This is a genomic window from Streptomyces sp. NPDC030798 (assembly GCF_055572275.1).
On sequence record NZ_JBVIDR010000002.1, the window covers coordinates 641,312 to 696,765 of the forward strand.

Consider the following 55,454-nt stretch of genomic DNA (forward strand, 5'->3'; position numbering starts at 1 on the left):
CGACTTCGAGCTCAAGGACAACCACGGCCGCACCGTGAAGCTCTCCGACTTCCGCGGCGAGAAGAACGTGGTCCTGCTCTTCTACCCCTTCGCCTTCACCGGCGTGTGCACCGGCGAGCTGTGCGAGCTGCGCGACAACCTGCCGAAGTTCGCCGACCGCGACACCCAGCTGCTCGCCGTCTCCAACGACTCCATCCACACCCTGCGCGTCTTCGCTGAGCAGGAGGGCCTGGAGTACCCGCTGCTCTCCGACTTCTGGCCGCACGGCAACGTCTCGCGCGCGTACGGCGTCTTCGACGAGGACAAGGGCTGCGCCGTCCGGGGCACCTTCATCATCGACAAGGAGGGCGTCGTGCGGTGGACCGTGGTCAACGGCCTGCCGGACGCCCGTGACCTGAACGACTACGTGAAGGCGCTCGACACCCTGTGATCCTCCGGGTCCAAGGTCTGCGGGGGGCGGGAACCCGTCACTAGGATCGGCACGTTGATCCCATATCCGAAGCACGACGGGGCTCCCCGCCCCTGGACACCACATGGAGGACCCGTGGGAGTCAGCCTCAGCAAGGGCGGCAACGTATCGCTGACGAAGGAGGCCCCGGGCCTGACCGCCGTCATCGTCGGTCTGGGCTGGGACGTGCGAACCACGACCGGCACCGACTTCGACCTCGACGCCAGCGCGCTGCTGCTGAACAACTCCGGCAAGGTCGCCAGCGACCAGCACTTCGTCTTCTTCAACAACCTCAAGAGCCCCGACGGCTCCGTGGAGCACACCGGTGACAACCTCACCGGTGAGGGCGAGGGCGACGACGAGCAGATCAAGGTCAACCTGGCCGGCGTCCCGATGGACATCGAGAAGATCGTCTTCCCGGTGTCGATCTACGACGCGGAGAACCGCCAGCAGTCCTTCGGCCAGGTGCGCAACGCGTTCATCCGCGTCGTCAACCAGGCCAACCAGCAGGAGATCGCCCGGTACGACCTCAGCGAGGACGCCTCCACCGAGACCGCCATGGTCTTCGGCGAGCTCTACCGGCACGGCGCGGAGTGGAAGTTCCGCGCCATCGGCCAGGGCTACGCCTCGGGCCTGCGCGGCATCGCGCAGGACTTCGGCGTCAACGTCTGATCCCGGCAGGGTTACGACCCCTGCACCGTCCGGCGCCGCACCGTTTACGGGCGGCGCCGGACGCGCAGGACAACCAGGGAAGCACCACTAGGGGAGGACCACCATCATGGGCGTCACGCTCGCCAAGGGAGGCAACGTCTCCCTCTCCAAGGCCGCACCCAATCTCACCAACGTCATGATCGGGCTCGGCTGGGACGCCCGCTCCACCACCGGCGCACCCTTCGACCTCGACGCCAGCGCCCTGCTGTGCGGCGCCGGCAACCGGGTGCTGGGCGACGAGTGGTTCGTCTTCTACAACCAGCTCACGAGCCCCGACGGCTCCGTCGAGCACACCGGTGACAACCTCACCGGCGAGGGCGAGGGCGACGACGAGTCGATCCTGGTCGACCTCGCCAAGGTCCCCGGCCAGTGCGAGAAGATCATCTTCCCCGTCTCCATCCACCTGGCCGACGAACGCGGCCAGACCTTCGGCCAGGTCTCCAACGCCTTCATCCGGGTCGTCAACCAGGCCGACGGCCAGGAACTGGCCCGCTACGACCTCAGCGAGGACGCCAGCACCGAAACGGCCATGATCTTCGGCGAGCTCTACCGCTACCAGGGCGAATGGAAGTTCCGAGCGGTGGGCCAGGGGTACGCGTCGGGTCTGCGCGGCATCGCTCTAGACTTCGGAGTCAACGTTTCGTAAAGCTGAGTACGGCACGGGGGAGACCCGTACCAACACGATGGGGTAGCCAGTGCTTCTCAAAACCTTCGGCTGGTCGTTCGCGGTCACCGCGCTCGGTCTGGTCGCGGCGGCGTTCTACGGGGGGTGGACCGCCTTCGGCATCGTGGCGATCCTCGCCGTCCTGGAGATCTCGCTGTCCTTCGACAACGCGGTCGTCAACGCCGGAATCCTGAAGAAGATGAACGCCTTCTGGCAGAAGATCTTCCTCACGGTCGGCGTCCTGATCGCCGTCTTCGGCATGCGGCTGGTGTTCCCCGTCGTCATCGTCGCGATCAGCGCCAAGATGGGCCCGATCGAGGCCGTCGACCTCGCTCTGAACAACAAGCACCGGTATCAGGAACTGGTCACCGACGCCCACCCGGCCATCGCCGCGTTCGGCGGCATGTTCCTGCTGATGATCTTCCTCGACTTCATCTTCGAGGACCGGGACATCCAGTGGCTGCGCTGGATCGAGCGGCCCCTGGCCAAGCTCGGCAAGGTCGACATGCTGTCGGTCTGCATCTCCCTGATCGTCCTGCTCATCACCTCCTTCACCTTCGCCACGCACGCCCACCAGCACGGCGGCGGACACGTCGACAAGGCCCAGACGGTCCTGATCGCCGGCATCGCCGGCCTGATCACCTACATGGTCGTCGGCGGCCTCTCCGGCTACTTCGAGGACAAGCTCGAGGAAGAGGAGGAGCGCGAGCACGAGGAGGAGGAACAGGCCGCCCGCACCGGCAAGCAGCGCTCCGCGGTCGTCCTCGCCGGCCAGGCCGCGTTCTTCATGTTCCTCTACCTCGAGGTCCTCGACGCCTCCTTCTCCTTCGACGGCGTCATCGGTGCCTTCGCGATCACCAACGACATCGTTCTGATGGCCCTCGGCCTCGGCATCGGCGCCATGTACGTCCGGTCGCTGACCGTCTACCTGGTCCGCCAGGGCACCCTCGACGACTACGTCTACCTGGAGCACGGCGCCCACTACGCCATCGGCGCCCTGGCCGTGATCCTCATGGTCACCATCCAGTACGAGATCAACGAGGTCGTCACCGGCCTCGTCGGCGTCGTCCTGATCGCCTGGTCCTTCTGGTCCTCGGTCCGCCGCAACCGCGCCCTGGCCGCCGCCGGCGAGGGCGCCGACGAGAAGGCCGAGGTCTCCTCCACGGTCTGACACCCCCTGGCACGCCCCCTACGGGCAAGATCAGGGACGCGGCGGGGTTGGTGCCCCCTCCGGTGAGGAACGCTCTGTTCGGGGCGGTCGGCACGGCCGGCCGCCCCGACGGCGTCGCGATCGAGCAGGACCTGGGGGCGGGACATGGGATTCTTCGACGGACTGCGGGGCGGACGGGCCGCCGACTTCGACTCCGGCAGCGCCGCGACCACGGCGATCGAACTGACCAAGAGGCACCAGCAGGTCTCCCTCACCAGGCAGGACGCGGCCACCGGCCATCTGCGCGTCAACCTCACCTGGCGGATGCGCACCTCCGACTTCGACGGGAACCAGCGCACCAGCCTCTTCCGGCACCCCTTCAAGGCCCTCAAGCCGCCGGAGGTGCTCGGACACGGCCAGAGCATGGTCAACGTCGACCTCGACCTGGGCTGCCTGTACGAGCTGACCGACGGCACCAAGGGCGTCGTCCAGCCCCTCGGGGGCTACCTCGGCGACGTCAACGCACCGCCGTACATCAAGCTCAGCGGCGACGACCGGTTCGGATCGGCCTCCGGCGAGACGATGTACGTCAACCTCGACCACCGCGACGCGATCAAGCGCCTGCTGGTGTTCGTGTACATCTACGACCAGACGCCCGCCTTCGACCGCACCCACGCGATCGTCACCCTCTACCCCAGCAACGGCCCCCGCATCGAGATAGGCCTGGACGAGCGGCACCCGCAGGCCCGCTCCTGCGCCGTCGTGATGATCGAGAACGTCAAGGGGGAACTGGTCGTCCGCCGCGAGGTGAAGTTCGTCTACGGCTTCCAGGGCGAACTGGACCGGCTGTACGGGTGGGGGCTGACCTGGGGCCGCGGCTACAAGACGAAGGCGGACCGCTAGTCCGCGCCCGGGAAGGAGCGGGGTCCGCGCCTACGAGAGGCCCTGGCGCCCGACGAACTGCGGACCCTGCGGGGGGAGGCGGAAATCCGGGTCCGGAGCCGTCAGCACCGGCTCGGGATAGCCGTAGCCCGACTGCGGATAGCCGTACGCCGCGGGCTGCGCCGACGACGCCGGCTGCGGATAGCCGTACGCCGGCCGCCCCGGGACCGCCGGCGGCTGCTCCGGCGGCAGCGGCTGCGACGTCGTCTCCGGCAGGGCCCGGCGCGGCTCCTCCTCCGCCTCCGACTCGTCCACCGAGATGCCGAAGTCCGTCGCGAGCCCCTTCAGCCCGTTGGAGTAGCCCTCGCCCAGCGCCCGGAACTTCCAGCCCTCCCCGCGCCGGTACAGCTCACCGCAGATCAGCGCCGTCTCCGCGCCCGTCTCCGGCTTGATCTCGAAGTGGGCCAGCGGCTCGCCGTCGGCCACCGAGGCGTCGTACAGCAGGATGCACAGCGCCGGGACCCGGTCGAAGGACACCCCGTCCGCCGACGCGACCAGCAGGATGCGGCCGACCCCGGGCTCCACACCGGCCAGGTCCGACTGGATCGTGTCGGTCAGCCCCTCGGTCCCCCGCTTCTTGCCCAGCCGCCACACCGTGCCCGACGGATGCCGGGGCTGGTTGTAGAAGACGAAGTCCTCGTCGGAGCGCACACGGCCGTCGGACCCCAGCAGCAGCGCCGAGGCGTCCACGTCCGGAACGCCCTGCCCGGGCGTCCAGCGCAGCACCGCGCGCACCGTGGTGGCCTCCAGCGGGACGTTCGATCCCTTCAGCATCGCGTGCGTCATGCCGTCATCCTGCCTTCTCGGTCCTGGGCACGACAATGCGGGGTGCGCTGCCCGTCGACACAGGGGAGTTACCGGAAATTCATGCCCGGGAGGGAACCCCGGACAATGATCCCTACGTACTATTACCGGCCACCCTTTACCGAATCCACAGGCTCGACATGCGCCCTGTGAGGAGTCCTATGCGTCATTTCGGGCACATCGCCCCCGAGGTGCGTCAGCACCTCTTCCACCAGGAGCCGTGCGCGTTCACCGCCGACTCCCCGGCCCGGCTGCTCTCCGCTGCCCTGGGCGCCACGCTGTACAGCCCGGCCACCCGGCCGCGGCTCGCCGACGACATCGTCAAGCAGGCGCGCGGCGGCGTGGTCTCGATGGTGCTGTGCCTGGAGGACTCCATCGACGACGCGGACGTCGCCGCCGGCGAGGTGAACCTCGTCCGCCAGTTCGCCGACCTCGGCGCCCGCCCGGACGTGGAACCGCCCCTGCTCTTCATCCGGGTGCGCGCCCCCGAGCAGATCCCCGACCTCGTCCGCCGCCTCGGCCCCGACGCACGGCTGCTGTCCGGATTCGTCCTGCCCAAGTTCACCGAGCAACGCGGCCTGCCCTTCCTGGAGGCCCTCGCCCACGCCGAGGCCGACAGCGGACGCCGGCTGTTCGCGATGCCGGTCCTGGAATCCCCCGAGCTGCTCTACCGCGAGTCCCGCGTCGACACCCTGGAGGGCATCGCCCGCGCCGTCGGCAAGTTCCGCGACCGCGTCCTCGCCCTGCGCCTCGGCGTCACCGACTTCTGCTCCTCCTACGGGCTGCGCCGGGCCCCCGACATGACCGCCTACGACGTCCAGATCGTCGCCTCCGTCATCGCCGACGTGGTCAACATGCTGGCCCGCGCCGACGGCACCGGGTTCACCGTCACCGGACCCGTCTGGGAGTACTTCCGGGCACCCGAGCGCATGTTCAAGCCACAGCTGCGGCAGAGCCCCTTCCTGGAGGTGCGGGCCGCCGAACTGCGCGAGAAGCTCATCGCACACGCGATGGACGGGCTGCTGCGGGAGATCTCCCTCGACCAGGCCAACGGCCTGCTCGGCAAGACCTGCATCCACCCCTCCCACGTCCTGCCCGTGCACGCGCTGTCCGTGGTCAGCCACGAGGAGTTCAGCGACGCACAGGACATCCTGCGGCCGGAACGCGGCGGCGGGGGTGTACTCCGGTCGGCCTACACGAACAAGATGAACGAAGTGAAGCCGCACCGCGCCTGGGCCGAGCGGACCCTGCTGCGCGCCGAGGTGTTCGGCGTCGCCGGCGAGGACGTCGGCTTCGTCGAACTGCTCGCCGCCGGCATACCCGGCTGACCCTCCCGACAGCAAGGAACGCATGAACAACGCAGTGAACGACGGGGTCTGGTCCGGCACCTGGGTCACCCAGCGACTCGGTGTCGAACTGGAGGGCGACGACGGCCTGCGCGCCCTGCTGGGGCTCGCGCTGCGCCGCAACCCCAAGCGGGCCCACCTGCTGGTCTCCCACGTGCTGGGCAAGCACGTACCGCAGTCGCCGTCCGTGGTCTACGGCCACGGCGTGCGGCTGGGCCGCCGGGTCCGCGCGCTGCTCGGCGAGACGGAGGCCGCCCGCGCGGTCGTCCTCGGCTACGCGGAAACCGCCACCGGCCTCGGTCACGCGGTCGCCGACGGCCTTGGCCTCGCCCCGTACCTGCACTCCACCCGCCGCCCGGTGCCCGGCCTCGCCCCGGCGGGCGGCTTCGAGGAGTCCCACTCCCACGCCACCTCCCACCTCCTGCTCCCCGAGGACCCCGCCCTGCTGGCCGGCAGCGGCCCACTGGTCCTGGTCGACGACGAGTTCTCCACCGGCAACACCGTCCTCAACACCATCCGCGACCTGCACGCCCGCCACCACCGCCGGCGCTACGTCGTGGTCGCCCTGGTCGACATGCGCTCACCCGGGGACACCGCCCGGCTGGAACGTTTCGCCGCCGAGCTGGGCACCCACATCGACCTCATCGCCACCGCCTCCGGCACCGTACGACTGCCGGAAGACGTACTGGAGCGGGGGCAGCAACTGGTCGCACGGCACGAGACGGCGCAGACGGCCGCCACGCAACGGGGCGGCACCCCCGAGCAGCCGCACCCCGGGGGCTCGTCCGAGCCGTCGTACGGGCGAACAAGCCGGGTCGACCTGGGATGGCCGCACGGACTGCGCGACGGGGGACGGCACGGGTTCACGCCCGGGGACCGGGGGCGGCTGGAAGCCGCGCTGCCCGGCATGGCCGCCCGCCTCGCCGAGGCACTGCCCGAGGGCGCCCGGCGCGTGCTCGTGCTCGGCTTCGAGGAGCTGATGTACGCCCCACTGCGACTCGCCCACGAACTCGAGCAGCTCACCGAGGCCGAGGTCCGCTTCTCCACGACCACCCGCTCGCCCGTCCTCGCGGTCGACGACCCCGGTTACGCCATCCGCACCCGCCTCGTCTTCCCCGCCCACGACGACCCCGCCGACGGCCCCGGCGAGCGCTACGCCTACAACGTCGCGGGCGCCGGCTTCGACACCGTGGTCGCCGTCGTCGACACCGTCGCCGACACCCCCGCCCTGCACGCCCCCGACGGCCTGCTGGCCCGCCTCGCCGCCCACACCCCGCACGTCCTCCTCGCCACCGTCCCCTCCTACGTCCCCCAGCCCCCCGCCTCACCCGAAAGGCCGGCCATGCTGCCCGAGCCCCTCCGCGGCCCCGCCTTCTCCTCGTACGCGCCCGAGGAGGTCGGCTGGCTGCTCCAGGACCTCTCGGACGTGACCCTGGAGGCGCCGACCGAGGAGCGCGAGGAGGCCATCCAGAGCGGCGGGGCCCACTACGCCGAGTCGCTGCCGGTGGAGTACCAGCCCAGCGCCCAGTACCAGGAGCTGTTCCAGACGGCCCTGGACGCCTCGGCCGCCCGGCTCGCCCACGCCGTCGGCGTCGTCACCGAGACGGTGATCAGCGAGCGCTCACCGCACCCGGTCCTCGTCTCCCTCGCCCGCGCGGGCACCCCGGTCGGCATCCTCATGCGCCGCTGGGCACAGTTCCGGCACGGCCTCGAACTCCCGCACTACGCCGTCTCCATCGTCCGCGGCCGGGGCATCGACGCCACCGCGCTGCGCTGGCTCGCCGCCCACCACGACCCCCGGGACGTCGTCTTCGTCGACGGCTGGACCGGCAAGGGCGCCATCACCCGCGAACTCGCCCAGGCCATCGAGGAGTTCGAGACCAAGGAGGGCATCACCGGCTTCGACCCGGAGATCGCCGTACTCGCCGACCCCGGCTCCTGCGTGCGCACCCACGGCACCCGCGAGGACTTCCTCATCCCCTCCGCCTGCCTCAACTCCACCGTCTCCGGCCTGATCTCCCGCACAGTCCTGCGCGCCGACCTGGTCGGCCCGGACGACTTCCACGGCGCCAAGTTCTACCGCGAACTCGCCGGCGCCGACGTCTCCGTGGCCTTCCTCGACGCCGTCTCCGCCCGCTTCCCCGAGGTCGCCGACACCGTCGACGCGGCCGCCAAGGAACTCATGACCGAGGACCGCACCCCCACCTGGGCCGGCTGGCAGGCCGTCGAACGCATCAGCGAGGAGTACGGCATCCACGACGTGAACCTCGTCAAACCCGGCGTCGGCGAGACCACCCGGGTCCTGCTGCGCCGGGTACCGTGGAAGATCCTCGCGCGGGCCGGCGCCGGGGCCGACCTCGACCACGTCCGGCTGCTCGCCGAGCAGAGAGGAGTACCGGTGGAGGAGGTCGGCGAACTGCCGTACAGCTGCGTCGGGCTCATCCACCCCCGGTACACGCGGGGCGCCACCGGCGCCGACGGCCGGGCGGTGAACGTCTGATGCCGGTCCTGGTGGCGAGCGATCTCGACCGTACGCTGATCTACTCCTCGGCGGCCCTGGCCCTGACCATGCCCGACGCCCGGGCACCCCGGCTGCTCTGCGTCGAGGTGCACGAGAGCAGGCCGCTGTCCTACATGACCGAGACGGCCGCCGAGCTGCTGACCGAGCTGGGCGACGCGGCCGTCTTCGTGCCGACCACGACCCGGACCCGCAAGCAGTACCAGCGCATCAACCTCCCCGGCCCCCAGCCCCCCTACGCCATCTGCGCCAACGGCGGGCACCTGCTGGTGGACGGCGTCACCGACCAGGACTGGAACGCCGGGGTACGGGCCCGGCTCGCCGACGAGTGCGCGCCGCTGGAGGAGATCCGCGAGCACCTGATGCGCTCCGCCGATCCCGTGTGGGTGCGCAAGCAGCGGATCGCCGAGGACCTGTTCGCCTACCTGGTCGTGGAGCGGGAGCTGCTGCCTCAGGAGTGGGTGAAGGAGCTGGCGGTCTGGGCGGAGAACCGGGGCTGGACCGTCTCGCTCCAGGGCCGCAAGATCTACGCCGTGCCGCAGCCGCTGACCAAGAGCGCGGCGGTACGGGAGGTCGCCCGGCGCACCGGCGCGGAACTGATCCTGGCGGCCGGCGACTCCCTCCTGGACGCCGACCTGCTGCTCGCCGCCGACCGGGGCTGGCGGCCCGGCCACGGCGAACTGGCGGAGACCAACTGGACCGCCCCGGCCATCACACCGCTGCCGGAGCGGGGAGTGCTGGCCGGGGAGCGGATCACCCGCGAGTTCCTGCGCGCGACGCGGCCCGCGGGTCAACGCACGTAGGCCGACGCCTGTCGGCCAACAGCTGTAGGTCAACGCCTGTCGGCCAACGCCCGTAGGTCAGCTCAGCACCTGTTGCCCGGCGACCAACGCCCGTAGGCCAACGCCCGTAGGTCAACAACTGTTGACCTACGGGCGTTCAGGTCATCCGCAGCAACCCCCGCCGCAGCAGCCGCCCCCGCCGCCCCCGCCGCCCGCTCGGGGGGCCGGGGCCGGAGCGGTGGCGGACGCCGTGCTCCCCACGGCAACCGTGGACAGCAGCTTCACCGTGTCGTCGTGGCCCGCGGGGCAGGCGGCGGGCGCGGCGGACTCGGCCATGGGGCGGCTCAGTTCGAACGTGTCGCCGCAGGTACGGCAGCGGTACTCGTAGCGAGGCATGCGCACAGGTTAACCGGCACCCGGCCCGGCTCACCCCATCCCGGAGCCGTCGGACCGGCGCTTCTCCTGCTCGCCCCCGCCGGGCAGCGCCACCGTGATCGGCGGCGTGCCGGTCTCGTGCTCACGCCCCGGAGGCTCGGTACGGGGATCGGGATGACGGGCCCGGTAGTACGGGTTGTCGGTCGGCAGGCTCGAGCCGACCCGCCCGTACATGCCGAAGGTCATCAGCAGCAGACCCACCACGAAGCTGAAGTACACGTTCCAGATCTTGAACGCCAGGAAGTTGTAGTCGGTGTCCAGCAGACCAAGGAACAGGAAACCGTTCAGCAGGAACAGCACCCCGAACACCATGTTCAGCGTGGACGCCACGTTCCCGCCGATCGCCATGCCGGCGAGCAGAATCGCCCCGACGACGATCGACAGCACACTCAGCGTGCCGTTGCTGTTCAGCCCGGCGACCCGGTCACCGCTGAGGCTGAAGAAGCCGATGTGGTTGATCAGCCCCAGGATGCCGAAGACGACGAGAAACACGCCGATCAGCCCCGCGCCGATCCGGTAGACCGTGTTCAGCTTGTGGTCGACGGGCAGGTGCTCGTCGAACGAGATCCGCCGCCGCGGCCTCGCGTGCACTGGTGCGTGTGTGGCCATGTCCGCCTCCCTCGGGCGCTAGCGGAGGCCATCCATCCATTTCAATATCCGCCTGCCCGCCCCGCCCCGGCAACACACGCAGCTCAGCCCCCGGCTCAGTGGCCGGCGCCCCGCTCCTCGCGGATCTGCGCCACCACCCGCGCCGCCGTCTGCCGCACGGCCTCCGTCTCGGTCAGGAAGTGCCAGTAGTCGGGGTGCCGGCCCTCCAGCGTCCCGACCGCCCGCTCCAGCCGGGCCACCGCGTCGTCCAGCGGCCGCGCGTGCCGCGGATCGGGCGTCGTGCGCCCCGTCATGGCCAGCCGCTGCGCGTCCCGGATCGCGAACCGGGTCCGCTCGATCTCACCCTGCGGATCCTTCTGCACCGCGTTCAGCCGCTGCAGCCGGTCCCCGGCGGCCGAGACCGCCTCGTCGGTGGTGTTCAGCAGGGCCCGCACCGTCGACAGCAGCGACGTCGCGTCCGGCCAGCGCTGGGCGTCCCGGGCCGCCTGCGCCTCGCGCAGCTTCAGCTCGGCCTGCCGGACGTTCTCCGCGGCCTGCGCGGGCACCTGCTGCAGGTCCTGCCAGCACGCGGCCGCGAACCGCCGCCGCAACTCGCTCAGCACCGGGTCGACCTGCCCCGCCCGCGTGGTCAGCGCCTGCGCCCGGGTGCGCAGACTGACCAGCCGGTGATCGATCTCGGCCGCCTTCTCCGGCAGCCGCTCGGCCTCCACCCGGATCGCGGCGGCCTCCCGCTGCACCCGCTCGGCCCGCTCCAGCGTCGGCGCCACACCGTGCTGCCCGGCGCCCTGGTTCAGCCTGGTCAGCTCGGGGGAGAGCGCGGCGAGCCGGGCGGCGAGGTCGTCGGCCCCGAGGCCCTTCGCGCGTACGGCGTCCAGCGCGTTGCTCGCGCCCAGCAGCGCCTGCCGGGCCCGCTCCACGGCGGGGGCCAGCCGGGCGAGCTGCGTCTCGGCCTTGCCGAGCAACGGCGCCAGACCCTCGCCGAAACGGTCCAGCTCCTGCTTGACCCGCACCAGCTCGTCCTTGGCCGCGCTCAGCTCACCGCGCGCCCGAACAGCGGCTGCCACCTCCAGATCGTCCCGGTCCAGGTCATGGGCGTCGACGGCCTGGATGTACCGCTGGCTGACCTCGTCGATGCGCCGCCCGAGCGCCGCGAAGTCGGAGACGGCACGCCGGGCGGCGGGGGAATCGTCCACCGCCGTGATCGTCTCGACGGAGATCCGCAGATCCCGCTGGGCGGTGTCCAGTTCGTAGAACGCGGCCGCGGCGGCGTCCTTCGCGGCCTGCGCCTCGGCCCGCTGACTCTCGGCCCGCCCCCCGAACCAGCGCCGCGTACCACCCCCGGCGAACGCGCCCGGCACCACCAGCACGGCCAGCACCGGCAGGCTCATCAGCACGAGTGTGTCCCGCAGCACCCCGAACCCGCCCCGGGCCCGAGGCTCCGGCGACGACGGGTACGACTGCGTCCCTGACGTGCCCGGTGTCGCCGTCACATCCCTCTCCCGTGCTGTGATCCACCCCTGGCTGCTGTCATTCTCCCACCCGAGAAAGACGAACACACGAGCCGTTCAGTTCGCGCTCAGAACCACGACTTGGCCGCCCGAGCCGCGGGCCGCCGGGCGAGCCTGCCGGCTCAGGGCGTCCCAGACGGTCCCGCGGCAGCACGACCGGTTCCGCCGGCCGCTGCCGACCTCTCGAAGGGGACAGGAGTTCCCGGATCGCATGGGTGACCTTCTCCGGGGGCCGTCGTTGGATGCGATGGAAGGATCTTCGTCTCGGCAGGGGGGTGGCTGATGGCGGCGCTGCGGCAACTGAAGCCGCCGTTCCTTGTGTCCGGCCCTGCCGGCGTGTCCGTCCGAGCTCGGTTGCGGCCCTCTTCGGCGGACGCAACTGTGCTGACCGAGGTGGGCAGCTTCCTCGGCGCGCTGGCCTCCAGAGACCTCGCGGCGTTGTCACGGCGGGGTGCGTCCCGCGACGCCGCGTCCAGGACAGTGCGCAAGCGGGCGCTGACTGCATGCTCCTCGGCAAGGTGGGCGGGCAGCATCACCAGAGCGACCGACGACCAGTGGGCCCTGGCAAGGCGCGGTCAGGCGGCCGAAATGACGTGGCTGCGGGGACAGATCACGCGGATCGAAGCCAGGCTGGCCCGTCCACTGCAGGCCAAGTCCGACAGGCGGGCAGGGCTGGTGCGCGGGTGTGCGACCCGAGCGCAGTGGCACGCGAAGTCCCGTCGTCTCCGGGTGCTCCAGCACCGGCTGGCCGCCCTGGAGTCGGACTGGGCCGAGCTCAAGGTGCATGTGGTGCGAGGCGGCAAGAAGCTTGCCCACCTGCGTCATCATCTGGAGGAGGCCGGGCTGAGCCGGGAGGCCTGGCGGGAGCGCTGGCAGGCCGCCCGGATGTTCCTGTCTGCCGACGGCGAGTCCGGCAAACGCTGGGGCAACGAGACCATCCGCGTCACCGACACCGGGCAGCTCTCGATCAGGCTGCCGGCCGGCCTCGCTCATCTGGCCAACGCCCCGTACGGCAGGTACGTGCTCGAAGCGGCCGTCGTGTTCACCCACCGGGCGGGTGAATGGCGCGACCGCGTCTCCGGGGACCGCGCGGTGGCCTATCGCATCCATCACGACGTACTGCGCGGCCGCTGGTATGTCACCGCCTCATGGCGGCGAGCGGCGGCCCCGGCGCTGCCCCCTGGCGCGGCCCTCGCCGGTGGTGCCGTCGCCGTGGACATGAACGAGCACCACCTCGCCGCTTGGCGCCTCGACAGGCATGGCAACCCGGTGGGAGGGCCACGGCGGTTCGCCTACGACCTGTCCGGAAGCGCACAGCACCGGGATGCCCAGATCCGGCATGCGCTGACCCGGTTGCTGCACTTCACCCGGCGCAGCGGAGCACGGGCGATCGCCGTCGAGGATCTTCATTTCGCGGACGGCGCCGGCCGGGAGCACGGGGGGACCACACGGCTGCGCCGCCTCGTCTCCCGCTTCCCGACGGCAGTACTCCGGACTCGGCTGGTTGCCATGGCCGCCGAGCAGAACGTGGCGATCATCGCTGTCGACCCGGCGTACACATCACAGTGGGGCGCTGAGCACTGGCAGCGTCCGCTGACGACCGCCACACGCAGGACGACTCGCCACGATGCCGCGGCGGTGGCGATCGGACGGCGCGCCCTCGGGCACCCGGTGCGGCGACGGACGGCACCGCCCCCGCACGACATGAGTGATCGTGCGGGGCATCGGACCGCCCAGGCCGAACCGGAGACCCGGAGGCGTGAGGGACCCCGCCCCCGCTCACCGGACCACGGACAGGATCCGTTGTCGCCCGGGAGCGGAGCGAAAGTGGGGGACCAGCGTGCCCGGGACCGCTGGGGGCACGCGGCTGAGCCTGTGTTCTGGTGACAGGACACACTGCGGCTCGGTCTCGGAGATGCATGTCTCCCCACCCGGAGCACGGTTTGCAGCGCAGGCCCCAGGGCCATGTAGGCTGTCGACCTGTCCCGGGTGCGTAGCTCAGTGGTAGAGCGCCTGCCTTACAAGCAGGATGTCGGCGGTTCGAAACCGTCCGCGCCCACCAGTGCAGGACATGATCGAGGCCCAGGCCCGCGGGTGAGTACGACCCGGAGGTCTGGGCCTTGTCGTTGTTCAGCCTTTCTCCGGTTCCTCGTTCTGCGGGGTCTCGTGCGCGTGCTTCAGGCGGCTGCGGGCGTCCGCGCGGTCCGGGCCGGTGAGGTCCGACCAGTAGCGGTGGGTGCTGACGAACACCGCGAGTTCGTGCTCGCGTCGGCGCAGCTTCTCCACCTGGGCCTGTTCGTCCTCCGTCCACCCCGGGGACGCCGGGCGCTCGATCTTGCGCCACCCGTTGTCGTCGCTGAAGCCGTCCAGCGGCTCGACCGACCAGGGGAGCCGCTTCAGCAGGGCCGACAGCTCGGCCCGGACCTGATGCAGCTCCTCCTGACCAGCGAGCAGGTCACTCGGAAAGTCATAGGTCGTAGCCACGCGACAATGCTACGCCTGTTCGAATTAGGGTCGCGAGGCTGTTCCTGAGGTTCAGTCGAACGGGTGGTCGTGCCGCCCGCCACCGTCCGCCGGGGGTCAGCGGCCGGTGTCGCGCAGTTCCCGTACCAGCCGGGCGGTCACCGGTACCGGTACGCCGTGCCGGTCGGCCGCGCGCAGCAACGCGCCGCCGATGGCGTCGAGTTCGAGGGGGCGGCCCGCCTCCGCGTCGCGCTGCATGGAGGACTTGGTGGAGGGTGCGAAGGCGTCGTAGCGGGCGAGGGCCTGGGCCGGGTCCGCGGGGGCGCCGCAGGCACGGCTCACCGCCGCGGTCTCGGCGACCAGGGACTGGAGCTCCTCCCGGTGCCGGGTGCGGGCCTCGCCGAGGGGGAGGGCGTAGCGGGTGGTCAGCAGGGCGAAGGGGGCGAGGAACGCCATCTTCGCCCACAGGGCCGCCGTCTCGTCCTCGAGGACCCGGGTGGGCACGTCGGCGGCGGTGAGGGTCGCGGCCAGGGCGTCGAGGCGGGGGCGCGGGGCCGTGGCGGCCGTGAGGTCCACCTCGACGAAGTCGCTGCCGTGTTCGATCACGCCCGGAGCCACCCGGGTCGACTCCACCCGGATCACGGCGGGGGCCACCCGGTCGGCGCGGTAGCGGGCGCGCAGGGCGGCGGGGTGTTCGACGCCGTTCAGGAGCGGTACGAGGAGGGCGTCGCCGAGGGCGGCGGCCGGGACGCGGGTGAGGGCGGCGTCCAGGCTGGTGTGCTTGACGGCGATCAGGCACGCGTCGACGGGTTCGCGCAGCTCGGTGTCCGCCTCCACGGCGGCCGTGAAGTCCCCGAGCCGGCGGCTGCGGACCTGGATGCCGGCTCCGCGCAGGGTGTCGGCCGTGGTTTCCTGGGCCAGGCAGATCACGCGGTGGCCGGAGCGCGACAGCAGGGCGGCGAGGAGCCCGCCGGTGCCGCCGGGTCCGAGAACGGCGACGGTCTGCTGCGCGGTGTGCGTCCTGGTGGTCATGAGGAGATCCTCCCGTCGGTCGGCCCCGCAGGTCGGTGGCCGCCTTCTGCGTGATCTTCGCAGGCGTGCGGGGCGTGGGCGAGACTGGGGGCATGTGCCGGAGTATCAAGACGCTGCGTCCGCCCGCCCTGCCCGACGAGGCCACCGAGGACGACATTCGCGCCGCCGCGCTGCAGTACGTACGGAAGGTCTCTGGCTTCCGCGCGCCCGCCGCGCACAACCGTGAGGTCTTCGATCGTGCCGTGGAGGCGGTGGCGCAGGCCACGGCGGAGCTCCTCGGCGGCCTGGAGGTACGGGGGCAGTCCGTGCGGAGCGCGGGGTAGCGGTGGCGCGGCGAACTCTCCCGAGCCGGTGGGAAGTCGGCTGCTCGGGCGGTGTCCGCTGTCCGGCCGCGGTGGGAGGCGCCGAAGGGGGAGGGACTGATCGATGACAGGGCGTAGAACTGCCCGGCCGCTGCCGGTGTCGCTCGACGTGGTCGCCGACGGCGTGGGACCTGCACTCCTGCTGCGGCCCTGGGGCCCGGCGGACGCCGTCGCGCTGGTGGAGGCGTACCAGGACGAGGCTCTGCGGCGCTGGACGAGCGCGGGGGTGGCGGACGAGGCGGACGCGGAGCGGTGGATCGGGGAGCAGCGGCGCGGGTGGGAGGACGGTCGGCGGTTCGCCTTCGCCGTGGTGGAGTCCGGTACGGCGGCGGCGCCGGTCCTGGGGCACGTGGTCCTGAAGCGGGCCGGTGATGCCTCCGTCGCCGAGGTCGGCTACTGGACGGTGGCCGCCGCGAGAGGCCGGGGGGTGGCGTCCCGGGCGCTGACGGCGGTGTCCGAGTGGGCCTTCACGGCCTTCCGGGGTGCCGGGCTGGTCCGGCTCGAGCTGCTGCACCAGGTGGACAACGCGGCCTCGTGCCGGGTCGCGCAGAAGTGCGGGTACGTCCTGTCCGGGTTTCTGCCGCCGGCACCGCCGACCCGTCCGAACGCCGGGCATGTGCATGTGCGGGAGGGGACGTCCTGAGCGGCGAGGGTGGCAACGGGGTGGACGCCAGGTGTTGATTCGGTCACATTCTCGGGTGGGAGTCGAGGGGGCTGAGGCTCCCCACGTGCGCTGTGGGGCGGGATGAGGCCATGAACGGAAGGCGAAGCATGGCCTGATGTTGAACTTGCAAGCACCTGTTAGGGTCACCTAACCTGGGTTCCTCGTTCGGTACCGCCGCCCCCACGACCGGCCCGGCGTCCCCCTTGTCCGGCACCGCCGGACGGCCGGCCCGTCCGACACCGAAGAGGAGAAACCCCCCATGTCTGCACGTCTCAACTCCGCTCAGCCGTACGTGATAGGGCTCTTCCGCATCGTCGCCGGCCTGCTCTTCGCGGTGCACGGCGCCGCCTCGCTCTTCGGCGTCCTCGGCGGGGCCATGGGCACCCACGGCGGCACCATCCCGGCCGGCACCTGGCCCGGCTGGTACGCGGCCGTGATCCAGCTGGTCGCCGGGACGCTCGTGCTGTTCGGCCTCGGCACCCGCGGTGCCGCGCTGATCGCCTCGGGCTCGATGGCGTACGCCTACTTCGACGTCCACCAGCAGGCCGCCCTGTGGCCCATCCAGAACGGTGGCGAGCTGCCGGTCCTGTTCTGCTGGGCGTTCTTCCTGCTCGTCTTCACCGGCTCCGGCGCCTTCGGCCTGGACCGGCTGGTCTCCCGGCGTACGGCGGCCACGCGCGAGCCGGCCACCGAGCAGCGCCCCGTGGCGGCCTGACCGGTCGTCGGATCACGGCGCCCTTCCCCGTGCGCGGCGGGAGGGCGCCTTCACCCGTACGTAACCTTCTGATCACGCCTGCCCCCTGCGCCCCTGCTGTCACACCCCCGGCGTACGCTGTATGGCTGTCAACGGGGGAGCAACGGGGAGTCGTCGTGTGGGAGAGCGTGGGGTCACTGGCCGCCGGTCCATGGATCTACGCCATGGTGGCGCTGTCGGTGCTGCTCGACGTGTTCGTGCCCGTGCTGCCGAGCGGTGTGCTGGTGATCACCGCGGCCACCGCCGCGGCCGCCGGTTCGGGTGCAGCGGCCGGACAGGTCCCGCACAACGTGCCCGACATCCTCGTCCTGACCCTCTCCGCCGCGACCGCCTCGGTCCTCGGTGACCTCGTGGCCTATCGGCTGGCCTGGCGGGGCGGTGAGCGCCTGGACCGCGCCATCGCCCGGTCCCGCCGGCTGACCGCCGCGCAGGAACGTCTCGGCGAGGCCCTCTCGCGCGGCGGCGGCGCCCTGGTCGTCCTGGCCCGCTTCGCTCCGGCCGGCCGCTCGGTCGTGTCGTTCTGTGCGGGCGCCGCCCACCGCCGGGCTCGCGACTTCGTCCCGTGGTCGGCGCTGGCCGGCCTGTCCTGGGCCGGTTACAGCGTCGCCCTCGGCTACTTCGGCGGCCGCTGGCTGGGCGCCACCTGGCTGGCGACGGGCGTGTCGGTGGCCGCCCTGTTCGGCGCGGGCGCCGCGGCGGGGTTCCTCGTGCGCCGCCGGCCGGCCTGACGGGGCAGGGCGCTCGGCCCCGAGGCGCCGTCGGATCGCGCCGGACGGGCGCAGGCGCCGCCCCGGCACGCGGACGGCGACCGACGGCCGGGGCGGGGCGGTGCAGGGCGGTGGTGTCAGCAGTTCGCCAGGTAGTTCGTCAGCGCGCTCTTCTCCGCGGAGTCGACCGAGAGGTCGTAGTAGTACTTCACCTGCACCCAGGCGCGCACGTACGTGCAGAGGTACGCCGAGCGGGACGGGACCCAGGTCGCCGGGTCCTGGTCGCCCTTGGCCTGGTTGACGTTGTCGGTGACCGCCAGGAGTTGGGGGCGGGTGACGTCGTTGGCGAAGGCCTGGCGCTGCGCGGTGGTCCACTTGCTCGCGCCGGAGTCCCAGGCCTCGGCGAGCGGGACGAGGTGGTCGATGTCGACGTCGGAGGCGGCGGTCCAGGTGGCACCGTCGTACGGGGAGTACCAACTGCCGCTGGTGGCGGTGCAGGAGGAGTTGGTGACGACGTTCGTGCCGTCCCGCTTGAGGATCCACTCCCGGGTGTTGCAGGTGCCGGAGATGGTGCTCCAGGTCGGGAACAGGTCGCGGCTGTAGCCGGTGCGGTTCTCGGTGGCCACGGTGAGCTGGGAGAGATAGCTGCGGGCGGTGGCGGCGCTGACCGGCGTGGGCAGCGCGGCGGAGGCGGTGGGGGAGTTGAGGAGGGCGACGGAGGCCATGAGGCCGGTGAGGGCGGCGAGTATGCTCACTCGTCGACGCGCGTAGAACTTCGGCATGCGAACTCCCTTGAGGGGTGGGGGTGTTGGAGCGCGAGCGAGGGAATGCTCGCGGTGCCGTGTTGCCGGGAGGTGAGCGCTCGGTAAGACGTTAGTGTCGTGTGCATGACACGACAAGGTTCACGGTCGAACTTCTCCTCGCGTACGATGGGCGGCGCAGAAGGGGAGTAGCTCTTCGCCGGACCGTCGACATACTGCTCAGCGAGCCTGAGCCGGCGCCCGGAGGCGGATCCCGCGCGGACCGCCCAGCGAGACCTTCGGCAAGCAGTGCACGTCCGCGTCCCCGGCGCGGGCACCGAGTGTGCTGCCGTGCCGAGGTGTCTCTCATGAGGCAAGCACTCTCGGTGGGGCAGCCCCGACCGATTGAGGAACCTTGATCAGCATCACCGTGACGGCGCTCGTCTTCGGCGTCATCTTCCTCGCCGAACTGCCGGACAAGACCGCGCTCGCCGGCCTCGTCCTCGGCACCCGCTACCGCGCCTCCTACGTCTTCGCGGGCGTCGCCGCCGCCTTCCTGCTGCACGTCGTGCTGGCCGTCGCGGCCGGCAGTGCGCTGACCCTGCTGCCGCAACGGATCGTGCACGCGCTGACCGGTGTCCTCTTCCTCGGGGGTGCGGCGGCGCTGCTGCTGAAGAAGCACGAGGACGAGGAGGACATCCGCAGGCCGGCCGACCAGTCCTTCTGGAAGGTCGCGGGCACGGGGTTCACGCTGATCCTCGTCGCCGAGTTCGGTGACCTCACGCAGATCATGACCGCCAACCTGGCCGCCCGCTACGACGACCCGGTCTCCGTCGGGCTCGGTGCGGTGCTGGGCCTCTGGGCGGTGGCCGGGCTCGGCATCGTCGGCGGGAAGGCGCTGATGAAGCGGGTGCCGCTGCGGCTGATCACGCAGATCGCGGCGGCGCTGATGCTGGGACTGGGCGTGTGGAGCCTGTACGAGGCCGTCGCGGGCTGAGGCGCGCCGGGCCGGGCTCGGGGGGTCCCGGCCGAACGGCGTGTGAACGTTTCGCGGGGGCGGTGGCGTGATCCCGGCATGTTTTGTACCGTGGATGAACAAAGTGGCTCCCGCCCGTTCACCCTGACCGGCGGGCGGGGCCGCCTTGTCCCCTTCCTCCTGCCCGGAGCCGCCTCCCTGCCTGCCCCGTTCTCTGCCCCGTTCCTGTCTGGAGCTGCCGATGCCGGCCACCGTTCTCACCGCCCGCGCCCTCCTGCTCGACATGGACGGCACCCTCGTCGACTCGGACGCCGTGGTCGAGCGGATCTGGCGACGCTGGGCCGAGCGGCACGCACTGGACGGCGACGAGGTGATGAAGGTCGTCCACGGGCGCCAGGGGCACGCGTCGATGGCGGTGCTGTTGCCCGGCCGGCCGATGGAGCAGAACCTCGCCGACAACGCGCGCATGCTCGCGGAGGAGACCGCCGACCTGGACGGCGTGGTCCAGGTGCCCGGGGCGCGCGCCTTCCTCGCCTCCCTGCGGGAACTCCCGCACGCGCTCGTGACCTCCGCCGACGTCGCCCTGTCCGGCGCGCGCATGGCGGCTGCCGGGCTGCCGATGCCCGAGGTGCGGATCACCGCCGAGTCGGTGGGGGCCGGCAAGCCCGACCCCGAGGGGTTTTTGAAGGGCGCCGCCGAGCTGGGGGTCGATCCGGCGGACTGTGTCGTCTTCGAGGACTCCGGCGCCGGGATCGCGGCGGGGCGGGCCGCCGGGATGCGGGTCGTGGGCGTCGGCCCCCGCGCCGCCCTGCACGGGCCCGACGTCGTCGTCCGGGACCTCACGCAGGTGCGGGTCGAGACCCTGGGAGACGGGCGGGCCCGGCTGCACGCGGGCTGAGCGGGCCGGCCGTACGCCGAGCGCGGGCCGGCTGTGCGTGGGCTGAGCGGGCCGGCCGCACGCCGAGCGTGGGCCGACTGTGCGTGGGCCGAGCGCGGGCCTGCTGCACGTGTGCTGAGCGGGCCGGCCGCACGCGGGCTGAGCGGGCTGGCCGTACGCCGAGCGCGGGCTGAGCGGGCCGGCCGCATGCCGAGCGCGGGCCGGCTGTGCGTGTGCCGAGCGGGCCGGCCGTACGCCGAGCGCGGGCTGAGCGGGCCGGCCGCATGCCGAGCGCGGGCCTGCTGCGCGTGGGCCGAGTGGGCCGGCCAAGGGTGTGCGGGGGCCGAGCGGGGGCCGAGTGGGGCGGGCGCGCCTCTTGCCTTGCCGCTACGGCTCCGACGTCTCCGACTCCAGTGCGGCGCGGGTGGCCGGGCCGTAGACACCGAGGTCGTCGCCCTGGATGCCCCGGGCCCACTGGTAGTTGCGCACGGCGTCCTCGACCGGGCGGGTGAAGACGCCGGTGACCTGGTCGCCGTAGAGGAGCAACTGCTTGAGGCGGAGCTGCAGTTCCGTCACCTCCGGGCCCTGGTCGCCGAGCCGCAGCACCGGCGCGGAGGTGCGTTGTGTGTTCGGGGTGCGGGCGACCGTCGCGGATGGGCTCGGCGAGGCCGGGCGGGACGGGCTCGGGGAGGCCGTGGAAGGGGAGGGGTCGGCCGACGGGCTCGCGGGCGTGACTGCGGGCGGGGCGGGCGCCGGGCGGGTCGAGGGGGAGTGCGCCGGAGCGGACCGGGACGGCCTGCCGTGGGCCGGCGTCACCTCAGGGACGCTCTGCCGTATCTCCTGGGCCGCGTGGTCCCGTGCGGGCGCCCGGTAGGACAGCAGCCCACTGGCGACACCGGCCGCCGCCACGACGGCGACACCGGCACCCGCGGCCGACAGGAGGAGGGTGCGGCGGGAACGGCGAGGTGCCTTCTCCGGGGGCGGGGGCGGGGGCGCGGCGTTCGCCGTCCCGATCGGCTCGCTCCAGGGGGCGGGTTCCGTGGGTGCCACGGGCGGGTCCGGCCGTCCCGGCTCCTGCGGGGTCGCGGCTCCCGTCACCCCGTCCGGTTCCGCCGGAGCCCTGCCGTCCGTCGCCACGGCGCCCCGGTCGGGCTCGGCACCCGCGGTGGGCTCGCCCACCTCCACGTAGGGGCGTATGCGTATCGGGTGGAAGTCCTCCGCCGCTGCCGCCCGGGCCGTGCGGGCCTCGCGCAGGGCGTCGGCGACGCGTCGGGTGCAGTCGCAGGACGGCGTGTTGTCCGCCCCCCTCGGCGCCCCGCACTGCGGGCAGGTGTGGCCCGTCGGTTCCGTCACGTGTCCGTCCCCTCCCCTCGGGAACTCCCGAGTTTATGCAGAGATCCTTCACATCCGCCGTGCGGGACGGACACCCGGACGGACGGAGAGGCGGAACGGCAGGCGGAAGGACGGACAGAAGGACAGGTGGAAGACCGGGGCGATGGGGGACTCAAGAGGCCGTAAACGGTGACAGCGCCGACGATGGTAGGTGTGCACCCGAGCCTCGGGAGGTCTCGATGACCCTGGACACGCACGGCACGGCGAAGGACGTGCAGGCCGCCGAGCACGTCTCCGGCAACGTGCTCGTCTCGATCGGCGCCCTGCTGCTCGGGCTGCTGCTCGCCGCGCTCGACCAGACCATCGTCTCGACCGCGCTGCCCACCATCGTCAGCGATCTGGGCGGCCTCGAGCACCTGTCCTGGGTCGTCACCGCCTACCTCCTCGCCTCGACCGCCGCCACCCCGCTGTGGGGCAAGCTCGGTGACCAGTACGGGCGCAAGCGGCTGTTCCAGACCGCGATCGTCATCTTCCTCATCGGCTCCGCACTGTGCGGCATGGCGCAGAACATGCCCCAGCTGATCGCCTTCCGCGCACTGCAGGGCCTGGGCGGCGGCGGGCTGATGGTGCTGTCGATGGCGATCGTCGGCGACGTCGTGCCCCCGCGGGAACGCGGGCGCTACCAGGGGCTGTTCGGCGCCGTGTTCGGCGCCACCAGTGTGCTCGGACCGCTGCTCGGCGGGCTGTTCACCGAGCACCTGAGCTGGCGCTGGGTGTTCTACGTCAACCTGCCCGTCGGCGTCGTCGCCCTCGCCGTGATCGCCACCGCCCTGCACATCCCGCGCCGCACCGCCCACCACGTCATCGACTACCTCGGCACCTTCCTGATCGCCTCGGTCGCCACCTGTCTGGTCCTCGTCGCCTCGCTCGGGGGCACGACGTGGGCGTGGGGGTCGGCGCAGATCATCGCGCTCGCCGTGCTCGGGGTCGTCCTCGCCGTCGCGTTCGTCGCCGTCGAACGGCGGGCCGCCGAACCGGTCCTGCCGCTGAAGCTGTTCGGCATCCGCACCTTCTCCCTCGCCGCCCTGATCAGCTTCATCGTCGGCTTCGCCATGTTCGGCGCGATGACCTACCTGCCGACCTTCCTCCAGGTCGTGCACGGCATCTCGCCGACCATGTCCGGGGTGCACATGCTGCCGATGGTGTTCGGCCTGCTGCTGTCCTCCACGATCTCCGGGCAGATCGTCAGCCGCACCGGCCGCTGGAAGGTGTTCCCGATCGCCGGCACCGCCGTGACCACGATCGGCCTGCTCCTGCTGCACCGGCTGGACGAGCACAGCTCCACCACCGAGATGAGCCTGTACTTCTTCGTCTTCGGCCTCGGCCTCGGCCTGGTCATGCAGGTCCTCGTCCTCATCGTGCAGAACGCGGTGTCGTACGAGGACCTGGGCGTCGCCACCTCCGGTGCGACCTTCTTCCGCTCCATCGGCGCGTCCTTCGGCGTCGCCATCTTCGGCACGGTCTTCGCGAGCCGGCTCGGCGACAAGCTCGCCGACGCCTTCCGGGGCGTGCGGCTGCCGCCCGGTGCGAGCGCCGACACGCTGAAGTCCGACCCGCGCGGCATCGCCGCCCTGCCGCCCGGCCTGCGCCCGGCGGCCCTGCACGCGTACGCCTCGGCCATCACCGACGTGTTCCTCTACGCCGCCCCGGTCGCCGTCCTCGGCTTCGTCCTCGCGTGGCTGCTGAAGGAGGACCGGCTGCGCGGCTCGGTCACCGCGCCGGACGCGTCCGAGACGATCCCGCCCAACCCGGTGGAACGTTCCTCCTACGACGAGGTGTGCCGCGCGCTGTCCGTGCTCGGCACCCGCGAGGGGCGCCGGCAGATCTACCAGGAGATCACCGAAAGGGCCGGTTACGACCTGCTGCCCGCCGCGAGCTGGATGCTGCTGCGCATCCGCCGGTACGGCTCGGTGGAGCCGGGCGTGCTGGCCGAGCGCACCTCCGTCCCGCTGCAGGCGGTCATGGCCGCGGCCCGGCAGGTCGAGGAGCGGCGCCTGGCCGAACGCCGGGGCCTGGACCTGGTGTTGACCGAGTCCGGCCGCGAGACCGCGGAACGGCTGGCCGCGGCCCGCGAGGAGTCCCTGGCCGAACTGCTCGGCGACTGGTGGGCCCCGGGCCGGTCCACCGACCTGGACCGGGTGGTGAAGGACCTCACCGACGAACTGTGCGGCGCGGAGCGGGAACGCCCGCACAACGGCGGCACGGTGACGAGGGCCGGCTGACGGACCGGGGCGCGGCTCTGCCGAGCGCGGCAGGAAACATGGCCTCGGGCTAGGACGACGTCCCGGGCTCGGGGCCGCAGACGGTGGCTTCGGGTTCGGTCGTGGCGTCGGCCTCGGGCGACAACAGGTCCTTGCGGAACCAGTGTTCGGCGTACGGGTCGTCGTTGTGGCGCCCGGTCTCCGCGTAGCCGAGGCGGGCGTACAGGGCCCGGGCCTCCACCAGGTCGCTGCGGGTGTCGAGGATCAGCCGCCGGGCGCCCAGCGCGCGGGCGGCCTGCTCGGCGGCGGCGACCAGCAGCGCGGCCCCGCCCCTCCCGCGCATCCCCTCCCGCACGAACACCCGGGTGAGCTCGGCCGTGTCCGGGTCCAGCAGCCGCACGCCCGCCGTGCCGGCCGGCTCGCCGTCGTACCGGGCCACCAGCAACCGGCCACGCGGCGGCGCCAGTTCGGCTCCGGTACGGGCCGCGATCTCCCGCTCCAACTCGGCCGGGTCGGTGCGGTGCCCCTCGTGCAGCAGGTACCAGCGGTCGCTGACCTCCGTGTAGTACGCCCGCCACAGCGCACCGGCGACCGGTGAGTCGTACGGCTCCGGAGTGATCGTCCACGTCATGCCGGTCATTCTGGGCCGCGGTCACGGACCCGCCGCAACCGGATAACCGCGCCCCCGCAGACTGTCCCCGTGAACCGAACCGACCGTCTCTACGCCCTGGTCGAGGAGTTGCGCGCCGCCGCTCCCCGGCCGCGCAGCGCCCGTGTGCTGGCCCGGCGCTTCGAGGTCAGCGTCCGCACGATCGAGCGGGACCTGGCGGCACTGCAGCAGTCCGGGGTGCCGATCCACGCCGAGCCGGGCCGCAGCGGCGGGTACGTCCTCGACCGGGCCCGCACCCTGCCGCCGCTGACCATCACCCCGGCCGAGGCGACCGCGCTGGCCGTCGGGCTCGACGCCCTCGCCGGGACGCCGTTCGCGGCCGACGCGCGCAGCGCGCTGCACAAGGTGCTGGCGGTGATGCCCGGGCGCGAGCGGAGGGCGGCGGCGGAACTGGCGGAGCGGGTACGGCTCCTCGTACCGGCCGCTCGCCCCGCCCGGACCCCGCAGCCGGTCGTGGCCGGGCCCCTGCGGGAGGCGCTGACCGCCGGGAGGGTGCTGCGCCTGGAGTACGCCGACGCGGCGGGCGCCGTCACCGCCCGGGACGTGGAGCCGCTCGGCTTCCTCGGTGGTGAGGAGCACTGGTACCTGGCCGCCTGGTGCCGGCTGCGGCAGGCGGCTCGGGGTTTCCGCCTCGATCGCGTCCGCGCGGTGACGGCCCTCGCCGAACCGGCCCCGCCCCGCCCCGTCGACCTGGCCTCGCTCGACACCCTGGGCTCCGACCTGGTGCCCCTCGGGGAACTGCGCATGTGACGGCAATCACCGACAGGGGGTTGTCGCATCCGGGGCGGAGGCTGAGGTCCACCAGCAGTGGGACCTCACCCGAAAGGCGATCAGCCATGACTCCGCACTCCGCGTCCGCCCTCCCGGCCTCCCCGGCGACCGGCGGCACCCTCACCACCGCCGCCGGCATCGCGCTCTTCGACCGCTGGACCGCCCTGTGGAACGGCGACTTCAGCGACCCCGAGGCCTTCCTGGCGCCCGGCTTGCGCATCCGCTTCGGCAACGACCCCGAGCAGGGGAGGGCCACCGACGCCCTGCACGGCCCGCAGGCCGTCGTCGACTTCGTCTCCGCCTTCCGTACGGCCCGGCCCGGACAGCACTACGCCGTCCAGGGGACCCCGCTCGTGGACGCCGGGCCCGGGCAGGTCGCCTGCCGCTGGTACGTGACCCTGCCGGACGGCATCCAGAAGAGCGGCATCGACCTGTTCGAGGTGGTGGACGGGCGGATCGCCACCGTCTGGTCGGTGACGGGACTGCGCCGCTTCGGTGCCTGACGCCCGTTTGTGGCCCGCCTTCCGGGTCACCCGAGTGGTGTACCGGCCAGTGGGGCCGGTCCGACCTGGAAGGCAACCATGTCCACAGGCTGGATCATCGCTGTGATCGTGATCGCGGCGGTCGTGGTGCTCCTCGCGGCCACCGTGATCCTGCGCGCCCGCGGCAGGCACGGCGGGCCGGACCTGAAGCGGCGCTTCGGGCCCGAGTACGAGCGGGCCGTGGCCCGGCACGACGGGGACACCACGGCCGCCGAACGGGAACTGACCGAGCGGATCGAACGCCACGGCAACCTGCGCGAGCGTCCGCTGGACCCGGCGGAGCGCGACCGGTACGCGCAGCGCTGGACGGCCGTGCAGGAGCGGTTCGTCGACGCGCCCCGGGACGCCGTCGCCGAGGCCGACCGGCTGCTCGCGGAACTCGCCGGCGCCCGAGGCTACCCGGACGGCGGGCGGTACGAGGAGCAACTCGACGCGCTGTCCGTGCACCACGCCGACCATGTCGAGGGCTACCGGCACCTGCACCGGGTGTCCCGGGCCGGGGCGAGCGGGGCCGGCGGCGGCACGGAGGAGCTGCGGGCGGCGCTCGTGGAGGGCCGCGAGCTGTTCGACGACCTGATCGACACGGGCAGGGCGGCCGGCCGCCACCGCGCCGGCGCTCTGACCGGTACCGGCAACGGCCACGGCTCCACCCGCTCCCACACCCCGTGGTCCCTCCACCGGGGCCGTCCGAAGGAGAGTTGAGCCATGGCGCAGGACAGGGAGACCGGACCGGGCGCGGAGAAGTACGAGAGGTACCGGCCGGAGGAAGACATCACCGGCCCCGCCCGCAAGCCGGGAGACGAACGAGCCCCGGGCGACCGCCTGCCGGGCGAGCCGACGCTCGGTGAGCGCATGGCCGGTGAGCCGGGAGGCCCGGCGGGTTCCGAGCGGCTGTCCGGCGAACGGCTGCGGTCCGACGACCGCGTGGACCGGGCGCCCGGTGTCGCCGGTCCGGGGCGGGAAGGGCTGACGGCGGACGACCGCGTCCCGGGCGACACGGGTACGTCGGCGCCCGGCCGGGAGCGTGCCGCCCAGGGGGACCGGATGCCGGACGACGGGCTCGGTGCGGCCACCTCGGGCGCCACGGCCGGCCGCGAGACGGGCGTCCCCCAGAGCGCGGCGCCGGACACCCGGCCGGGCACGGACACGGGCGCGGGCACCGGCACCGGCACGGCCAGGGACACCGGCACGCCGAGCGGGACCGCCCGGCAGGGGAACGGGCACACCGGTGCCGCCGCCCCCCTGCTCCCGCACGAGGAGTCGGAGCAGTGGGAGGAGCGGCTGCGGCAGACGGCCGCCGGATTCGTGGACGAGCCCCGTGCGGCGGTCGAGGAGGCGGACCGGGAGCTCGAGGAGATCGCCGTGCGGTTCAACGAGGCCGTGACCCGGCGCCGCCGCACCCTGCGCATGTCCTGGCAGGGCGAGGAGGACCGCCCCACCCGTGAGTCGGACACCGAGCAGCTGCGCCTGGCGCTGCGGGACTACCGCGAGCTGGCCGGACGGCTGCTGCACCTCTGATCCGAGAAGTCTCATCGAGAACATCTGATCCGAGACGAGGAGACGGTCCCGGCCGGTGCGGTCGGGGCCGTCAGCCGTGCGGGCCCGGGAACTCCCCCGTGACCTCGGCGCGGCGGCGGCGCCACTCCCGTACGACCTCCTCGACGTCGTACGGCTTCTTGCCGAGCGGCGGGCCGGGCGGGGGCTTGAACATCATGTCGCGGATCTTCACGTTGACGTCGGTGATGATCTTCCGGACGATCCGCTCCGAGGGCGCCGCGTAGGCCGCGGCGAGCGCGTCCTCGGCCTCCTTGCGCAGGGCCAGCGCGGGCGGCAGCACGGCGAGCCCCTCGCGGGCCATCTTCCGCTTGACCCACCACAGTTCGTCGTACGTGGACTCCAGCTCCGCGGGCAGCGGCTCGCCCGCGCCCGGCAGCCGGTCGAACTCGCCGCGTCCCTGGGCGTCCCGGATCTGCTTGTCCACCCAGGACTCGAACGGCACCCCCGGAGGCTTGCGCTCGGTCATGAGCCCATTGTGCCGGACATGGCCCCGCCGGGCGTTTTATCATGCGGCGGCGGTGCGGCAATTCGGCCACCGCACAGGAACGTCCCAGGGGGAACGCACGTGCTCGAACTCACCATGGCCGCCGTCTCCGCGGCCGACACGGGTGCCACGGCCGGCATGACGATGGCCGACGCGCCCAGCGAGCCGGGCGCGGTGCTGCGAGTGGGCCGGGACGCCTCCGTGTGCCGGCTGGTCACCCCCGAGGACTGGCTGTTCGTCTCCCGGGTGCACCTGGAGTTCCAGTGCGGCCCCGACGGCGCCTGGCAGGTGGTGTGGCTGCGCGGCTCGCAGGCCGAGCCGTCGTCCGAGGTGCGGCTGACCGTCGGCGAGTACGCGCAGACCATCGCCTACGGCGGCAGCGTGACGCTGCCGCGCGGCGGTGCGGGCGAGATCATCATCCAGGACCGCACCGAGCCGCGCAGCGTCAACGTGGGCTTCTACCACGAGGTATGAGCCCCGGGCGTGGGCCCCGGGCCCGGCTCAGGCCAGCACCCGGGCCAGCGCGAAGCCGTCGTAGCCCTTGCTGCCCACGGTCTGGAGCGCGGTGCCGGTGAGCCTCGGGTGGGTGGCGATCAGGTCGAGGGCGGCGCGGGTGCCGACGATGTCGGGTTCGGTGCTGCCGGCGTCGACGATCCGCCCGCCGCGCACCACGTTGTCCAGGACGATCAGGCTGCCCGCGCGGGTCAGCCGCAGCGCCCACTCCACGTAGTGCGGGTTGTTGCCCTTGTCGGCGTCGATGAAGACCAGGTCGAACGGGGCCGGGTTCTCGTCGGCGAGCTTGGGCAGCGACTCCAGGGCCGGGCCCACCCGCACCTCCGCCACCCGGTCCAGGCCCGCGCGGGCGAGGTTGCGGGTGGCGACCTCGGCGTGCTTGGCGCTGTACTCCAGCGAGATGAGCCTGCCGTCGGCCGGCAGGGCTCGAGCCATCCAGATGGTGCTGTAGCCGCCGAGGGTGCCGATCTCCAGGATGTTGCGGGCGCCCTGGATCTGGGCGAGCAGCTGGAGGAGCTTGCCCTGGGGTGCGGTGACGCTGATGTGCGGTAGCCCCGCGGCCTCGCTGTCGCGCAGGGCCGCCTGGAGCGCATCGTCGTCCGGTGACAGACGGTTGCTGAAGTAGGTGTCGACGTCGTCCCAGTGCTGCGACCCGCTCATGAGTCTGCTGCCTTTCCCGAGTGCCGAGTGTCTGCGCTTACCCTGCATCGTCTCAGCCGGGAGGGGCCGACGGGGGATCAATTCCGGCGTCGCTGCCGACCGGGCGCGGTCCTCGCCCGCCCGGCCTGATCCGGACGGCAGGCCCTAGCGCTCCGCCACCGCGGGCGCGGACCCCGGCAGCGGGCGCCCCGCCGACTCCGCCATGCGCCACACCGCGAATCCGCCCACGACAGCCGCGGCCATCATGTAGTACGCGGGCATCATCATGTTCCCGGTCGCCCCGATCAGCGCCGTGACGACCAGCGGGGTCGTCCCGCCGAACAGGGACACCGACACGTTGAAGCCGATGGACAGGGAGCCGTAGCGCACCCGGGTCGGGAAGAGAGCGGGCAGCGCGGCCGGCATGGCCGCCGTGAAGCAGACCAGCAGCAGCCCCAGCGCCCCCATGCCCAGCGCGACGGCCGGCAGGCTGCCCTGGCGGATCAGCAGCAGGGCGGGGACGGAGAGGAACAGGAAGCCGGCGCAGCCCGCGGCGATCACCGGACGGCGGCCGACCCGGTCGGTCAGCGCGCCCGCGAACGGCTGGACGATCATCATCAGCGCCATCACGCCGAGCACCACCAGCAGCCCGTGCGTCTCGTCGTACTTCAGCTCACTGGTCAGGTAGCTCGGCATGTACGACAGCAGCATGTAGTCGGTGACGTTGAAGACCAGCACCAGGCCCATGCACAGCAGCAGCGCCGGCCACTGGCCGCTGACCATCTCGCGCAGCGGCACCTTCGGCCGGGCGGCCTCCGCCTTCTCGACCTCGGCGGCGAACGCCGGGGTCTCCTCCAGGCGCATCCGCAGGTAGAGGCCGACGACGCCCATCGGGCCCGCGATCAGGAACGGGATCCGCCAGCCCCAGGACGTGAGGTCGTGCGAGGAGAGCAGGGCCGTCATCACGGTGACCAGGCCGGCGCCGCCGATGTAGCCGGCCAGCGTGCCGAACTCCAGCCAGCTGCCGAAGAAGCCGCGCTTCTTGTCCGGCGCGTACTCGGCGATGAACGTCGACGCGCCCGCGTACTCGCCGCCGGTGGAGAAGCCCTGCACCAGCCGGGCGGCCAGCAGGAGCAGCGGGGCTCCGACGCCGATCGAGGCGTACGACGGGATGAGGCCGATCGCGAAGGTGCCCGCCGCCATCATGATCATGGTGAGGGCGAGGACCTTCTGGCGGCCCACGCGGTCGCCGAGCGGGCCGAAGACCATGCCGCCGAGCGGGCGGACCAGGAAGGCCGCGGCGAAGGCGCCGAAGGCGGACAGCAACTGGGCGGTCGGGTTGCCGGAGGGGAAGAAGACCTTGCCGAGGGTGACCGCGATGTAGCTGTAGACGCCGAAGTCGAACCACTCCATCGCGTTGCCCAGCGCGGCCGCCTTCACGGCGCGCCTGACGAGCGCGGGGTCGGTGACGGTGACGCCGGTGGCCTGCGCGGCCCGGCGGGTCTTCTCATGCGGGATGACGGCTGCGGCGGTCGCCAAAACGGGGCTCGCCTACCTTTCGACGGGGACAGGGACGCGACCCGGACGGCGGCGGTGACGCAGGGCCGAAAAGCGACCATAGGCGGCGTTGGGTGCCTCACGTCGTGTACGCGAGTCGATGCACAGTGCAGCCAAACGATGCGTACGCAGGTACGTCTGTCCGCTTCCGGGCAGCCATTCCGGTCCTTCGCTGTGATCCTTCTCGCGTCACGGGCAAGCAACCGCAACGCGCGCGGACTATCGTCTTCCGGGTCATCCGGATTATCCCGGCGATTCAGAGCATCCCGGCCATCTGGGCTATTTGCGCCATCGGGGCCATCTGGGTCATCCGGACAGAGTGAGGCGTACGAGGGTGCGCGGGAACCGGTGCGGTGACGCCCGGGACGACGCGGCGGGAGGCCGACCAGGCGTGGCGGACGTGGAGCACAGCGGGCGACCGGCACAAGCCCATGGACCGGCCGCGCCGGACCTGCGCCTGCGCGCCGCCCGGCTCGCGCTGTGGGCCGTGGCCGCGATCCTCGCGCTGCGGCAGATGGCCCTCGTGCTGACCACCCCGAGCGGCGAACGCCTCACCGACCTGGAGACCTGGGTCGGCCCCCACGGCGTCCTCCACGTGAACGGCTCGCTGTACGACTCGACGCGCTTCACCGGCACACCGTTCTCCGGTCTCGTCCTCAAGCCCCTCACTCGTTCGGCTGAACAAGCCCTCGGCTGGGGCTGGACCTTCGGCACCCTGCTCCTGGTGGCCGCCCTCGGCCTGGTCGCCGCCCGCGCACTGCCCCCGCCGGTCGGCCGCCGCACCGCGCAGCTCGCCGCGCCGGTCGCCATCAGCCTGCTCATGCTGTCCCTGCCGGTCCGCAACGCCCTGTGGCTCGGCCAGACCAGCATCATCCCGGTCCTGCTGGTGCTGCTCGGCTGCTTCACCGTGCGCGGGCAGCGGGCGAGCGGGCTGTGCATCGGCCTGGCCGCCGCGTTCCAGCCGACCGTGCTGCTGTTCGCCCCGCTGCTGTGGTGCACCGGGCGCCGCCGGGCCGCGCTGTCCACCGTGGGCGTCTTCGCCGCCGGCACCGCGCTCGCCTGGGCCGCGATGCCGCACGACACCTACACCTACTGGGTGCACCACATGGCCGGCGTCGGCCTCGGCGGCAAGGCGGACGGTCTCGGCAACCAGTCCCTGCACGGCGCCCTGCTCCGCCTGGGCCCGACCGGCCCGCTGGAGATCACCCTCTTCCTGCTGCTCGGCGCCGCCGTCAGCACCCTCGCCCTGCGCCGCGCGGTCCGCTACGCCCACGACGGCCAGCTGCTGCTCGCGGTCGCCGTCACCGGCTGCGCCGCCGTCGCCGTCTCCCCGACCACCTGGCAGCACCAGCTGCTGTGGGTGCTGCTCGCCGTCGTCGGCCGGGTCGGCAGACGGGCCTCGGACCGGTACGTCTGGCCGGTCGCCGTGGTCCTGGTGATGACCCTCCCGGCGAGGATGATGCTGCCGAACATCCCGGCGGTGTACCCGCTGCGCAACGACCTGGTGCTGCTCGCGGCCCTGGCCGCCGCCGTCGCCGTGCCCTTTCTGCCCCGCACCTCGCCGTACTACCGGGCGCCGATCCCGACCCGGTACGCCGCGCCGGCGCCGGCCCGCTCCCGGCACGTCCCCCTGCTGCCGTCCCTCGGCCGGGTGCTCAGCCGGCCCAGCCTGCTGCTGGAACTGCTGCTCATCCGCGTCACCTACGCCGTCTACTCCTCGGTGCGCCTCGCCGCGCAGGGCAGCCGGGCCGCCGCCGAGGCGCACGGCCACCAGATCCACTCCCTCGAGCGGGCCCTGTCCCTCGACGTGGAGCACTGGGCCAACCGCACCGCCGTCGCACGGCCCTGGCTGAACGGCCTCCTCGGCTTCTACTACGAGTCGTTCCACTTCGTGCTGCCGCTGGCCGTCCTCGCCGTCCTGTACGTCCGCCGGCCCGTGGACTACCGCTGGGCGCGCACCAGCCTCGGCTTCGCCACGTTCCTCGGCCTGGTGGGCTTCTGGCTCTACCCGCTGGCGCCGCCGCGGCTGATGCCCGGGCTCGGCTTCGTCGACACGGTGCACGGCGCCCAGAACCTGGCCAGGCCCGGCTACGGCGCCATGACGGCGGTGACCAACCAGTACGCGGCGATGCCGTCGTTGCACTTCGGGTGGGCGCTGTGGTGCGGGATCGTGATCGCGGTGGTGGCGCCGAGGGGGTGGCTGAAGGTGCTGGGCCTGCTGCACCCGCTGCTCACGGTCTCCGCGATCGTGGCGACCGCCAACCACTGGGTGCTGGACGCGGTGGGCGGTGCCATGGTGGTCGGCGCCGGCTTCGCCGCGACCCGTCTGCTCTCGGGGCCGCGCGCGCTCGCGGTGCCGGAAGCCGGCCGACACCGGCCGGAACCCGCCGTCCACCGGCCGGGTGCCGAGCACGGTGGGCACGTCCCGGGAGGACACCATCGCTCGCCACCCTGATCTGCGGCGCCCGCCGCGGCAGGAGGCGGGCACGCGGATCGCCGAGCCCCCGCCGGCGCGGGCCGTGCCCGTGCTCGTCCCCGCGGTGGCCGCGCTCGCGCTCGGACTGTGGGGGATCGACCGGCACGGCAGCATGTGGCGCGACGAGTCGGTCACCTACCAGGTGGCCCACCGCTCCCTGGGGCAACTGTGGCACCTGCTCGGCCACGTCGACGCGGTGCACGGCCTGTACTACCTGCTCCTGCACGCCGTCTTCGCGGTGTGGGACGGCGGTCCGGTCGCCCTGCGCCTGCCCTCGGCACTGGCCACCGCCCTGGCGGCGGCCGGGGTCGGCGCGATCGGCGCACGGCTCGCGGGCCCCCGGGCAGGGGTGCTCGCCGGGCTCGTCCTCGCGCTGCTGCCGGTCACCCAGCAGTACGCGCAGGAGGGCCGCTCCTACGCGCTCGTCACGGCCGGGGTCACCTGGGCGACGTACCTCTTCCTGCGCGGGGTGGGTGCGGAGCGGCGCCGGTGGTGGGCCGGGTACGCGGCGGCGCTCGCCCTGGCGGGCTGGCTGCACGAGTTCGCCGCCCTGGTGCTGGTGGCCCACGCGCTGACCCTGTGGTGGCTGCGGGTGCCGCGCCCCGTGTGGCGCCGCTGGGGCACGGCCTGCGCCGTCGTCGCGCTGGCACTGGCACCGCTGGCCGCGGTGAGCGCGGGCCAGGCCGACCGGCAACTGGGCTGGCTCGGCCGCGCGAGCCTCATGGCGTGGCTGCAGTACGCGGCGATGGTGACGGCGGGTGCCCTGTGCGCCCGCCTGCTGCTGCGCGGCACGGACACCGGACGGGCTGTCCTGGTGCGGCTCGCCCTTCCGCTGCTGGTGGCCCCGGCGGGACTGCTGATGACGGTGTCCCTGGCCCGGCCCTGGTACGTCGACCGGTACGTCCTCTACGGCATGGCCGGCCTCGCCCTGCTGACCGGGGCCGCGCTGGACCGGGCGGCCGGGTGGTGGCGCCGGCTCGCCCCCGGGCCACGGATCCTGACCGCCTCACTGTCCTCGGTGACGGCGATCGCGGTCCTGCTTCCCTGGTCGCTGCTGGTGCGCTCCCCGGAGAGCCGCAAGGACGACGTCCTCGCCGTCTCCCGGGCGGTCGCGCGGGTCGCCCACCCCGGCGACGGCGTCCTGTTCCTCCCGGCCCGCCGCCGCGAATGGCTCCTCTCCAGCCCGACGCTCTACGCCCGCCTGAACGACCTGGCCCTGGCCCGGTCGCCGACGGCCTCCGGCACCCTCCAGGGCACCGAACTCCCGCCCCCCACCCTGCACCACCGCATCCGCGCCACCCCCCGCATCATCGCCCTCTCCGACCCACCCGACCAGCCCCTCGACCCCTTCCCCCAGGAGGCCGCCAAACGGGAGGAGCTGCGCAGCCACTTCCAGGTGTGCGAGCGGATCCGGGTGCGGGGGGCCGAGGTGACCGTGTACGCGTGGCGGGGGCGCTGCGGGGGGTGAGACCGGCCGGTTCGCACCGACCTCCCGGATCCCTGACCGGAAACCGTGCCGCGTAGGGCACGGCACCCGGTCGAGAAGGCCGGAATCCTCGGCTTCAGCCCGAGGGGCAAGTCAAAGCCGCTGGATGATCGTGCCCGTTGCCAGGCCGCCGCCCGCGCACATCGTGATGAGGGCGAACTCCTTGTCCGCGCGCTCGAGTTCGTGCAGCGCGGTGGTGATGAGGCGGGCGCCGGTGGCGCCGACCGGGTGACCGAGGGCGATGGCGCCGCCGTTGACGTTGACCTTGGTGAGGTCCTGCTCGAAGACCCGGGCCCAGCTCAGGACGACGGAGGCGAAGGCCTCGTTGATCTCCACCAGGTCGATGTCCCTCAGTGACATCCCCGCCTTGCCGAGCACGGTCTTCGTGGCGTCGACGGGGCCGTCGAGGTGGAAGTGCGGATCGGCACCCACCAGGGCCTGGGCCACGATGCGAGCGCGGGGCTTCAGCTTCAGTGCCCGGGCCATCCGTTTGGACGCCCACATGACCGCTGCCGCCCCGTCCGAGATCTGCGAGGAGTTCCCGGCCGTGTGCACCGCCGTCGGCATCACCGGCTTGAGCCCCGCCAGCGCCTCCAAGGAGGTGTCCCGCAGCCCCTCGTCCTTGTCGACCAGCCGCCACATGCCCTGCCCGGCGTGCTGCTCCTCCTCCGTGGTCGGCACCTGCACGGCGAACGTCTCCCGCTTGAAGCGCTCCTCCGCCCAGGCATGGGCGGCCCGCTCCTGGGAGAGCAGCCCCAGCGCGTCCACGTCCTCCCGCGTCAGCCCCCGGTGCCGCGCGATCCGCTCGGCCGCCTCGAACTGGTTGGGCAGGTCGACGTTCCACTCGTCCGGGAACGGCTTGCCCGGCCCGTGCTTCGACCCCGAGCCCAGCGGCACCCGGGACATCGCCTCGACACCGCAGCTGATCCCGACGTCGATCACCCCGGCCGCCACCATGTTGGCCACCATGTGCGAGGCCTGCTGCGAGGAGCCGCACTGGCAGTCCACGGTCGTCGCCGCCGTCTCGTACGGCAGCCCCATGGCCAGCCACGCGGTGCGCGCGGGGTTCATGGACTGCTCGCCGGCGTGGGTCACCGTGCCGCCGACGATCTGCTCGACCGCGTCGGCGGGGATGCCGGTGCGGCCGAGGAGTTCACGGTAGGTCTCGCCCAGCAGATAGGCGGGGTGCAGATGGGCGAGCGCGCCGCCGCGCTTGCCGATCGGGGTGCGTACGGCTTCGACGATCACGGGTTCCGCGGCCATGGGGGTGCGTCCTCTCCTCGGTCGCCCGCGCGGCGCGGAGGCGTCCCGGCCCGCCCGCCACGCAGAACTAGAACGCGTACTAGTTCTGGCATGCAGTCTGCTGACACACCGTCCACCGCCGCAAGGGTCGTGCAGCGGCCGAAGGTGCGAACCGTCCGCGGCGCCCATGCGATTCGGGCCGACACATGTCTTGCTACTTCTAGAACCCGTTACTACGTTCACGGCACCCCACTGATGGTCCGTCAGATGGCTGGAGTCGCCGATGCACTGCCCCGCGCTGCCCGACGGGTTCGACTTCACCGACCCCGACCTGCTGCACCACCGCGTGCCCCTCCCCGAGTTCGCCGAGCTGCGCCGCACCGAACCGGTCCGCTGGATCCCGCAGCCCCACGGCCTCGCGGGCTTCGCCGACACCGGCTACTGGGCCGTGACCCGGCACGCGGACGTCCGGTACGTCTCCACGCACCCGGAGCTGTTCTCCTCCACCCTCAACACCGCGATCATCCGCTTCAACGAGCACATCCGACGGGACGCGATCGACGCCCAGCGGCTGATCCTGCTCAACATGGACCCGCCCGAGCACACCCGGGTCCGCCAGATCGTGCAGCGCGGCTTCACCCCACGCGCCATCCGCGCCCTGGAGGACCGGCTCCGCTCCCGCGCCGGGGCCATAGTCGCCGCCGCCCGCGCCCGCTCCGGACCCTTCGACTTCGTCACCGAGGTCGCCTGCGAACTGCCCCTGCAGGCCATAGCCGAGCTGATCGGCGTGCCCCAGGAGGACCGCTCCAAGATCTTCGACTGGTCCAACAAGATGATCGCCTACGACGATCCCGAGTACGCCATCACCGAGGAGGTCGGCGCCCAGTCCGCCGCCGAGATCATCGCCTACGCCATGAACATGGCCGCCGAGCGCAAGCAGTGCCCGGCCCACGACATCGTGACGACCCTGGTCGCCGCCGAGGACGAGGGCAACCTCAACTCCGACGAGTTCGGTTTCTTCGTGCTGATGCTCGCGGTGGCCGGCAACGAGACGACCCGCAACGCCATCACCCATGGCATGCACGCCTTCCTCACCCACCCCGACCAGTGGGACCTCTTTCTCCGCGAGCGTCCGGCGACCACGGCCGAGGAGATCGTCCGCTGGGCGACCCCGGTCAACTCCTTCCAGCGGACGGCCACCCAGGACACCGAACTCGGCGGCGCGAAGATCAGGAAGGGGGACCGGGTCGGCCTCTTCTACGCCTCCGCCAACCACGACCCCGACGTCTTCACCGACCCCGACGCCTTCGACATCACCCGCGACCCCAACCCGCACCTCGGCTTCGGTGGCGGAGGCCCGCACTACTGCCTGGGCAAGTCCCTCGCCGTCCTCGAGATCGACCTGATCTTCAACGCCCTCGCCGACGCCATGCCGACCCTCCGCCTGGCCGGCGACCCCCGCCGGCTGCGTTCGGCCTGGATCAACGGCGTCAAGGAACTCCAGGTGCAAGCGGACTGACAGCCCTCCGGTCGGGGCCGACGGCTCCCGGCGCCGCCGGCCCACCCCGAGGGAGGCAGGAACACCCCGTCCCTATGCCCGTTCCTGCCTCCCCCGAGGTCCGGTCCGCCGCCTCACTCCCGCCCCGACGCCACGAAGGCCAGCACTCCCGACGCGGCCGCCGCGAGCAGCAGCGGGAGGCCCAGGCCGGCGTGCAGAACCAGCCAGGCGCCCAGGGCGGCGCCGGCGAGCATGGCGATCACCGAGGCCGTGCGGCGCGGGGAGCGAGGGCTGGTGGCGTCGCCCAGGCGGGACTCGGAGGCCAGGCCGGTCAGGGTCATCGTCAGGACCGTGGTGGTCAGGTCGGGGACGCCCAGCTTGCGGACCGTCGCGTTGCGCAGGCCCATCGCGAAGGCGGTGAGCGCGATGAGCGCGTACCGGGTCCCGGTCGTGTCCGGCCAGGCAAGGGCCACCGCCGCCGACACGCCGATCAGCAGTGCCTCCGCCGCCAGCGTCAGCCGGGCCCACCTGCGGCGCGGCCCGCCGCCGAAGCGCGCCGCCATGCGGCCGCCGGCCACCGTGCCCAGCAGGAAGAGGAGCAGCGAGGTCGCCGTGTTGGGGACCGAGAAGCCGGGGGCGCCGACGGCGGCGAAGCCCAGGACCACCACGTTGCCCGTCATGTTCGCGGTGAACACCCGGCCCAGGCCCAGATAGCTCACCGCGTCGATCAGCCCGCTGACCACGGTCAGCACCAGGAGCACGGTCACCAGCCGCACCCCGCGCTCCTCCGGGTCCCGTGTGGGCGGTGTCCTCATGGCTCCTCCGGGTCGGCCTGCGCACAGTACCGGGACTGCCTGCCCAGGGGGCCGGAGGACGCGCGGGTGCGGTCGTCGCCTGTACGGCTTCCGCACACACGCGCGCACCCCCGCCCGGCCGGGGCGAGGGTGCGGATGCTGTGGAGGAGGGGCCGTCGACCGCGCGGGAGCGGGTCGTACCGGGCGGCCCGCCCGGATCGCACGCCGGTGCGGCGCGGTGCAGCGCTGGTGCGTGGTTTCGGCAGCGGACCAGCGGCCGTCAGCGGCGGTTCAGCCGCGGAGCGGCGGGGGAGGGGCGTCTCGGAGCCGTCGACTCAGTACCGGCCGTGGGCTCAGTACCAGCCGTTGGCCTGCCAGAAGGACCAGGCCTTCACGGGGCTGCCGTAGCGGGAGTTCATGTAGTCCAGGCCCCACTTGATCTGGGTGGCCGGGTTGGTCTTCCAGTCGGAGCCGGCCGAGGACATCTTCGAGCCCGGCAGGGCCTGGACCAGGCCGTAGGCACCGGAGGAGCTGTTGGTGGCGGTGGGGTTCCAGCCGCTCTCCCGCTCCACGATCTTGCTGAACGCGTTGAACTGCGCGGCGTCCGGGATCATCTTGTGCGCGATCGCCTGGGCGGAGGAGGCCGAGGCCGGGGTGGCGGCCTGGGCGGGAGCCGCGGACAGTGCCATGCCGGCGGTGGCGGCGGCCACGGCGACGGTGGTGAGGGCCTTCTTCGGGGAGGCGATGCGGCGGATGAAGGAGACGGACACGGAGAACCTCTTGCGTCGGGGACAGGGGGGCGCCCATGTGCGGGACCACGTGTCGGTTCGCGGTCGGCCGCATACGTCGGCGCCCCGGCCCGTGGGGGCTGGTGGCGCCTGGCGACGTCGTCCAGAGAAACAGGCTCCGGGTGGGTCCGCAATGACCCCTTTTACTAGTTGTGGCCGGATCGAGGGGAAATATCGTTTGTGTGGCGTGGCTCTCAAAGTGCAGGTCAGCAGGGGTGCGCGAAGGGATGTATCGGACATTTGCCACTACGGTCGGCGGTCGTAGGTGACCTGCGTCATGTGGGGTGCTTCACCGGCCGCCTCACCCCGTGGATACGAGTGCTCACGTGCGGCTCACCGGTCGGGGGCGGCGAATGTGACCGCGGTCTCGAAGGCGGCGCGGCGCGTGGCCCGGCGCAGGGCGCGCAGCACCGCCGGGCCGAGGGTCAGCGTCAGGACGACCGTGCACACCGCCCGGCCCAGGTCCCAGCCGAGGGAGGTGGCCAGGCAGTAGGCGGCGAACCGGGCCAGGTTGGCCGGGACCGTGGCCTGCGGGTCGAAGGAGATGCCGGAGGCCGAGCGGTCGAGGAACGGCCAGCCCGCCAGGTTCATGATCGTGCCGTAGGCCAGGGCGGCGAAGAAGCCGTAGAGCGCGAGCAGCAGCAGCTCGGCGCGGCCGCGCAGCCGGAGCGGGGCCGGGAGGAGACCGGCACCCATCGTGAACCAGCCCATCGACAGCATCTGGAACGGCAGCCACGGGCCCACTCCGCCGGTGAGCAGCGCGGAAGCGAACATCGTGATCGAGCCGAGCGCGAAGCCGAAGCCGGGGCCGAGGACCCGGCCGCTGAGCACCATCAGGAAGAACATCGGCTCGATCCCGGCCGTCCCCGCGCCGACCGGCCGCAGCGCCGCACCTGTCGCGGCCAGCACGCCGAGCATGGCCACGGCCTTCGGCCCGAGCTCCGACTCCGAGATCGTCGCCGCCACGACCGCCACGAGCAGCACCAGCAGGCCGGCGAAGAGCCAGGGGGCGTCCTGCGCGTGGGCGCCGAGCCGGGAGGTGGGCGGGGCGAGGAACGGCCAGAAGAAGGCGACCAGCCCGACCGCGCTCACGAGGGCCAGCACGGCGAGGGAGCGAGGGCCCAGCAGGACGGCGCGGCCCGCCGGGGAGGGGCGACGGACGCCGGCCCGGGCGGCGGGGCCGGAGAGGTGCCGCGATGTCGTCATGCCAGCGCCTTCCGCACCTCGGACACCGTGAGCCACTGCTGGGGAGCGAGGATCTTCGTCACCTGGGGAGCGAAGGACGGGGACGAGACCACGATCTCCGCCGTCGGACCGTCGGCGATCACCTCGCCCTCGGCGAGCAGCACCACCCGGTGCGCGATCTCGGCGGCCAGCTCCACGTCGTGCGTGGCCAGCACGATCGCGTGCCCCTCGGCGGCCAACTCGCGCACCACCGTGACCAGGCGCCCCTTGGCGGCGTAGTCCAGGCCGCGCGTCGGCTCGTCGAGCAGCAGCAGGGGCGGACGGGCGGCCAGGACGACCGCCAGGGCGAGCGCGAGCCGCTGGCCCTCGGAGAGGTCGCGGGGATGGGTGGCGTCCGTGATGCCCGGCAGCAGGCGGGACACCAGGGCCCGGCAGGTGCCCGGCACGGCACCCGCGTCCCGGTCGGCCGCCGCGCATTCGGCGGCCACCGTGTCGGCGTACAGCAGATCGCGCGGCTCCTGCGGGACGAACCCGACCCGGCGCACGAGGTCGCGGGGCGGCACCCGGTGCGGGACGGCTCCGCCGACGTGCACGGTGCCGGCGGCGGGCTCGACCAGCCCCACCAGGGCGCCGAGGAGGGTCGACTTGCCGGCGCCGTTGCGGCCCATCAGCGCGACCGTCTCACCGGGCGCCACGGCCAGGTCCACCTGCCGCAGCGCGTCGACCCGCCCCCGCCGCACGGCCAACGCCCGCACCTCGGCGACGTACGGTACGGCGGCCGGGGCGGGGACGGCGCCGGCCCGCCGAAAGAGACGACGGCGCCAGGAGTCCGAGCGGCGGGCGACGTGAACCGCCCCCGGGGCTGTGCCCTCACCCGGGCGCCGACCGCCGACTCGGTCCTCGACACCCACCGTGCGCGCCCCCGGTCGGCCGTGGCCCTGGGCCATGCTCCCGCCCGGCGCCGATCGGTCCTCGGTGCCGGCCGTGCGCTCGCAGGGTCGATGGCCGGAGCGGGGTGTGTCCTGGGTGCGGGGTGTGCGCTCGCCGGGCAGATGGCCGGAGCGGGGTGTGTCCTCGGCCGGTCGGTCCTCGGTGCGGGGTGTGCGCTCGCCGGGTCGATGACCGGGGCGGGGTGTGTCCTGGGTGCGGGGTGTGCGCTCGCCGGGCTGATGGCTGGAGCGGGGTGTGTCCTCGGCCGGTCGGTCCTCGGTGCCGGCCGTGCGCTCGCAGGGTCGATGGCCGGAGCGGGGTGTGTCCTCGGCCGGTCGGTCCTCGGTGCGGGGTGTGCGCTCGCCGGGTCGATGACCGGGGCGGGGTGTGTCCTCGGCGCGGGGCGCTTTTTCGTCCGCTTGGTCATGGGCACCGGCCGTGACCCCGCCCGACGGCTCCTCGGCGCGGACCGCGTACACAGCGGGCCGGCCCCCGGCGTCGGTCGCTTCTTCGCCGGGTCGGTCCACGCCGGACCCTTCCCCGGCCGCCGTGCCGCCCTTCACCGCCCCCGGCGCCGGATCCGCACCCCGGTGGCCCGTCGCCGCCAGCCGCTGCCGCAGTTCGCCCGCCCGGCGGCGGGCATCGCGCACCGTCAGGGGCAAGGGGGACCAGCCCGCCAGTCGGCCCAGGTCCACGACCGGCGGGTACACCGGGGACGCGGCCATCACCTCCGCCGGATCGCCGTGGAGCGGGGCGGCGCCGGGGGCGGGGAGGAGGACGACACGGTCGGCGTACTGGATCACGCGCTCCAGGCGGTGCTCGGCCAGCAGGACCGTCGTCCCGAGGTCGTGCACCAGGCGCTGCAGCACGGCCAGCACCTCCTCCGCGGCGGCCGGGTCCAGCGCCGAGGTCGGCTCGTCGAGGACCAGCACGCTCGGGTGGGGCGTCAGCACCGAGCCGATCGCGACGCGCTGCCGCTGCCCGCCGGACAGCGTGGCGATGGGCCGGTCGCGCAGGTCGGCGAGGCCGAGCAGGTCCAGGGTCTCCTCCACGCGTCGGCGCATCACGCCGGGAGCGAGTCCCAACGACTCCATGCCGTAGGCGAGTTCGTCCTCCACCGTGTCCGTCACGAAGTGGGCGAGCGGATCCTGCCCCACCGTGCCCACCACATCGGCGAGCTCGCGCGGCTTGTGCGTACGGGTGTCCCGGCCGGCCACCGTGACCCGCCCGCTCAGCGTGCCGCCCGTGAAGTGCGGCACCAGCCCGCTGACCGCACCCAGCACGGTCGACTTGCCGACCCCCGACGGCCCCACGAGCAGCGCGAGTTCACCCTCGGCCACCTCGAGGTCCACACCCCGGACGGCCGGTTCGGCAGCGCCCTCGTAGGTGACGCCGACCTCCTCGAAGCGGATCACGACGACTCCCTGGGGACGACGAAGGCGGGCAGCAGGGCGAGCAGCACGGCGGCCGCGGGCCAGAGGGGCAGGGCGGGGGCGACCAGGGGGACGACACCGGGGTGCAGCGCGTCCGGATCCCGTACGGCGGCCAGCGTGAGCAGCGCGGCGACCGCCGCCCCCGAGCCCGCGACCAGCCAGGCCCGCGCACCCCACGGGTCCGGACGGTACCGGGTGCGCGGCGAGCGCCGGCCGCCCAGCCGCAGGCCCGCGAGGGCCGCCACGACCCCGGCCAGCAGCACCGGCAGCCCATAGGTGCCGCCCTCCGCGGTGAGCAGCCCGTACGTTCCCGCGCACACGCCGAGCAGGCCACCGAGGGTCAGCGCGGTCGTCGTACGGCGCACCGGGGCCGCGACGGAGGCGGTCCGGCCGTAGCCCCGGGCCTCCATCGCGGCGGCGAGCGCCACCGAACGCTCCAACGCGCCCTCCAGCACCGGCAGTCCCACCTGAAGCAGTCCCCGCAGGCCCCGGTCCGGCCGGCCGCGCAGCCGGCGGGCGGCACGCAGCCGCTGGACGTCGGCGACGAGGTGCGGCGCGAAGGTGAGGGCGACGACCACGGCCACGCCCGCCTCGTACAGCGCCCCCGGCAGCGACTTCAGCAGCCGGGACGGCGCGGCGAGGGCGTTCGCCGCGCCGACGCAGATCAGCAGGGCGGCCAGCTTCAGCCCGTCGTACGCGGCGAAGAGCAGCGCCTCCGCGGTGACCCTGCCGCCCAGGCGGATGCCCTGCGCCCAGTGCGGGAGCGGGACTTCGGGGAGGGTGAGCAGGATGTGGGTGCCGGGGACGGGGCTGCCGAGCACCGTCGCGAAGAGGAGGCGGACGAGCAGGACGGCGGCGGCGAGCTTCGCGAAGGCGGTGTAGGAGCGGGCCCAGGGGGCGGGGGAGCGGTGCGTGGCCACGACGTAGCCCGACACGGCGATGAGCAGGGCGAGGAGGAGGGGATTGGTGGTGCGGGTCGCCGCCGTACCCAACCCCAGGGACCACAGCCACCAGGCACCGGGGTGCACGGTGGCGGCCGCACTCCGCCCGGCCCGGCTAGACATCCCTGCGCCGCCGCGCCTGCCACACCGCCGCACCGGCCAGGACGGCGATCACACCGGCGCCGATCGGCAGGCCGAGCGACGGGCCGTCGTCCCCCTTCGCCGGCTTCCCGCCGGCCGCCGGCTTCTTCGCCCCGGACACCTGCTCCCCGCATCCCCTGTGCGGATACCCGGCGATCGCGCACAGCAGGGCATTGGTGTCGTAGCGCAGGGGCTTGGCGGTGGCGGCGAGGGCCTCGGCCGTCGTCGCGTCGGCAGAGACACGGGCACAGGCCGTGCGCCGGGCGGGCGGGGTCTCCCCGGAGGGGGCGTCGGCCGGTGTGCCGAAGTCGAGGACGAGGGCCACGCGCTTCGTGCCCGGCTCGGCCGGCGTACCCGCACAGATGGTGGCGAAGTCCGCCGTGCCGCGCGGCCGCGTCGCGTCCGCCGAGTCCGCGCTCACCGCGAACCGGAACCCCTGCACGGCACCGTCGTCGGGACGGGCGGTCGAGGGGCCCTCGGTGGCGTACGTCCAGTGGCCGCCGGACCGCTCCCAGAACGACCAGTAGCGGTACCCGGCCGCGTGCGCCGGCAGGGCGGCACCCGCCAGCAGGGCGAACGCGGCGACGAGCAGGGCGAACGCGGCGCCGGGCACGGCCGTGGCACGGCGGACGGCGCTCACGGCTGCCGCTTCTTCCGGCGCCCGCTCAGCAGGAGGCCGATGCCGACGACCGCGACGGCACAGACGCCGGCGATCCACCAGACACGGGAGCCGGAGCCCTTCTCGTCCTCGGCCGCATGGTGGGCACCGGTGGACCTGGCCTGCTGCGGGGCCGGGCCGAGCTTGTTCAGCGCCTGGACCAGGTCCGTGCCGCCGAAGTCGCGCGGCTCGGCGCCGACGGCGTGCGCGGCGAGGATCAACTGGGCGTAGGCGGCCGGACCGCTCTGCCGCGCCCACGGCGCCGCGTTCTTCTCCAGCCAGGCGTACGGCTTCTTCGCCTGCGCGCTCCACCCGTCCGCCGCGAGCGCGACGACGGTGTCGGCGGTGTTGCCGAAGTCCGGCTGGTCCTTCGCGCCGGGCAGGGCCGACATGAGGTGGCCGGTCCGGGCGACCGCGCCGACCAGGTAGGCGGCGGCGTTGTCCGCGACCCGGGCCGGGGTGGCCTTGCCGGAGGCCGTGCACACCGGGGCCTTGGCACGGGCCTTGCCGGGCTCCACCACGAAGCCCTTGCCGAGCGCGCCCAGCACACCGGCCGCCGTCGCGTCCGCGTTGGCGACCAGCCTGCCCTTCTTGTCCGGCTGGTAGGCGAGGGCGCCACCGCCGGCCTCGGCGCACGGCAGGGCCCGCGCGCTCAGCAGCTGGTACGGGGTCCCCGGCTCGGCGCGGAGCCGGCCGAAGTCCTCACCGTCCGCGGCGAAGGCGCCGAGAACGACGGAGGTGGAGTTGGTGTCGCTCGGGCTGCTCGGCGTGTAGCCCCAGCCGCCGTCCTTGTTCTGTACCGTCGTCAGCCAGACCAGGGCCTTGCGGACCTCGGTGTCGTGCCCGCCGAGCGCCCGCAGGGCCTGGACGGCGGCGGCCGTGCTGTTGGTGTCGGGCTGGGCGCCGCCCTTGCCCTCGCACGGCTTGGCGGTGTCCGCCCGGAACGCGGCGAAGCCGCCCTTGTCGCACTGCTGTCCCAGCAGCCAGTCGACGGCGGAGGCGGCGGGCCGGTAGCCGAGCGTGCGCTGGGCGAGCAGGGCGAGCGACTGGCGCCACACGCCGTCGTACGTCGGGTCGGCCTTGCCGAACAGCCCCGCCGGGACCGTCACTTTGGGCGAGGCGGAGGGGGAGGAGCCGGCGGCCGTGGCGGGCGCGGCGGCGGCCAGCACGCCTATCGCGGCGAGAGCCGCGGCACTGCGGCGGACGTTCATGGTGGGCGACTGCCTCTCCCTACGGGGAGCCTGCAGCACACGGGAACACCCCGGGCGGCTCGGCTCCGTGAACCTCGACGGTGCCGTGCGCGGCGGGTCGCCGAGCACGCGGGCCGGTCAACGTCCCGCGCGGGGCGGTCCGGCTCACCGTCCTTGGGCGGACGGCTCACGGAAAGGTGTCTCCCGGTTCGAGCGAAGCCGAGAATTGAGGAAGGGTCAGCGCCGGAATTGCACCGGCTTCCCCCCGTACGGGTGTGATGACGACGACGCCACTTTACCGGCAGCTCACAGCGGGCCGAGGAGTGGCTGTGCACACAGGGGCGCGGTGACCGGGATCACGGCGGGACGGGTACGGGGCCGGTCCTTCCCGGCCCCGACAGGGCCTAGGCGGCCCACGGCACTTGAGGGGTCACCGTGACCTCCAGGTAGCGGGCGAGGCGGTCGATGAGGCGGGTGCACTCCGCCGGATCCTCGCCCTCCACCACCCAGTGCGCGATCCGGTCCCCCGAGCCGGCGGTGACCAGGTCGCCCGGCCGCCGGGTGAGGACCATCGCGTCGCCGAACGGCTCGCACGCGACCGCCGGGTCCACGGCCAGGTGGGTCAGGCGGCCGGTCGAGGCCGGGTGGGCGAACTGGACCGCCGCCGCCCGCTGGCGGGTGGGAGAGACGTCCGGGAGCCTGCCGATGGCCAGTCCCGCCGCCGCCCGCGCGAGGTCGACACCGGTGGCGTGCTCGACCAGCAGCGGGATCAGGTCGCCCGGCAGGCACGGGACGACATCGGCGACGCGCGGGCCGCGCTCGGTGAGCCGCAACTCGAGATGGACGACGGTGTGGGCGAGGCCGAGCACCCGTACCGTCCGCTCCACGGTGTGCCGCAGGAAGCGGTTGTGCAGCAGCCCGTCGTGCGCGTGCACCACATGCCGCAGCGGCCGCCGGGCGGGCGGCGGGCCCGGGGTCGTACGCGTGAGCGCGGCGATGCGGATCTCGTCGTCCAGCACCACCGCCTCGACGAAGACGCGCTGCCCCTCGATGTCCTCCGGGCCGGCCGACGGCACCTTGTGGCGGGCCAGCAGCGCCTGCAGCGCGGCCGGCCGGGCGCAGGCCTCCGCCGTCTCCTCCGGGATGCCGGGCAGACCCAGCCGGGCGGCGATCCGCGCCGCGGCGGGCAACTGCTCCCTGCCGCACGGCAGCACCCCCCGCACCGAGTGCCGTGCCGCGTACCGCACGACCGCCTCCCCGCCCGGGTCGGCCGCGATGTGGCCGGACAGATAGGGGCGCGCCCAGGCGGGCGGAGCGGTGTCGACCAGCACCACCGGATGGACCGCCGCGATCCGCGCCAGCGGATGCTCGGCGTACGCGGCCCGGCGGCCGGTCCCGAGAAGAAGGACGGGCTGAGGCATCGGAGCCTCACCTTCGTGGGGAGAAGGCGGACAGCGTAACGCCCCGGATGCTGCTCCCCCATAGGCAGCACCCGGGGCGGGTCGATCTTGCTCTCAGTGCCCCGATCCTCACCCACCGCACCCTCAACTGTCAACGATTGCTGCCACTTTCCGCAGCGGGCGTTGTCACGTCTGGTCGGCGCCCGGGGATCCGGGTAGCCTCGGCAGCTCTCAGCCAAGGAACGGACGACACGCCCAGGGGGGACCTCGGTGAGTGACGCCTACGGCCCGCTGGCCGACGCGCTGGACCGGCTCGGGGAACTGACCGGCAGGCCGGGCCGGCTGCCGGAGGTCCTGGACGTGGCCGGGCTCTCCCACCGCACCGGCATACCCGTCGGTGTCGTCGTGGAACTGCTCTCGGGCGGCCGGGCACCGGAGGCCTGCCTCGCCCAACGGGTGCGGCAGCGGCTGGACTTCATCCGCGAGACGCGGCGGCGGCCCGACGGCAAGCGGTACTCGCTGGACGAGCTGGCCCGGATCGCCGGCACCAGCAGGCAGTGGCTGAGCGAGTGGCGCAAGAGCGGGATGCCGGGCCTGGAGCACACCGACCGGCTGCGCCGGTTCTTCGGGCTGCCGGCGGGCTTCTTCATCGCGGACGAACAGGAGGCGCTGTACGAGGCGTTGCAGCCGGTGCTGCAGAGTCTGGAGGCGGAGGCGGACCCGTTGCTGCGGCTGCGCGAGAGCGGTCTGGTCCGGCTGGCGGCGCGTGCCCCGCAGATGAACGCCCGTCAGCTCGCCACGCTGGCGGACCTGGCGGAGATGATCATCACGTCCGAACGGGCCGGCGCCTGAAGCGTGCCGCTGGAATCGCCCGGTGATCCGGGGCTGGCCGTAAACGATCGTTGCCACTCGTGGAACGTGCAGTTCCGGCGCTGTCGGCCCTATCGTCGCCGCACGCCCGCCGATGCCCGACGGGGCAGGGCGATGCCGGCACGGACCACGACCACCAGGGCCACGACCCCGCGGACGACGACCGCCGACGACCGCCGGAACGACGACCACCTGAACCACGACCGCCGGAACCACGACCGCCAGAACCACGACCGCAAGGACGACGACCGCAAGGACCACGCATGAGCCCCGACAGATCGCCGAAGTCGCGCAGACCGACGAGGTCGCCGAAGCGGTTCCTCGACCGGCTCGTCCGGGACACCGCCCGCACGCTGACGCCGCCGACCGAGCCGAAGGCGTTCCTGCACGCGGTCTGCGCCACGCTCAGCCCCCAGCTGGACCGCCCGGTCCGGCTGAAGTTCGTCGCCTTCCCGCCCGGCCTGGACGTCTCCGGGGTCACCTTGGCCATGGACGAGGAGTACATCGTCGTGGTCGAGGAACGGGCGCCGGACGCGCACAAGTTCGTCATCGCGGGGCACGAGATCGGCCACATCCACTACCAGACGCTGGACGTGCACTACCCGGCCGGCATGCCCGCCGCCGCCCGCCGGCTGCTGTCCCGGGCCGAGGAGGACATCCCCTGGGACCAGGTCGTCGCCATGGCCACCCGGTCGCCGGCCGCCACGGCCGCGGCGGCGGAGTGGGAGGCGGAGGAGTGCGGGCTGCGGCTGGCGGCGAAGTTCTCCAAGGTCGTCGGGCCGGGCGCGGCGGCCGGCCGGCTGACCCAGGACACCCTCACCGGCCGGCTGTCGTCCTCGCTGGGCAACATCGGCGGGCCGTGATGCGCTGGGACCTGGCGGGCTCCTTCACCGCCTACGCCGTCCCCGCGCTGCTGCTGGGGGTGGCCTTCGTCATCAAGCTGCCGCTGCTGCGGCGCGCCTGGCAGGACCCGATCCTCCGGGCCACCGCGCTGCTGCTCGGCATCGGTGCCGTCGTCTTCGCCTCGCTGCCGCCGGGCAACCTGCACCGCATCAACGAGATCACCGGGGTGCCCAACTTCGCGGGCCTGTGGGTCTACTCCCTCCTCACCGCGTACTGCGGGGCCTGCCTGTGGCTGATCATCACCTGGCGCGAGCCGCCGTCCGCGGTCCGCCGCCGGCGCACCCGTACGGTGTGGATGGCGTACGGCGTGATCATCCTCGGCCTGTGGACTACGTTCCTGCTCGGCGACCACCGGGTGGAGCGGCTGCGGGACCTCGACACGTACTACGCCAACACGCCCTGGATGCGCGAGTTCGTGATGCTGTACCTGGTCGCGCACATGGTGTCCGCGCTGGTCGCGGCCGGCATCCTGTGGGCCTGGTTCAAGGAGGTCGAGGACACCTGGCTGCGCCGAGCCGTGGTCTTCCTCCAGGTCGCCTACGCGCTCGGGTTCATCTTCGACGTCGCCAAGATCGCCGCGATCGGGGCCCGGTGGAGCGGCCGTGACTGGGACTGGCTGTCCACGTACGCCGCGCCGCCGTTCGCCATCGCCGAGGCGGGGCTGGTCGCGGTGGGCTTCATCGCCGGGCAGGCGGGGCCGGTGGCCGAGGAACACCGACGGCTGGTCCGCGCCCACCGGCGCCTGAAGCCGCTCTGGCAGGCCATGCTGACGGTCACCGCGCCGGCCGCCCCCGCCATGGGCAGGGTCAGCGGCGCCGCCCTCCGCCTGGAACTGCGCCGGGCCGCCATCAACGACGGCCTCCTCAAACTCGCACCCCACCTCAGCCCCTCCCGCCGAGCCCGGGCCCACCGCGCGGCCACAGCGGCCGGCCACCCGGAGCACACGGCCCGCGGCGTCGCGGCAGCGGTCGACATCCTGACGGCGGCTGACCACCTGCACGCTTCGACGGGGGCCGGCGCTCCCGAAGGGGCGCGGGGGACCGCGCGACCGGCCACGGCCGTCCGCCGGCCACGACCCGAAGGCCGGACACAGGCTCTCCGCACCCCCGGAGCCGCAGCCGCACCCAGGGCAGCCAGCGCACCCACTCCCACAGCCGCACCCGCACCCGTCCTCGGAGACGCGCCCGCACCCACCCTCGGGGACGCGCCCGCACCCACCCTCGGGGACGCGCCCGTACGCACCCTCCGGGACGCGCCCGCGCCCACTCTCGCGGACCCACCCGCAGACGCGCCCGCACCCCCGCCCCCGGACGCGCCGGCCCCCACCCCCCGGCCCGTACCGCCCGGCGCCGGCTCACCGGCGGAGCCGCACCCCACCCATGTCCCCGACAGCGAACTGGAGTGCATCGCGCTCGCGTTGCGCCACCACGCGTCGGTCGTCGAATCGCTCCGCCGGCAGGCGGCCGCCACAGAAGGTCTCATCCGACATGCCTGACATACCCCGCACCCGCCGTACCGCCCTCGTCATCGGCGGCAGTACGGCCGGGATGCTGGCCGCCTCCGTGCTCGCCACCCGCTTCCACGAGGTCACGATCGTGGAGGCCGACCGGCTCCCGCAGGGCCCCGAGCCGCGCAAGGGCCTGCCCCAGGCCCGCCACGCCCACCTGCTGTGGTCGGGTGGGGTCGCCGCGCTGGAGGAGCTGCTGCCGGGCATCACCGGGGAGCTGGTGGGCCGGGGTGCCGGGCTCATCGACGTGATGACGGACCTGGTGAGCAAGGCTCCCTCGGGACAGTGGTTCCGACGCTTCGCCGACTCCCGGCACCACATGATCGTATGCAGCCGGGACCTGCTGGACGCGGTCATCCGCGCCGACGTGCTCGCCCGCCGCCGCATCACCCTGCTGGACGGTACGAGGGTGGCGGGCCTGGCCGGAGACCGGGGCAGGGTGACCGGCGTCCGGGTGCCGTCCAGCCGGCCGGGCGGCCACCCGGCCACTCTCTACGCCGACCTGGTCCTCGACGCGAGCGGCCGCGCCTCCCAGGCCCACAAGTGGCTCCAGGAGCTCGGCCACCAGCCGGTCGAGGAGCGAACCGTGGACGCGGGCGTCGTCTACGCCAGCCGCGTCTACGCGGCCCCCGCCGACACGACCGCCCTGCGCTACCCGGTCGTCAACGTCCAGGCCGACCCGCGCGACGCACCCGGCCGCGGCGGCGTCGTCGTACCGATCGAGGGCGACCGCTGGCTGGTCACGCTCTCCGGCACCCGCGGCGGCCGGCCCACCGCCGACCCGGAGGAGTTCGAGCACTTCGCGCTCACCGGCCTCAAGGACCCCATCATCGGGCGCCTCATCGCCGGGGCGAAGCCGCTCACCGACCCGGTCACCACCCGCAGCACCGCCAACCGCCGCCGCTACTACGAGAACGCCGAGACCTGGCCGGACGGCTTCGCGGTCATCGGGGACGCCGTCGCCGGCTACAACCCCGTCTACGGCCACGGCCTCTCCGTCGCCGCCCAGAGCGTGCAGGCCCTCGGCCGGGTCCTGGACCGGCACGGCCCCACCGCCCCCGGCACCGCCCGCCGCATCCAGCGCGCGGTGGCCCGCCCGGTCGGCAACGCGTGGAACCTGGCGGTGGGCCAGGACGCGTACTACCCCGGGGCCGCCCCCCAGCCGCCGACCGCCGTGGAGCGGCTGCTCACCGCGTACGTCGACAAGGCGGTCGCGGCCGGCTCCGAGAACCCGCGCGCCCTGCGGGGCCTGCTGGACGTGATGAGCCTGAAGACCCCGCCGGCCCGCCTCTTCGCCCCCGACATGCTGTGGACGCTCTGCTTCGGCCCCCGCAAGGGCCCGCTGGACGGCCCCCCGCTGACCAGCGCCGAACGGGAGGCGGCGGGCCTCAGCCTGCCTTCGGCGTCGGCCCACCGAACGGGAGCACCAGCGTCCGGGACGCGATGAGCCAGGTGCCGTCGACGCGGCGGAAGGCGTCCTCGTAGTGACCGGCCTGGACGGGCGGCCCGGCGGGCACCGTGCCGCCCGCGTATCCGTCGACGCGGTACGTCGAGAAGTACGACACGGCGGTGGCCGTGGTCCGGCCGGTCACCGTGACCAGGATGTTGGACATCAGGCGGCGCGAGAGCCGGTCCGATCACAACGCGCGGTACGCCACCGGCTCGGTCCCCGCCACCGGCTCCGCCCGGCCCTGTTTCACCAGGCGGCGCAGATGCGCCTCCGCCTCGGAGACGGCGATGTTGCGCGAACCGTACGGGATCTCGGCCCAGGGCCGGTTCCACTCCATCCGCTCGGCCAGCTGCCAGGGCGTGAGCGGCTCCGACAGCAGGGCCAGCAGGCCGGTGAGCCGGTCCTCGTGATGCGCGAGCAACTCCCGTACCCGAGCGGGCGCGTCGGTGAAGGGATGCTGGTGGGCGGGGAGGACCTCGGCGGGGCCGAGGCGCTCCACCCGCTCCAGGGAGTCCAGGTAGTCGCCGAGGGGGTCGGTCGCGGTCGCGTCGTCCGGATCCTCGTACAGGCCGATGTGCGGGGTGATCTCCGGCAGCAGGTGGTCACCGGAGAACAGCCGGCCGTGCCCCGGGAGCCGGCCGGGATGCTCCTCCTCCAGGTGCAGGCAGACGTGGCCCGGTGTGTGGCCGGGGGTCCAGATCGCGCGCAGCCTGCGGCCGGGCAGGTCCAGCAGCTCGCCGGGGACGATCTCCCGGTCCGGGAGGGCGGGGGAGAGGCCGGGCAGGCCGCGGGTGCGCGGGGTGCGGAGCGGCGCGAGATGCTCCTCGGGGGCGCCGGCCGCCTCGAGTTTGGCGCTCATGTAGGCGAACCAGCGCTCCGGTCGGGCCTCCCGGGTGCGCCGCACCACCGCGGTGTCGGCGGCGTGCATCGCCACCCAGGCGCCGGAGGCCTCCCGCACCCTGGCCGACAGGCCGTGGTGGTCCGGGTGGTGATGCGTGATGACGACGCCGTACACCTCCGCCACCGCCGTACCGCAGGCGGCCAGTCCCGCCGCGAGGGTGTCCCAGGACGCGGGATCGTCCCAACCGGTGTCGACCAGCACGGGACCCCGGTCGGTGTCCACCACGTACACCAGCGTGTGGCCGAGGGGATTGTCCGGAATGGGCACCGCCACGGAGCGAACGCCTCCACCGTGCTCGAACGTCGTCACCATCTGTCCTCCGCCGTACGGCCACTGCTCACAGCAACTAGAACTGATTTCACGTCAGATGGCTACAGCGGGGCACCGCTCGCGTCCGGGCCGGCCGTGGGCCAGTTGTCACCCGGGCCGGTGACAAAACCGACGGCTGTCCGTCCTCTGTGTCACTGGTCGGCGGCGAGGACGGATTCTGCGAGGGACGTGCGTGCGTACAGCACCGAGCGGCCGGCCCGGTGGGCGGTGACAAAGCCGGCATCGCGCAGTGCCGTGAGGTTCTGGGAGACCCCGGCCTTGGAGATCCCGGTGCGGTGGGCCAGTTCCGTCGTTGTGGCCGGAGCCACCAGTTCGGTGAGCAGGAGGGTCCGTGCACGGCCGAGCACCGCGGCGATCGCCGCGGTACCGGTGACGGTGCGGCGTTCCCACAGCGTGCCGGTGCCCCGGGCCCGGTAGGCGAGTTGCGGGGGGTCCGGCGGGGCGACCCGTGTGGACAGGCCGGGCCCTTTGAAGGCCGAAGGGATCAGGAGCAGCCCTGCGCCGGCCGTCTCCCGGGACAGGGACCGGGGCCGGCGGACCAGCCGCAGTACGTCGTCGTTCCAGCTGACCTGTGGGTGCAGCTCGTTGAGGAGGTGGCCGGCTCCGTACCGCGCGACCTGCCGAGCACGGTGGAAGATGTCGGCGTCCAGTACCGTGCGGATCCGCGCCCAGTATGGGGCGAGTGCCAGTTCCCAGTAGGTCTCGATCTCCTCCGCGACCCGTGCCAGGCGGGTGCCCGGATCGGCGTGCAGGGACCGCAGCCGGGGTCCGATGCCGCCCTGGTGGCGTCCGAGGTGGTCGAGGTCCTCTCGGATGCGGTCCGCGGGAGCGGCCACGACCGCGGCCAGCTCCTCCGCCAGTGTGGGGGCCGGCCCGGTGGGTGCCGGGTTGAGGAAGTCCGGGACATAGCCCGAGGGCGGGATCAGTTCGGCGAGCCATGCATGGTCCAGTCCGGCCGCCGCGACGCGTGGCCGCACCTGCTCCAGCCAATGCCGGTGCACGGGATCCGCGGTACCGGAGGCCAGCAGCCGGAAGCTGCTCCCGACGTGCCACATCGGCGAGACTGCGAACCGCACCTGCGCCACGTCTCCAGCCGAGAACGCAAGCTCCACCAGGAGTGCCACCTCCCGAGGATTCACCCATACCTGAATCAATGGCGGCCACCCTAGCGTGTGGAGATCCTTCCGGCATGACCCCAGAGACGATCACCGCCGCCGCGTCGGGAACCTGGAAACTGGGTGACCTGACGGTCAACCGGATCGGCTTCGGGGCGATGCGCCTGCCGCAGACCGGCAAGGCGCTCGTGCCCGACGCCGTCCCGCGCGACCGCGACCAGGCGATCAGCGTGCTTCGCCGCGCCGTCGAGCTCGGCGTGAACCACATCGACACCGCCGCGTTCTACTTCTCGGCGCTGCGCTCGGCCAACGAACTGATCAACCGAGCCCTGGCCCCCTACCCGGACGACCTCGTCATCACCACCAAGGTCGGTCAGCCACGCGACCCGTCGGGAGCGTGGCTGCCCCACGCCAGGCCGGATCAGTTGCGCGGACTGGTCGAGGAGAACCTGCGCCAGCTCGGCCGTGACCACCTCGATGTGGTGAACCTCCGCATCGTCGGCACCGATTCGATCGCCGAGCGCTTCGGTGCGCTGGCCGATCTGCGCGAAGCCGGGCTCATCCGCCACCTCGGCCTCTCCAACGTCCACCCCCATCACCTGGCCGAGGCCCAGGCCATCGCGCCCGTGGTGTGCGTGCAGAACATGTACGGCCTCGGAGTGCGGCCCGACCAGGACGGGTTCCTTCGCACCTGCGGCGAGCAAGGCGTCGCCTTCGTGCCGTTCTACGCGATCGCCGCCACCGGGCGCCAGGCCGGGGCGAAGGACAGCGACCATCCGGAGATCCTGGCCGTCGCCCGGGCACACGGGGCCGGACCCGCCCAGGTCCGGATCGCCTGGACTCTGCACCGCGGCCCGCACGTCCTGGCCATCCCAGGCACCGGTGACCCGGACCACCTGGCATCGAACGTGGCCGCAGGCGCCCTCCGGCTCTCCGAGGCCGAGCTCGCCCGCCTCGACTCCCTGCACCGCCGAAGTCTCTGAGTGGCTTCCACGAGGAGAACCCGACCAGCGGCTCAGCCGCTGGTCAGGGACTGGTCGGTGCCGAGTCTGGCCTCCTGTGACCAGAACTGATATCAGTTCTGAAACAGCGTCAGAAGGGTGGCGGCCATGACGGAGCTCGTGGAACACGGACAGCTGTTCATCGGCGGGGAGTTGACCGAACCGCTCGGCAAGGACGTCATCGAGGTGATCTCCCCCCACACCGAGGAGGTCATCGGGCGGGTGCCGCACGCCTCGCGGGAGGACGTCGACCGGGCCGTGGCCGTCGCCCGCCGCGCCTTCGACGAGGGGCCCTGGCCGCGTGCCTCGCTGGAGGAGCGGATCGAGGTCGTCGGCCGGATCAAGGACGGCATCGCCGCCCGGCACGAGGAGATCGCCCGGGTGATCTCGTCGGAGA

54 protein-coding genes, 1 tRNA gene and 1 pseudogene (2 of these 56 running past the window's edge) are annotated in these 55,454 nt (G+C 73.1%); 32 read left to right on the forward strand and 24 right to left on the reverse strand.

Translation table 11 applies throughout. The annotated features are described in order from the left end of the window. The 5 genes from ACZ404_RS07355 to ACZ404_RS07375 form a co-directional block, all read left to right on the forward strand. Positions 1-430, forward strand: partial view of a peroxiredoxin gene (locus ACZ404_RS07355; protein ID WP_468436808.1) — the 3' portion only. Its footprint begins 29 nt before the window's first position; 430 of the gene's 459 nt are visible here — the last part of the coding sequence; the start codon falls outside the window, past its left edge; the stop codon is at positions 428-430. A gap of 114 nt (positions 431-544) precedes the next feature. Then, the gene (locus ACZ404_RS07360; protein ID WP_468436810.1) at positions 545-1,120 is read left to right on the forward strand and encodes a TerD family protein; all 576 of its coding nucleotides are present in this window, start codon (positions 545-547) and stop codon (positions 1,118-1,120) included. Positions 1,121-1,226: 106 nt separating this feature from the next. Then, the gene (locus ACZ404_RS07365) at positions 1,227-1,805 is read left to right on the forward strand and encodes a TerD family protein (RefSeq protein WP_468436812.1); all 579 of its coding nucleotides are present in this window, start codon (positions 1,227-1,229) and stop codon (positions 1,803-1,805) included. 49 nt (positions 1,806-1,854) lie between these two features. After that, positions 1,855-2,994 (forward strand): DUF475 domain-containing protein, encoded by a 1,140-nt coding sequence (locus ACZ404_RS07370; RefSeq protein ID WP_468436813.1) that lies wholly within the window; start codon positions 1,855-1,857, stop codon positions 2,992-2,994. Positions 2,995-3,138: 144 nt separating this feature from the next. Next, the gene (locus ACZ404_RS07375; protein WP_468436815.1) at positions 3,139-3,876 is read left to right on the forward strand and encodes a TerD family protein; all 738 of its coding nucleotides are present in this window, start codon (positions 3,139-3,141) and stop codon (positions 3,874-3,876) included. Between the two features lie 30 nt (positions 3,877-3,906). Here ACZ404_RS07375 and ACZ404_RS07380 read toward each other — a convergent pair whose 3' ends face one another. Further along, complete coding sequence (locus ACZ404_RS07380; protein WP_468436817.1) at positions 3,907-4,701, reverse strand: TerD family protein; 795 nt, start codon at positions 4,699-4,701, stop codon at positions 3,907-3,909. A gap of 179 nt (positions 4,702-4,880) precedes the next feature. Here ACZ404_RS07380 and ACZ404_RS07385 point away from each other — a divergent pair, with 179 nt between their 5' ends. The 3 genes from ACZ404_RS07385 to ACZ404_RS07395 are packed head-to-tail and all read left to right on the forward strand — an operon-like array spanning position 4,881 to position 9,386. Next, positions 4,881-6,047 carry an HpcH/HpaI aldolase/citrate lyase family protein gene (locus ACZ404_RS07385; protein WP_468436819.1) on the forward strand — a complete coding sequence of 389 codons (1,167 nt, stop codon included), beginning with the start codon at positions 4,881-4,883 and terminating at the stop codon, positions 6,045-6,047. Between the two features lie 22 nt (positions 6,048-6,069). Continuing rightward, a complete protein-coding gene (locus ACZ404_RS07390; protein WP_468436821.1) occupies positions 6,070-8,565 on the forward strand; it encodes a phosphoribosyltransferase in 2,496 nt (831 codons plus the stop codon). Next, on the forward strand, positions 8,565-9,386 hold the full coding sequence (locus ACZ404_RS07395) for an HAD family hydrolase (protein WP_468436823.1): 822 nt from the start codon (positions 8,565-8,567) through the stop codon (positions 9,384-9,386). The genes ACZ404_RS07390 and ACZ404_RS07395 overlap by 1 nt, the downstream gene beginning before the upstream one ends. Before the next feature lie 141 nt (positions 9,387-9,527). On the opposite strand, the gene ACZ404_RS07400 is transcribed toward ACZ404_RS07395, so the two are convergent. The 3 genes from ACZ404_RS07400 to ACZ404_RS07410 form a co-directional block, all read right to left on the reverse strand. Then, positions 9,528-9,761 (reverse strand): FmdB family zinc ribbon protein, encoded by a 234-nt coding sequence (locus ACZ404_RS07400; RefSeq protein ID WP_468436825.1) that lies wholly within the window; start codon positions 9,759-9,761, stop codon positions 9,528-9,530. A 30-nt stretch (positions 9,762-9,791) separates the two neighbouring features. Continuing rightward, positions 9,792-10,409 (reverse strand): DUF4383 domain-containing protein, encoded by a 618-nt coding sequence (locus ACZ404_RS07405; protein WP_468436827.1) that lies wholly within the window; start codon positions 10,407-10,409, stop codon positions 9,792-9,794. A 95-nt stretch (positions 10,410-10,504) separates the two neighbouring features. Next, positions 10,505-11,899, reverse strand: a complete 1,395-nt coding sequence (locus ACZ404_RS07410; protein WP_468436829.1) for a hypothetical protein — start codon at positions 11,897-11,899, stop codon at positions 10,505-10,507. A 606-nt stretch (positions 11,900-12,505) separates the two neighbouring features. On the opposite strand from ACZ404_RS07410, the gene ACZ404_RS07415 reads away from it, so the two are divergent. Then, positions 12,506-13,804, forward strand: a complete 1,299-nt coding sequence (locus tag ACZ404_RS07415) for an IS200/IS605 family accessory protein TnpB-related protein (protein WP_468436831.1) — start codon at positions 12,506-12,508, stop codon at positions 13,802-13,804. A 100-nt stretch (positions 13,805-13,904) separates the two neighbouring features. Further along, a tRNA-Val gene (locus tag ACZ404_RS07420) sits at positions 13,905-13,979 on the forward strand. A 68-nt stretch (positions 13,980-14,047) separates the two neighbouring features. On the opposite strand, the gene ACZ404_RS07425 is transcribed toward ACZ404_RS07420, so the two are convergent. Beyond that, positions 14,048-14,401 (reverse strand): hypothetical protein, encoded by a 354-nt coding sequence (locus ACZ404_RS07425; protein ID WP_468436833.1) that lies wholly within the window; start codon positions 14,399-14,401, stop codon positions 14,048-14,050. 96 nt (positions 14,402-14,497) lie between these two features. After that, positions 14,498-15,412 carry a ketopantoate reductase family protein gene (locus ACZ404_RS07430; RefSeq protein WP_468436835.1) on the reverse strand — a complete coding sequence of 305 codons (915 nt, stop codon included), beginning with the start codon at positions 15,410-15,412 and terminating at the stop codon, positions 14,498-14,500. A 92-nt stretch (positions 15,413-15,504) separates the two neighbouring features. Between ACZ404_RS07430 and ACZ404_RS07435 the strand changes: the two genes are divergently transcribed. From ACZ404_RS07435 to ACZ404_RS07450, 4 genes are all read left to right on the forward strand, one after another. Then, positions 15,505-15,735, forward strand: coding sequence for a DUF2277 domain-containing protein (locus ACZ404_RS07435; RefSeq protein WP_468436837.1), 231 nt, complete (start codon positions 15,505-15,507; stop codon positions 15,733-15,735). Positions 15,736-15,838: 103 nt separating this feature from the next. Continuing rightward, positions 15,839-16,417: a GNAT family N-acetyltransferase gene (locus ACZ404_RS07440; protein WP_468436839.1), complete on the forward strand. Its 579-nt coding sequence runs from the start codon at positions 15,839-15,841 to the stop codon at positions 16,415-16,417. Between the two features lie 280 nt (positions 16,418-16,697). Beyond that, positions 16,698-17,153 (forward strand): DoxX family protein, encoded by a 456-nt coding sequence (locus ACZ404_RS07445; protein ID WP_468436841.1) that lies wholly within the window; start codon positions 16,698-16,700, stop codon positions 17,151-17,153. 155 nt (positions 17,154-17,308) lie between these two features. Next, on the forward strand, positions 17,309-17,920 hold the full coding sequence (locus tag ACZ404_RS07450) for a DedA family protein (protein ID WP_468436843.1): 612 nt from the start codon (positions 17,309-17,311) through the stop codon (positions 17,918-17,920). Between the two features lie 116 nt (positions 17,921-18,036). Here the strand turns inward: ACZ404_RS07450 and ACZ404_RS07455 are convergent, their stop codons facing one another. Beyond that, positions 18,037-18,681 carry an HNH endonuclease family protein gene (locus tag ACZ404_RS07455; protein ID WP_468436845.1) on the reverse strand — a complete coding sequence of 215 codons (645 nt, stop codon included), beginning with the start codon at positions 18,679-18,681 and terminating at the stop codon, positions 18,037-18,039. Positions 18,682-19,054: 373 nt separating this feature from the next. On the opposite strand from ACZ404_RS07455, the gene ACZ404_RS07460 reads away from it, so the two are divergent. Both ACZ404_RS07460 and ACZ404_RS07465 read left to right on the forward strand, forming a co-directional pair. Continuing rightward, positions 19,055-19,636, forward strand: a complete 582-nt coding sequence (locus ACZ404_RS07460) for a TMEM165/GDT1 family protein (protein ID WP_468436847.1) — start codon at positions 19,055-19,057, stop codon at positions 19,634-19,636. Between the two features lie 220 nt (positions 19,637-19,856). Then, on the forward strand, positions 19,857-20,513 hold the full coding sequence (locus tag ACZ404_RS07465) for an HAD-IA family hydrolase (protein ID WP_468436849.1): 657 nt from the start codon (positions 19,857-19,859) through the stop codon (positions 20,511-20,513). 366 nt (positions 20,514-20,879) lie between these two features. Here the strand turns inward: ACZ404_RS07465 and ACZ404_RS07470 are convergent, their stop codons facing one another. After that, on the reverse strand, positions 20,880-21,845 hold the full coding sequence (locus ACZ404_RS07470; RefSeq protein WP_468436851.1) for a peptidoglycan-binding domain-containing protein: 966 nt from the start codon (positions 21,843-21,845) through the stop codon (positions 20,880-20,882). Between the two features lie 218 nt (positions 21,846-22,063). Between ACZ404_RS07470 and ACZ404_RS07475 the strand changes: the two genes are divergently transcribed. Continuing rightward, the gene (locus tag ACZ404_RS07475) at positions 22,064-24,106 is read left to right on the forward strand and encodes a DHA2 family efflux MFS transporter permease subunit (protein WP_468436853.1); all 2,043 of its coding nucleotides are present in this window, start codon (positions 22,064-22,066) and stop codon (positions 24,104-24,106) included. Between the two features lie 49 nt (positions 24,107-24,155). On the opposite strand, the gene ACZ404_RS07480 is transcribed toward ACZ404_RS07475, so the two are convergent. After that, on the reverse strand, positions 24,156-24,716 hold the full coding sequence (locus ACZ404_RS07480) for a GNAT family N-acetyltransferase (RefSeq protein ID WP_468436855.1): 561 nt from the start codon (positions 24,714-24,716) through the stop codon (positions 24,156-24,158). 69 nt (positions 24,717-24,785) lie between these two features. On the opposite strand from ACZ404_RS07480, the gene ACZ404_RS07485 reads away from it, so the two are divergent. The 4 genes from ACZ404_RS07485 (at position 24,786) to ACZ404_RS07500 (ending at position 27,586) form a co-directional block, all read left to right on the forward strand. After that, a complete protein-coding gene (locus ACZ404_RS07485) occupies positions 24,786-25,505 on the forward strand; it encodes a helix-turn-helix transcriptional regulator (protein ID WP_468436857.1) in 720 nt (239 codons plus the stop codon). A gap of 86 nt (positions 25,506-25,591) precedes the next feature. Then, on the forward strand, positions 25,592-26,029 hold the full coding sequence (locus ACZ404_RS07490) for a nuclear transport factor 2 family protein (RefSeq protein ID WP_468436859.1): 438 nt from the start codon (positions 25,592-25,594) through the stop codon (positions 26,027-26,029). Positions 26,030-26,107: 78 nt separating this feature from the next. Further along, positions 26,108-26,770: a hypothetical protein gene (locus ACZ404_RS07495; RefSeq protein WP_468436861.1), complete on the forward strand. Its 663-nt coding sequence runs from the start codon at positions 26,108-26,110 to the stop codon at positions 26,768-26,770. Between the two features lie 3 nt (positions 26,771-26,773). Further along, the gene (locus ACZ404_RS07500) at positions 26,774-27,586 is read left to right on the forward strand and encodes a hypothetical protein (protein ID WP_468436863.1); all 813 of its coding nucleotides are present in this window, start codon (positions 26,774-26,776) and stop codon (positions 27,584-27,586) included. A 70-nt stretch (positions 27,587-27,656) separates the two neighbouring features. Here ACZ404_RS07500 and ACZ404_RS07505 read toward each other — a convergent pair whose 3' ends face one another. Continuing rightward, positions 27,657-28,091 carry a DnaJ family domain-containing protein gene (locus ACZ404_RS07505; RefSeq protein ID WP_468436865.1) on the reverse strand — a complete coding sequence of 145 codons (435 nt, stop codon included), beginning with the start codon at positions 28,089-28,091 and terminating at the stop codon, positions 27,657-27,659. Positions 28,092-28,190: 99 nt separating this feature from the next. Between ACZ404_RS07505 and ACZ404_RS07510 the strand changes: the two genes are divergently transcribed. Further along, positions 28,191-28,583: an FHA domain-containing protein gene (locus tag ACZ404_RS07510; protein WP_468436867.1), complete on the forward strand. Its 393-nt coding sequence runs from the start codon at positions 28,191-28,193 to the stop codon at positions 28,581-28,583. A gap of 27 nt (positions 28,584-28,610) precedes the next feature. Here the strand turns inward: ACZ404_RS07510 and ACZ404_RS07515 are convergent, their stop codons facing one another. Together ACZ404_RS07515 and proP are read right to left on the reverse strand one after the other, a co-directional pair. Then, complete coding sequence (locus ACZ404_RS07515) at positions 28,611-29,282, reverse strand: O-methyltransferase (RefSeq protein ID WP_468436869.1); 672 nt, start codon at positions 29,280-29,282, stop codon at positions 28,611-28,613. 144 nt (positions 29,283-29,426) lie between these two features. After that, a complete protein-coding gene (gene proP / locus ACZ404_RS07520; RefSeq protein ID WP_468437188.1) occupies positions 29,427-30,779 on the reverse strand; it encodes a glycine betaine/L-proline transporter ProP in 1,353 nt (450 codons plus the stop codon). A 430-nt stretch (positions 30,780-31,209) separates the two neighbouring features. Here proP and ACZ404_RS07525 point away from each other — a divergent pair, with 430 nt between their 5' ends. Both ACZ404_RS07525 and ACZ404_RS07530 read left to right on the forward strand, forming a co-directional pair. Further along, positions 31,210-33,273, forward strand: coding sequence for a bifunctional glycosyltransferase 87/phosphatase PAP2 family protein (locus ACZ404_RS07525; protein ID WP_468436871.1), 2,064 nt, complete (start codon positions 31,210-31,212; stop codon positions 33,271-33,273). After that, complete coding sequence (locus tag ACZ404_RS07530; RefSeq protein ID WP_468436873.1) at positions 33,221-34,762, forward strand: glycosyltransferase family 39 protein; 1,542 nt, start codon at positions 33,221-33,223, stop codon at positions 34,760-34,762. Before ACZ404_RS07525 ends, ACZ404_RS07530 begins: the two co-directional genes overlap by 53 nt. Positions 34,763-34,873: 111 nt before the next feature. Here the strand turns inward: ACZ404_RS07530 and ACZ404_RS07535 are convergent, their stop codons facing one another. Next, positions 34,874-36,043, reverse strand: coding sequence for a steroid 3-ketoacyl-CoA thiolase (locus ACZ404_RS07535; RefSeq protein WP_468436875.1), 1,170 nt, complete (start codon positions 36,041-36,043; stop codon positions 34,874-34,876). A 262-nt stretch (positions 36,044-36,305) separates the two neighbouring features. Between ACZ404_RS07535 and ACZ404_RS07540 the strand changes: the two genes are divergently transcribed. Continuing rightward, entirely contained in the window at positions 36,306-37,541 is a 1,236-nt protein-coding gene (locus ACZ404_RS07540) for a cytochrome P450 (protein ID WP_468436877.1), read from the forward strand. Between the two features lie 113 nt (positions 37,542-37,654). On the opposite strand, the gene ACZ404_RS07545 is transcribed toward ACZ404_RS07540, so the two are convergent. The 8 genes from ACZ404_RS07545 to ACZ404_RS07580 form a co-directional block, all read right to left on the reverse strand. Continuing rightward, positions 37,655-38,335, reverse strand: coding sequence for a YoaK family protein (locus tag ACZ404_RS07545; protein WP_468436879.1), 681 nt, complete (start codon positions 38,333-38,335; stop codon positions 37,655-37,657). A 332-nt stretch (positions 38,336-38,667) separates the two neighbouring features. Beyond that, positions 38,668-39,084: an aggregation-promoting factor C-terminal-like domain-containing protein gene (locus ACZ404_RS07550; RefSeq protein ID WP_468436881.1), complete on the reverse strand. Its 417-nt coding sequence runs from the start codon at positions 39,082-39,084 to the stop codon at positions 38,668-38,670. 351 nt (positions 39,085-39,435) lie between these two features. Further along, positions 39,436-40,308 carry an ECF transporter S component gene (locus ACZ404_RS07555; protein ID WP_468436883.1) on the reverse strand — a complete coding sequence of 291 codons (873 nt, stop codon included), beginning with the start codon at positions 40,306-40,308 and terminating at the stop codon, positions 39,436-39,438. Next, entirely contained in the window at positions 40,305-42,632 is a 2,328-nt protein-coding gene (locus ACZ404_RS07560; RefSeq protein ID WP_468436885.1) for an ABC transporter ATP-binding protein, read from the reverse strand. The genes ACZ404_RS07555 and ACZ404_RS07560 overlap by 4 nt, the downstream gene beginning before the upstream one ends. Further along, positions 42,629-43,714, reverse strand: a complete 1,086-nt coding sequence (locus tag ACZ404_RS07565; protein WP_468436887.1) for an energy-coupling factor transporter transmembrane component T — start codon at positions 43,712-43,714, stop codon at positions 42,629-42,631. The genes ACZ404_RS07560 and ACZ404_RS07565 overlap by 4 nt, the downstream gene beginning before the upstream one ends. Next, positions 43,707-44,372, reverse strand: coding sequence for an SCO2322 family protein (locus ACZ404_RS07570; protein ID WP_468436889.1), 666 nt, complete (start codon positions 44,370-44,372; stop codon positions 43,707-43,709). The genes ACZ404_RS07565 and ACZ404_RS07570 overlap by 8 nt, the downstream gene beginning before the upstream one ends. After that, positions 44,369-45,601, reverse strand: a complete 1,233-nt coding sequence (locus ACZ404_RS07575) for a prenyltransferase/squalene oxidase repeat-containing protein (protein ID WP_468436891.1) — start codon at positions 45,599-45,601, stop codon at positions 44,369-44,371. The genes ACZ404_RS07570 and ACZ404_RS07575 overlap by 4 nt, the downstream gene beginning before the upstream one ends. A 383-nt stretch (positions 45,602-45,984) precedes the next feature. Continuing rightward, the gene (locus tag ACZ404_RS07580; protein ID WP_468436893.1) at positions 45,985-47,001 is read right to left on the reverse strand and encodes a hypothetical protein; all 1,017 of its coding nucleotides are present in this window, start codon (positions 46,999-47,001) and stop codon (positions 45,985-45,987) included. Positions 47,002-47,250: 249 nt separating this feature from the next. Between ACZ404_RS07580 and ACZ404_RS07585 the strand changes: the two genes are divergently transcribed. The 5 genes from ACZ404_RS07585 (at position 47,251) to ACZ404_RS07605 (ending at position 51,707) form a co-directional block, all read left to right on the forward strand. Then, positions 47,251-47,832: an XRE family transcriptional regulator gene (locus ACZ404_RS07585; protein ID WP_468436895.1), complete on the forward strand. Its 582-nt coding sequence runs from the start codon at positions 47,251-47,253 to the stop codon at positions 47,830-47,832. A gap of 132 nt (positions 47,833-47,964) precedes the next feature. Continuing rightward, on the forward strand, positions 47,965-48,117 hold the full coding sequence (locus ACZ404_RS07590) for a hypothetical protein (RefSeq protein ID WP_468436897.1): 153 nt from the start codon (positions 47,965-47,967) through the stop codon (positions 48,115-48,117). Continuing rightward, positions 48,114-48,713: a hypothetical protein gene (locus ACZ404_RS07595; protein WP_468436899.1), complete on the forward strand. Its 600-nt coding sequence runs from the start codon at positions 48,114-48,116 to the stop codon at positions 48,711-48,713. Before ACZ404_RS07590 ends, ACZ404_RS07595 begins: the two co-directional genes overlap by 4 nt. Then, the gene (locus ACZ404_RS07600; protein ID WP_468437190.1) at positions 48,713-50,248 is read left to right on the forward strand and encodes an MAB_1171c family putative transporter; all 1,536 of its coding nucleotides are present in this window, start codon (positions 48,713-48,715) and stop codon (positions 50,246-50,248) included. Before ACZ404_RS07595 ends, ACZ404_RS07600 begins: the two co-directional genes overlap by 1 nt. Further along, positions 50,241-51,707 (forward strand): FAD-dependent oxidoreductase, encoded by a 1,467-nt coding sequence (locus tag ACZ404_RS07605; RefSeq protein ID WP_468436901.1) that lies wholly within the window; start codon positions 50,241-50,243, stop codon positions 51,705-51,707. Before ACZ404_RS07600 ends, ACZ404_RS07605 begins: the two co-directional genes overlap by 8 nt. Here the strand turns inward: ACZ404_RS07605 and ACZ404_RS07610 are convergent. The 3 genes and pseudogenes from ACZ404_RS07610 to ACZ404_RS07620 all read right to left on the reverse strand — a co-directional run. Continuing rightward, positions 51,649-51,897 (reverse strand): annotated as a pseudogene (locus tag ACZ404_RS07610) (nuclear transport factor 2 family protein); the annotation flags it as partial. The gene ACZ404_RS07605 and the pseudogene ACZ404_RS07610 overlap by 59 nt on opposite strands. Beyond that, positions 51,898-52,923 (reverse strand): MBL fold metallo-hydrolase, encoded by a 1,026-nt coding sequence (locus tag ACZ404_RS07615; RefSeq protein ID WP_468436903.1) that lies wholly within the window; start codon positions 52,921-52,923, stop codon positions 51,898-51,900. Positions 52,924-53,072: 149 nt separating this feature from the next. Then, positions 53,073-54,065, reverse strand: coding sequence for an ArsR/SmtB family transcription factor (locus tag ACZ404_RS07620; protein WP_468436905.1), 993 nt, complete (start codon positions 54,063-54,065; stop codon positions 53,073-53,075). 65 nt (positions 54,066-54,130) lie between these two features. On the opposite strand from ACZ404_RS07620, the gene ACZ404_RS07625 reads away from it, so the two are divergent. Beyond that, positions 54,131-55,039 carry an oxidoreductase gene (locus ACZ404_RS07625; RefSeq protein WP_468436906.1) on the forward strand — a complete coding sequence of 303 codons (909 nt, stop codon included), beginning with the start codon at positions 54,131-54,133 and terminating at the stop codon, positions 55,037-55,039. A 126-nt stretch (positions 55,040-55,165) separates the two neighbouring features. Then, positions 55,166-55,454 carry the beginning of an aldehyde dehydrogenase gene (locus tag ACZ404_RS07630; RefSeq protein ID WP_468436908.1) on the forward strand. It continues 1,163 nt past the right edge of the window, so 289 of the gene's 1,452 nt are visible here — the first part of the coding sequence; the start codon lies at positions 55,166-55,168; its stop codon lies off the right edge, out of view.

Excerpts from the sequence above, each read along its gene's own strand:
- ACZ404_RS07435 (WP_468436837.1), top strand. The coding sequence starts at position 15,505 with ATGTGCCGGAGTATCAAGACGCTGCGTCCGCCCGCCCTGCCCGACGAG.
- ACZ404_RS07535 (WP_468436875.1), bottom strand. The coding sequence starts at position 36,043 with ATGGCCGCGGAACCCGTGATCGTCGAAGCCGTACGCACCCCGATCGGC.
- ACZ404_RS07455 (WP_468436845.1), bottom strand. The coding sequence starts at position 18,681 with ATGCCGAAGTTCTACGCGCGTCGACGAGTGAGCATACTCGCCGCCCTC.
- ACZ404_RS07445 (WP_468436841.1), top strand. The coding sequence starts at position 16,698 with ATGTCTGCACGTCTCAACTCCGCTCAGCCGTACGTGATAGGGCTCTTC.
- ACZ404_RS07575 (WP_468436891.1), bottom strand. The coding sequence starts at position 45,601 with ATGAACGTCCGCCGCAGTGCCGCGGCTCTCGCCGCGATAGGCGTGCTG.
- ACZ404_RS07380 (WP_468436817.1), bottom strand. The coding sequence starts at position 4,701 with ATGACGCACGCGATGCTGAAGGGATCGAACGTCCCGCTGGAGGCCACC.
- ACZ404_RS07565 (WP_468436887.1), bottom strand. The coding sequence starts at position 43,714 with ATGTCTAGCCGGGCCGGGCGGAGTGCGGCCGCCACCGTGCACCCCGGT.
- ACZ404_RS07400 (WP_468436825.1), bottom strand. The coding sequence starts at position 9,761 with ATGCCTCGCTACGAGTACCGCTGCCGTACCTGCGGCGACACGTTCGAA.
- ACZ404_RS07540 (WP_468436877.1), top strand. The coding sequence starts at position 36,306 with ATGCACTGCCCCGCGCTGCCCGACGGGTTCGACTTCACCGACCCCGAC.
- ACZ404_RS07615 (WP_468436903.1), bottom strand. The coding sequence starts at position 52,923 with ATGGTGACGACGTTCGAGCACGGTGGAGGCGTTCGCTCCGTGGCGGTG.
- ACZ404_RS07545 (WP_468436879.1), bottom strand. The coding sequence starts at position 38,335 with ATGAGGACACCGCCCACACGGGACCCGGAGGAGCGCGGGGTGCGGCTG.
- ACZ404_RS07505 (WP_468436865.1), bottom strand. The coding sequence starts at position 28,091 with ATGACCGAGCGCAAGCCTCCGGGGGTGCCGTTCGAGTCCTGGGTGGAC.
- ACZ404_RS07590 (WP_468436897.1), top strand. The coding sequence starts at position 47,965 with ATGCCGGCACGGACCACGACCACCAGGGCCACGACCCCGCGGACGACG.
- ACZ404_RS07500 (WP_468436863.1), top strand. The coding sequence starts at position 26,774 with ATGGCGCAGGACAGGGAGACCGGACCGGGCGCGGAGAAGTACGAGAGG.
- ACZ404_RS07555 (WP_468436883.1), bottom strand. The coding sequence starts at position 40,308 with ATGACGACATCGCGGCACCTCTCCGGCCCCGCCGCCCGGGCCGGCGTC.
- ACZ404_RS07405 (WP_468436827.1), bottom strand. The coding sequence starts at position 10,409 with ATGGCCACACACGCACCAGTGCACGCGAGGCCGCGGCGGCGGATCTCG.
- ACZ404_RS07515 (WP_468436869.1), bottom strand. The coding sequence starts at position 29,282 with ATGAGCGGGTCGCAGCACTGGGACGACGTCGACACCTACTTCAGCAAC.
- ACZ404_RS07465 (WP_468436849.1), top strand. The coding sequence starts at position 19,857 with ATGCCGGCCACCGTTCTCACCGCCCGCGCCCTCCTGCTCGACATGGAC.
- ACZ404_RS07605 (WP_468436901.1), top strand. The coding sequence starts at position 50,241 with ATGCCTGACATACCCCGCACCCGCCGTACCGCCCTCGTCATCGGCGGC.
- ACZ404_RS07395 (WP_468436823.1), top strand. The coding sequence starts at position 8,565 with ATGCCGGTCCTGGTGGCGAGCGATCTCGACCGTACGCTGATCTACTCC.
- ACZ404_RS07490 (WP_468436859.1), top strand. The coding sequence starts at position 25,592 with ATGACTCCGCACTCCGCGTCCGCCCTCCCGGCCTCCCCGGCGACCGGC.
- ACZ404_RS07480 (WP_468436855.1), bottom strand. The coding sequence starts at position 24,716 with ATGACGTGGACGATCACTCCGGAGCCGTACGACTCACCGGTCGCCGGT.
- ACZ404_RS07390 (WP_468436821.1), top strand. The coding sequence starts at position 6,070 with ATGAACAACGCAGTGAACGACGGGGTCTGGTCCGGCACCTGGGTCACC.
- ACZ404_RS07625 (WP_468436906.1), top strand. The coding sequence starts at position 54,131 with ATGACCCCAGAGACGATCACCGCCGCCGCGTCGGGAACCTGGAAACTG.
- ACZ404_RS07385 (WP_468436819.1), top strand. The coding sequence starts at position 4,881 with ATGCGTCATTTCGGGCACATCGCCCCCGAGGTGCGTCAGCACCTCTTC.
- ACZ404_RS07375 (WP_468436815.1), top strand. The coding sequence starts at position 3,139 with ATGGGATTCTTCGACGGACTGCGGGGCGGACGGGCCGCCGACTTCGAC.
- ACZ404_RS07475 (WP_468436853.1), top strand. The coding sequence starts at position 22,064 with ATGACCCTGGACACGCACGGCACGGCGAAGGACGTGCAGGCCGCCGAG.
- ACZ404_RS07365 (WP_468436812.1), top strand. The coding sequence starts at position 1,227 with ATGGGCGTCACGCTCGCCAAGGGAGGCAACGTCTCCCTCTCCAAGGCC.
- ACZ404_RS07600 (WP_468437190.1), top strand. The coding sequence starts at position 48,713 with ATGCGCTGGGACCTGGCGGGCTCCTTCACCGCCTACGCCGTCCCCGCG.
- ACZ404_RS07415 (WP_468436831.1), top strand. The coding sequence starts at position 12,506 with ATGACGTGGCTGCGGGGACAGATCACGCGGATCGAAGCCAGGCTGGCC.
- ACZ404_RS07430 (WP_468436835.1), bottom strand. The coding sequence starts at position 15,412 with ATGACCACCAGGACGCACACCGCGCAGCAGACCGTCGCCGTTCTCGGA.
- ACZ404_RS07495 (WP_468436861.1), top strand. The coding sequence starts at position 26,108 with ATGTCCACAGGCTGGATCATCGCTGTGATCGTGATCGCGGCGGTCGTG.
- ACZ404_RS07580 (WP_468436893.1), bottom strand. The coding sequence starts at position 47,001 with ATGCCTCAGCCCGTCCTTCTTCTCGGGACCGGCCGCCGGGCCGCGTAC.
- ACZ404_RS07440 (WP_468436839.1), top strand. The coding sequence starts at position 15,839 with ATGACAGGGCGTAGAACTGCCCGGCCGCTGCCGGTGTCGCTCGACGTG.
- ACZ404_RS07595 (WP_468436899.1), top strand. The coding sequence starts at position 48,114 with ATGAGCCCCGACAGATCGCCGAAGTCGCGCAGACCGACGAGGTCGCCG.